This is a genomic window from Streptomyces sp. NPDC086549 (genome assembly GCF_044746205.1).
Classification (GTDB): domain Bacteria; phylum Actinomycetota; class Actinomycetes; order Streptomycetales; family Streptomycetaceae; genus Streptomyces.
This window is the reverse complement of the sequence record NZ_JBIVBS010000030.1, coordinates 1-57671: the sequence shown is the minus strand read 5'-3', so window position 1 is coordinate 57671 and position 57671 is coordinate 1. Positions and strand designations below refer to the sequence as shown.

General features: G+C 68.7%; 44 protein-coding genes and 6 pseudogenes (1 of these 50 running past the window's edge). 31 read left to right on the top strand and 19 right to left on the bottom strand.

What is annotated here, in order from left to right; translation table 11 throughout:
- The 3 genes from ACIPSA_RS47810 to ACIPSA_RS47800 all read left to right on the top strand — a co-directional run.
- Window positions 1-177 carry the 3' end of a PadR family transcriptional regulator gene (locus ACIPSA_RS47810; RefSeq protein WP_402647685.1) on the top strand. The gene continues 396 nt to the left of window position 1, outside the view, so only the last 177 of its 573 coding nucleotides appear in the window; the start codon falls outside the window, past its left edge; it ends in the stop codon at window positions 175-177.
- 97 nt (window positions 178-274) lie between these two features.
- The gene (locus ACIPSA_RS47805; RefSeq protein ID WP_402647682.1) at window positions 275-1999 is read left to right on the top strand and encodes an acyl-CoA dehydrogenase family protein; all 1725 of its coding nucleotides are present in this window, start codon (window positions 275-277) and stop codon (window positions 1997-1999) included.
- A gap of 469 nt (window positions 2000-2468) precedes the next feature.
- Window positions 2469-3722 (top strand): cytochrome P450, encoded by a 1254-nt coding sequence (locus ACIPSA_RS47800; protein WP_402647680.1) that lies wholly within the window; start codon window positions 2469-2471, stop codon window positions 3720-3722.
- Between the two features lie 346 nt (window positions 3723-4068).
- Here the strand turns inward: ACIPSA_RS47800 and ACIPSA_RS47795 are convergent, their stop codons facing one another.
- The gene (locus ACIPSA_RS47795) at window positions 4069-4557 is read right to left on the bottom strand and encodes a MarR family winged helix-turn-helix transcriptional regulator (protein ID WP_402647677.1); all 489 of its coding nucleotides are present in this window, start codon (window positions 4555-4557) and stop codon (window positions 4069-4071) included.
- An 87-nt stretch (window positions 4558-4644) separates the two neighbouring features.
- Here ACIPSA_RS47795 and ACIPSA_RS47790 point away from each other — a divergent pair, with 87 nt between their 5' ends.
- Entirely contained in the window at window positions 4645-5232 is a 588-nt protein-coding gene (locus ACIPSA_RS47790; RefSeq protein ID WP_402647675.1) for an NADPH-dependent FMN reductase, read from the top strand.
- A 607-nt stretch (window positions 5233-5839) separates the two neighbouring features.
- On the opposite strand, the gene ACIPSA_RS47785 is transcribed toward ACIPSA_RS47790, so the two are convergent.
- From ACIPSA_RS47785 to ACIPSA_RS47775, 3 genes are all read right to left on the bottom strand, one after another.
- Window positions 5840-6673, bottom strand: a complete 834-nt coding sequence (locus tag ACIPSA_RS47785) for a PIG-L family deacetylase (protein ID WP_402647672.1) — start codon at window positions 6671-6673, stop codon at window positions 5840-5842.
- 1091 nt (window positions 6674-7764) lie between these two features.
- Window positions 7765-8184, bottom strand: coding sequence for a hypothetical protein (locus ACIPSA_RS47780; protein ID WP_402647669.1), 420 nt, complete (start codon window positions 8182-8184; stop codon window positions 7765-7767).
- 110 nt (window positions 8185-8294) lie between these two features.
- Window positions 8295-9488: a hypothetical protein gene (locus tag ACIPSA_RS47775; RefSeq protein ID WP_402647667.1), complete on the bottom strand. Its 1194-nt coding sequence runs from the start codon at window positions 9486-9488 to the stop codon at window positions 8295-8297.
- A gap of 935 nt (window positions 9489-10423) precedes the next feature.
- Between ACIPSA_RS47775 and ACIPSA_RS47770 the strand changes: the two genes are divergently transcribed.
- The 5 genes and pseudogenes from ACIPSA_RS47770 to ACIPSA_RS47750 all read left to right on the top strand — a co-directional run.
- Window positions 10424-12730 carry a cache and HAMP domain-containing protein gene (locus ACIPSA_RS47770; RefSeq protein ID WP_402647664.1) on the top strand — a complete coding sequence of 769 codons (2307 nt, stop codon included), beginning with the start codon at window positions 10424-10426 and terminating at the stop codon, window positions 12728-12730.
- Window positions 12731-12742: 12 nt separating this feature from the next.
- Window positions 12743-14020: a poly-gamma-glutamate synthase PgsB gene (gene pgsB / locus ACIPSA_RS47765; protein ID WP_402647661.1), complete on the top strand. Its 1278-nt coding sequence runs from the start codon at window positions 12743-12745 to the stop codon at window positions 14018-14020.
- Window positions 14017-14499, top strand: a complete 483-nt coding sequence (locus ACIPSA_RS47760) for a poly-gamma-glutamate biosynthesis protein PgsC/CapC (protein WP_402647659.1) — start codon at window positions 14017-14019, stop codon at window positions 14497-14499. Before pgsB ends, ACIPSA_RS47760 begins: the two co-directional genes overlap by 4 nt.
- A gap of 81 nt (window positions 14500-14580) precedes the next feature.
- Window positions 14581-15618, top strand: coding sequence for a C40 family peptidase (locus tag ACIPSA_RS47755; protein ID WP_402647656.1), 1038 nt, complete (start codon window positions 14581-14583; stop codon window positions 15616-15618).
- Between the two features lie 279 nt (window positions 15619-15897).
- A pseudogene (locus ACIPSA_RS47750) lies at window positions 15898-16175 on the top strand (protein-arginine deiminase family protein); the annotation flags it as partial.
- A gap of 514 nt (window positions 16176-16689) precedes the next feature.
- Here ACIPSA_RS47750 and ACIPSA_RS47745 read toward each other — a convergent pair.
- The 3 genes from ACIPSA_RS47745 to ACIPSA_RS47735 form a co-directional block, all read right to left on the bottom strand.
- Window positions 16690-17796 (bottom strand): sensor histidine kinase, encoded by a 1107-nt coding sequence (locus tag ACIPSA_RS47745; protein ID WP_402647654.1) that lies wholly within the window; start codon window positions 17794-17796, stop codon window positions 16690-16692.
- Between the two features lie 11 nt (window positions 17797-17807).
- On the bottom strand, window positions 17808-18470 hold the full coding sequence (locus ACIPSA_RS47740) for a response regulator (protein WP_402647651.1): 663 nt from the start codon (window positions 18468-18470) through the stop codon (window positions 17808-17810).
- 915 nt (window positions 18471-19385) lie between these two features.
- Window positions 19386-20396, bottom strand: coding sequence for a helix-turn-helix transcriptional regulator (locus ACIPSA_RS47735; RefSeq protein WP_402647650.1), 1011 nt, complete (start codon window positions 20394-20396; stop codon window positions 19386-19388).
- Between the two features lie 166 nt (window positions 20397-20562).
- On the opposite strand from ACIPSA_RS47735, the gene ACIPSA_RS47730 reads away from it, so the two are divergent.
- Window positions 20563-20985, top strand: a complete 423-nt coding sequence (locus ACIPSA_RS47730) for a VOC family protein (protein WP_402647647.1) — start codon at window positions 20563-20565, stop codon at window positions 20983-20985.
- A gap of 553 nt (window positions 20986-21538) precedes the next feature.
- On the opposite strand, the gene ACIPSA_RS47725 is transcribed toward ACIPSA_RS47730, so the two are convergent.
- Window positions 21539-22003, bottom strand: coding sequence for a nuclear transport factor 2 family protein (locus ACIPSA_RS47725; protein WP_402647645.1), 465 nt, complete (start codon window positions 22001-22003; stop codon window positions 21539-21541).
- Window positions 22004-22222: 219 nt separating this feature from the next.
- On the opposite strand from ACIPSA_RS47725, the gene ACIPSA_RS47720 reads away from it, so the two are divergent.
- Window positions 22223-23107: a helix-turn-helix domain-containing protein gene (locus tag ACIPSA_RS47720; RefSeq protein WP_402647643.1), complete on the top strand. Its 885-nt coding sequence runs from the start codon at window positions 22223-22225 to the stop codon at window positions 23105-23107.
- Between the two features lie 221 nt (window positions 23108-23328).
- Here the strand turns inward: ACIPSA_RS47720 and ACIPSA_RS47715 are convergent, their stop codons facing one another.
- Window positions 23329-24600: a hypothetical protein gene (locus ACIPSA_RS47715; RefSeq protein ID WP_402647640.1), complete on the bottom strand. Its 1272-nt coding sequence runs from the start codon at window positions 24598-24600 to the stop codon at window positions 23329-23331.
- Between the two features lie 557 nt (window positions 24601-25157).
- Here ACIPSA_RS47715 and ACIPSA_RS47710 point away from each other — a divergent pair.
- From ACIPSA_RS47710 to ACIPSA_RS47700, 3 genes and pseudogenes are all read left to right on the top strand, one after another.
- Window positions 25158-26933, top strand: coding sequence for a pectin acetylesterase-family hydrolase (locus tag ACIPSA_RS47710; RefSeq protein ID WP_402647637.1), 1776 nt, complete (start codon window positions 25158-25160; stop codon window positions 26931-26933).
- 83 nt (window positions 26934-27016) lie between these two features.
- A pseudogene (locus tag ACIPSA_RS47705) lies at window positions 27017-27487 on the top strand (transposase); the annotation flags it as partial.
- Window positions 27488-27495: 8 nt separating this feature from the next.
- Window positions 27496-27876 carry a hypothetical protein gene (locus ACIPSA_RS47700; RefSeq protein ID WP_402647706.1) on the top strand — a complete coding sequence of 127 codons (381 nt, stop codon included), beginning with the start codon at window positions 27496-27498 and terminating at the stop codon, window positions 27874-27876.
- A 315-nt stretch (window positions 27877-28191) separates the two neighbouring features.
- Here the strand turns inward: ACIPSA_RS47700 and ACIPSA_RS47695 are convergent, their stop codons facing one another.
- The 3 genes from ACIPSA_RS47695 to ACIPSA_RS47685 form a co-directional block, all read right to left on the bottom strand.
- The gene (locus ACIPSA_RS47695) at window positions 28192-29844 is read right to left on the bottom strand and encodes a hypothetical protein (RefSeq protein ID WP_402647635.1); all 1653 of its coding nucleotides are present in this window, start codon (window positions 29842-29844) and stop codon (window positions 28192-28194) included.
- 310 nt (window positions 29845-30154) lie between these two features.
- Complete coding sequence (locus tag ACIPSA_RS47690) at window positions 30155-30544, bottom strand: hypothetical protein (RefSeq protein ID WP_402647632.1); 390 nt, start codon at window positions 30542-30544, stop codon at window positions 30155-30157.
- Between the two features lie 134 nt (window positions 30545-30678).
- On the bottom strand, window positions 30679-31680 hold the full coding sequence (locus tag ACIPSA_RS47685; RefSeq protein ID WP_402647629.1) for an ArsR/SmtB family transcription factor: 1002 nt from the start codon (window positions 31678-31680) through the stop codon (window positions 30679-30681).
- A 229-nt stretch (window positions 31681-31909) separates the two neighbouring features.
- Between ACIPSA_RS47685 and ACIPSA_RS47680 the strand changes: the two genes are divergently transcribed.
- The 3 genes and pseudogenes from ACIPSA_RS47680 (at window position 31910) to ACIPSA_RS47670 (ending at window position 33454) form a co-directional block, all read left to right on the top strand.
- Window positions 31910-32422: an amidohydrolase family protein gene (locus ACIPSA_RS47680; protein ID WP_402647626.1), complete on the top strand. Its 513-nt coding sequence runs from the start codon at window positions 31910-31912 to the stop codon at window positions 32420-32422.
- A gap of 10 nt (window positions 32423-32432) precedes the next feature.
- A pseudogene (locus ACIPSA_RS47675) lies at window positions 32433-32597 on the top strand (DoxX family membrane protein); the annotation flags it as partial.
- A 470-nt stretch (window positions 32598-33067) separates the two neighbouring features.
- A complete protein-coding gene (locus ACIPSA_RS47670) occupies window positions 33068-33454 on the top strand; it encodes a hypothetical protein (protein WP_402647624.1) in 387 nt (128 codons plus the stop codon).
- Window positions 33455-33571: 117 nt separating this feature from the next.
- On the opposite strand, the gene ACIPSA_RS47665 is transcribed toward ACIPSA_RS47670, so the two are convergent.
- Both ACIPSA_RS47665 and ACIPSA_RS47660 read right to left on the bottom strand, forming a co-directional pair.
- Window positions 33572-33856, bottom strand: coding sequence for a hypothetical protein (locus tag ACIPSA_RS47665; RefSeq protein ID WP_402647621.1), 285 nt, complete (start codon window positions 33854-33856; stop codon window positions 33572-33574).
- A gap of 171 nt (window positions 33857-34027) precedes the next feature.
- Window positions 34028-35404 (bottom strand): serine hydrolase domain-containing protein, encoded by a 1377-nt coding sequence (locus ACIPSA_RS47660; protein ID WP_402647618.1) that lies wholly within the window; start codon window positions 35402-35404, stop codon window positions 34028-34030.
- Window positions 35405-35509: 105 nt separating this feature from the next.
- Here ACIPSA_RS47660 and ACIPSA_RS47655 point away from each other — a divergent pair, with 105 nt between their 5' ends.
- The 5 genes and pseudogenes from ACIPSA_RS47655 to ACIPSA_RS47635 all read left to right on the top strand — a co-directional run.
- Entirely contained in the window at window positions 35510-36205 is a 696-nt protein-coding gene (locus tag ACIPSA_RS47655) for a TetR/AcrR family transcriptional regulator (RefSeq protein ID WP_402647616.1), read from the top strand.
- 205 nt (window positions 36206-36410) lie between these two features.
- Window positions 36411-37745, top strand: coding sequence for a hypothetical protein (locus ACIPSA_RS47650; protein ID WP_402647614.1), 1335 nt, complete (start codon window positions 36411-36413; stop codon window positions 37743-37745).
- A pseudogene (locus ACIPSA_RS47645) lies at window positions 37742-38218 on the top strand (isocitrate lyase/phosphoenolpyruvate mutase family protein); the annotation flags it as partial. The gene ACIPSA_RS47650 and the pseudogene ACIPSA_RS47645, both read left to right, overlap by 4 nt.
- A 211-nt stretch (window positions 38219-38429) precedes the next feature.
- A complete protein-coding gene (locus ACIPSA_RS47640; RefSeq protein WP_402647612.1) occupies window positions 38430-38768 on the top strand; it encodes a hypothetical protein in 339 nt (112 codons plus the stop codon).
- A gap of 137 nt (window positions 38769-38905) precedes the next feature.
- A pseudogene (locus tag ACIPSA_RS47635) lies at window positions 38906-39587 on the top strand (helix-turn-helix domain-containing protein); the annotation flags it as partial.
- A 16-nt stretch (window positions 39588-39603) separates the two neighbouring features.
- Here the strand turns inward: ACIPSA_RS47635 and ACIPSA_RS47630 are convergent.
- Window positions 39604-40320 carry a VOC family protein gene (locus ACIPSA_RS47630; protein WP_402647609.1) on the bottom strand — a complete coding sequence of 239 codons (717 nt, stop codon included), beginning with the start codon at window positions 40318-40320 and terminating at the stop codon, window positions 39604-39606.
- A 523-nt stretch (window positions 40321-40843) separates the two neighbouring features.
- Here ACIPSA_RS47630 and ACIPSA_RS47625 point away from each other — a divergent pair.
- On the top strand, window positions 40844-41629 hold the full coding sequence (locus tag ACIPSA_RS47625; RefSeq protein ID WP_402647606.1) for a hypothetical protein: 786 nt from the start codon (window positions 40844-40846) through the stop codon (window positions 41627-41629).
- A 1536-nt stretch (window positions 41630-43165) separates the two neighbouring features.
- On the opposite strand, the gene ACIPSA_RS47620 is transcribed toward ACIPSA_RS47625, so the two are convergent.
- Window positions 43166-43498, bottom strand: coding sequence for an Lsr2 family protein (locus ACIPSA_RS47620; RefSeq protein WP_402647604.1), 333 nt, complete (start codon window positions 43496-43498; stop codon window positions 43166-43168).
- A gap of 898 nt (window positions 43499-44396) precedes the next feature.
- On the opposite strand from ACIPSA_RS47620, the gene ACIPSA_RS47615 reads away from it, so the two are divergent.
- Together ACIPSA_RS47615 and ACIPSA_RS47610 are read left to right on the top strand one after the other, a co-directional pair.
- Window positions 44397-44690 (top strand): hypothetical protein, encoded by a 294-nt coding sequence (locus ACIPSA_RS47615; RefSeq protein ID WP_402647602.1) that lies wholly within the window; start codon window positions 44397-44399, stop codon window positions 44688-44690.
- A 549-nt stretch (window positions 44691-45239) separates the two neighbouring features.
- The gene (locus ACIPSA_RS47610) at window positions 45240-45692 is read left to right on the top strand and encodes a protein kilB (RefSeq protein WP_402647600.1); all 453 of its coding nucleotides are present in this window, start codon (window positions 45240-45242) and stop codon (window positions 45690-45692) included.
- Window positions 45693-46006: 314 nt separating this feature from the next.
- Here ACIPSA_RS47610 and ACIPSA_RS47605 read toward each other — a convergent pair whose 3' ends face one another.
- The gene (locus ACIPSA_RS47605) at window positions 46007-47287 is read right to left on the bottom strand and encodes an MFS transporter (RefSeq protein WP_402647597.1); all 1281 of its coding nucleotides are present in this window, start codon (window positions 47285-47287) and stop codon (window positions 46007-46009) included.
- A gap of 459 nt (window positions 47288-47746) precedes the next feature.
- On the opposite strand from ACIPSA_RS47605, the pseudogene ACIPSA_RS47600 reads away from it, so the two are divergent.
- From ACIPSA_RS47600 to ACIPSA_RS47590, 3 genes and pseudogenes are all read left to right on the top strand, one after another.
- Window positions 47747-48332, top strand: a pseudogene (locus ACIPSA_RS47600) (transposase).
- 128 nt (window positions 48333-48460) lie between these two features.
- Window positions 48461-49393, top strand: a complete 933-nt coding sequence (locus ACIPSA_RS47595) for an acyl-CoA thioester hydrolase/BAAT C-terminal domain-containing protein (protein ID WP_402647594.1) — start codon at window positions 48461-48463, stop codon at window positions 49391-49393.
- Between the two features lie 191 nt (window positions 49394-49584).
- Window positions 49585-49845 (top strand): hypothetical protein, encoded by a 261-nt coding sequence (locus ACIPSA_RS47590; RefSeq protein ID WP_402647593.1) that lies wholly within the window; start codon window positions 49585-49587, stop codon window positions 49843-49845.
- Between the two features lie 86 nt (window positions 49846-49931).
- On the opposite strand, the gene ACIPSA_RS47585 is transcribed toward ACIPSA_RS47590, so the two are convergent.
- Window positions 49932-50522, bottom strand: a complete 591-nt coding sequence (locus ACIPSA_RS47585) for a DUF4240 domain-containing protein (protein WP_402647591.1) — start codon at window positions 50520-50522, stop codon at window positions 49932-49934.
- Window positions 50523-51098: 576 nt separating this feature from the next.
- Here ACIPSA_RS47585 and ACIPSA_RS47580 point away from each other — a divergent pair.
- The 3 genes from ACIPSA_RS47580 (at window position 51099) to ACIPSA_RS47570 (ending at window position 56660) form a co-directional block, all read left to right on the top strand.
- Entirely contained in the window at window positions 51099-51509 is a 411-nt protein-coding gene (locus tag ACIPSA_RS47580) for a hypothetical protein (RefSeq protein ID WP_402647588.1), read from the top strand.
- Window positions 51506-56020, top strand: coding sequence for a hypothetical protein (locus ACIPSA_RS47575; protein ID WP_402647587.1), 4515 nt, complete (start codon window positions 51506-51508; stop codon window positions 56018-56020). The genes ACIPSA_RS47580 and ACIPSA_RS47575 overlap by 4 nt, the downstream gene beginning before the upstream one ends.
- A 142-nt stretch (window positions 56021-56162) precedes the next feature.
- Entirely contained in the window at window positions 56163-56660 is a 498-nt protein-coding gene (locus tag ACIPSA_RS47570) for a hypothetical protein (protein ID WP_402647584.1), read from the top strand.
- Here ACIPSA_RS47570 and ACIPSA_RS47565 read toward each other — a convergent pair.
- Window positions 56642-57439, bottom strand: a complete 798-nt coding sequence (locus ACIPSA_RS47565; protein ID WP_402647581.1) for an SMI1/KNR4 family protein — start codon at window positions 57437-57439, stop codon at window positions 56642-56644. The genes ACIPSA_RS47570 and ACIPSA_RS47565 overlap by 19 nt on opposite strands.
- Window positions 57440-57671 lie beyond the last annotated feature (232 nt).

Sequence of the window (57671 nt, the reverse complement as noted above, 5' to 3'; positions counted from 1 at the left end):
GAGGCGCGGGACTTCACGTTGCCCGAAGCACGCAAGGCCGGTGCGCAGGCACCGCTCGACGCGGAGCGGGAGCTCCAGCACGTCGTACTGCGTGGCGGCATCGCCTATGAGCGGATGATGGTCGACTGGCTGGACGACGTGCTCGCCACACTGGCCCGGTTCGGTCCAGGCCGCTGACCTCCGCCGTACCCGCCGCCCACCCTCCCGATCCGGCCCGTCCAGTCGTCAGACGTCCCGATTCCCACCCGCCCACCAGCCGAAAGGCGACATCCCCATGGCTGACCAGCCGCTGTTCAACCCTCGCACCTACGATCCCGCGCACTTCGACCCCGAAACGCGCCGCTTGCTGCGTGCCACCGTCGACTGGTTCGAGGAGCGCGGGAAGGGACAGCTGATCGAGGACTACCGGACCCGCGCGTGGCTCGGCGACTTCCTCGCCTTCGCAGCGAAGGAGAACCTGTTCGCCACCTTCCTGACGCCGTCGTCCGCCGCGGGGGAGGGGGAGCCGGACAAGCGGTGGGACACCGCCCGGATCGCCGCGCTCAACGAGATTCTCGGCTTCTACGGGCTCGACTACTGGTACGCCTGGCAGGTCACGATCCTCGGCCTCGGCCCGGTCTGGCAGAGCGACAACGCCGCCGCCCGTGCCCGCGCCGCGGAACTCCTCACCCAGGGTGAGGTGTTCGCGTTCGGCCTGTCCGAGAAGGCCCACGGCGCCGACATCTACTCCACCGACATGCTGCTCGAGCCCGACGGCAACGGCGGCTTCCGCGCCACCGGCTCCAAGTACTACATCGGCAACGGCAACACCGCCGGACTCGTCTCCGTCTTCGGCCGCCGCACCGACATCGAGGGCCCCGAGGGCTACGTGTTCTTTGCCGCCGACAGCCGTCACCCGGCCTATCACCTGGTCAAGAACGTCGTCGACTCCTCGAAGTTCGTCAGCGAGTTCCGGCTGGAGGACTATCCCGTAGCAGCCGAGGACGTCCTGCACACCGGACGCGCCGCCTTCGACGCCGCCCTCAACACCGTCAACGTCGGCAAGTTCAACCTGTGCACCGCCTCGATCGGCATCTGCGAGCACGCGATGTACGAGGCCGTCACCCACGCCCACAACCGCGTCCTCTACGGCCGCCCCGTCACCAGCTTCCCGCACGTGCGGCGCGAGTTGACCGACGCGTATGTGAGGCTCGTCGGCATGAAGTCGTTCAGCGAGCGTGCTGTCGACTACTTCCGCTCCGCCGGCCCGGACGACCGCCGCTACCTGCTCTTCAACCCGATGACGAAGATGAAGGTGACCACCGAGGGTGAGAAGGTCATCGACCTGATGTGGGACGTCATCGCCGCCAAGGGCTTCGAGAAGGACAACTACTTCGGCCAGGCGGCCGTGGAGATCCGCGCTCTGCCGAAGCTCGAGGGCACAGTCCACGTCAACCTGGCTCTGATCCTGAAGTTCCTGCGCAGCCACCTCCTCGACCCGGCCGAGTACCCCGGCGTGCCGACCCGCCTCGACGCGGCCGACGACGACTTCCTGTTCCGGCAGGGGCCGGCCCGAGGCCTCGGCTCGGTGCGCTTCCACGACTGGCGACCCGCCTTCGACACGTACGCGCACCTGCCCAACGTGACCCGCTTCCGCGAACAGGCCGACGCGCTCTGCGAGTTTGTCGCCACGACCGCCCCCGACGCGGAGCAGAGCCGCGACCTCGACCTCGTCCTCGCGGTCGGGCAGCTCTTCGCCCTCGTCGTGCACGGGCAGCTCGTCCTGGAGCAGGCCGCCCTGACCGGACAAGACGAGGACGTGCTCGACGAACTCTTCGCCGTCCTCGTGCGGGACTTCTCCGCGCACGCCGTCGAATTGCACGGCAAGGACTCGGCGACCGAACAGCAGCAGGACTGGGCGCTGGGTGCGATTCGGCGGCCGGTCGTTGACGAGGCACGTACGGAGCGGGTCTGGGAGAGGGTCGAGGCGCTGTCCGGCGCGTACGAGATGGCTCCGTAGGGCGTCTACGCATCACCGGTGGTGAGCCGCGTGGGGCCGCCACCGGTAGGTCAAGGTTCGGCTCCGTGTCCATTCCCGTTGGCCATGTGGGCAACCCGTACGCGGGGTGTGCCCTGGTGGGTCTGCCGCCCCCCAGGGCACACGAAGGTGGCGACCCGTCGAGGTCTCCGCGCGGCAGGGCAATCGGAAGGAATCCTCCTCGCGGAAAGGCGTTGGCTGCCAGGCTCGGGATCGAGACGCGATGCGAGGTTCGCCCTGCACCCGAACCTCGCGCAAGAGAGCGCGGATGCAGCCGAAGGTGCCGATGGTCCGCCGGCCGATCGGGCTGCGCGTGCGCCAAGACCTCGGCGTCGGCTTCGAGGCTGGCCTCGCCCAGCTGGTCGGCTCGCAGGGGCACGCCGACTTGTACAACCGGCCTTCGACACCGCACTGTTGGCCGGTATTCGTCCGAACGATCAGGAGTCCCGGCTTGTCCTCGCATACCCCAGCTCCCACGCCCGCCCACGTCGTCGACCCCGTCGGCGGCTGCCCGCACGCTCTGAACGCCGACCTGCGGGCCCGGGGACCCGTTGCGGACATCGTCCTGCCCGGCGGGGTGCCCGCGGCGGTCGTCCTGGGGCACGACGCGCTCAAGGAGTTCCTCTCCCACCCCGACGTGGCCAAGGACGCGCGCCACTGCCCGGCCCTGAACGACGGCACGATCCCCGCGGACTGGCCGCTACGGGTCTTCGCCAACGCCCAGGGCATGCACACCGCCGACGGCGCCGATCACCGCCGACTGCGCTCCCTCGTCGGCAACGCCTTCACCGCCCGCCAGGTGGAGCGGCTACGGCCGCGCATCGAGGAGCTGACCGCCGGCCTCCTCGACGACCTCGGCCGGGCTGCCGCCGAGGACCCGGACGGCATCGCGGACCTGCGCACCCACTTCGCGCTCCCGCTCCCGATGAGCGTCATCTGCGAGCTGCTCGGCGTGGACGCCGAGCACCGCGGTCGGCTGCACGATCTCACCTACACGGTGATCATCGCCACCGACACCACCCCGGCGGAGGTGATGGCCGCCGTACGTGAGCTCGTCGAGCTGCTCGGCACGATCGCGGCCGCCCGCCGGGCCGCCCCCGGCGACGACCTGACCAGCGCCCTGATAGCCGCCCGCGAGGACGGTGGCGACCGGCTCAGCGAGGCCGAACTCATCGGCACGATGCGCCTGATGCTGGTCGCCGGCCACGAGACCACCCTCAACCTGATCAGCAATGCCGTACGGGCACTGTGCACCCACCGCGACCAGCTGGCGCTGGTTCTTGAGGGCAAGGCCACCTGGTCGGACGTGGTGGACGAGACGCTGCGCTGGGACGGCCCGGTCAGCTGGTTCCCCTTCCGTTACCCCACCCGCGACCTTGCCCTCGGCGGCACCGTGATCCCGCAGGGCACCCCGGTCCTGGCCGGCTACACCGCCGCCGGGCGCGACGAGGCCTTCCACGGCCCCGACGCCGACCGCTTCGACGTCACCCGGCCTGGCGCGGCCAGGCACCTCTCCTTCGGCCAGGGCGTGCACTACTGCGTGGGCGCTCCGCTCGCCCGCCTCGAAGCCACGATCGCCCTGGAACGGCTCTTCACCCGCTTCCCGGACCTCGACCTCGCCGTCCCCGAGGCCGAACTGCCCCGCCAGCGCAGCTTCATCGGCAACAGTGTCGAAGCGCTCCCGGTCCGCCCGGCCCGACGCTGAGGCGCGTTTCCCGCTGACCCCTTCCGGCCCGCGGCGGGCGGGAACAGTTCTGTGCTCAGCCAGCCCAGTGCGTCGGGGTACTTCCCGTTCCAGGTCTGGAAGTTGTGGCCGCCGACGAGGCGGACCGGGGTCTTGACGCACACCTCGCTCCCCGCCGCGGCCCGGACGAACGCCTCCAACTGCTTCGGCGGGCTGTCCCGGTCCCGCGCGGTGATGGCCAGGAACAGCCCGACGTCGGCCTTCCGTACTACCGGACCAGCCGCGTCGGGCTGTTGCGCCCCCGCACCACCGTATTCGGTGGCTCCCCATCGATCAGCCGTGTCAACAACGCTTCCGGTCAATACATCTAGGACGCACCGTCGCCGACGGCCTCGCCACAGCGCGGCTCGATGCGGTCGACTACCTGCTCGCTCCATGCCCGGATGACCGCCGCCTGCTCGGACGTGAGTGAGTCGAGGAAGTGGCGGCGGATGTTGCCGGCATGCACGAGGATGGCGCTCTGGGCGGCGCGGCGGCCATTGTCGGTCAGTCCGATCCCCGCGCGGCGACCGTCGACTCCGTACTGGGTGCGCTCCACGAATCCGCGGTTTTCCATGCGCGTCAACTGGTGTGAAACGCGGCCCTTGTCCCAGTCGAGCAACTCGGAGAGCTCACCGACGCGCATCTCGCGGCCGGAAGCCTGCCACAGCGTCACCAGCACGCTGAACTCGGCCTTCGAGATTCCACAGTCACGCTGCAGACCACGGTCGAGCTCCCTGGTGAGCAGGCGCTGCGCGCGCATCCAGGTATCCCAGAGTTCCCACTCCTCGGGTTCCAGCGTACGAGTCTCCGCCACGACGGGAAGCATACCGGGACCAGGGGAGTTGTCGCGTCAACTCGCCTGTCCTAGAGTTGACGTGACAACTCCTCAGGAAGTGGAACCATGGCACTCCGCATCGGCATCATCCTCGGCAGCACACGCCCCGGACGCCGGGGCGACCAGATCGCCTCCTGGGCCCTCGACGTCGCGCGCGCCCACGGCGGCGCCGACTACGAGCTGATCGACCTCGCCCACCATCGCCTCGGCAACCTCGACGAAGGCGGCAACCCGAACCTCCAGCAGTACGAGCACCCGCACACCCGCGACTGGTCCGCGCTGATCGACGGCTTCGACGGCTTCGTGTTTCTCGTCCCGGAGTACAACCACTCCTTCCCCGGCGCGCTCAAGAACGCACTCGACTACGTCTACCGGGAGTGGAACGACAAGGCCGCCGGCATCATCAGCTACGGAGGCTGGGCTGCCGGGGTCCGGGCCGCCGAGGCTCTCAGGCTTGTCCTCGCCGAGCTCCAGGTGGCCACGGTTCGCGCCCAGCCCGCCGTCCCGCTGATCCCCACGTTCTCGACGGGCGCCTTCGTCCCCGGGGAGGGCCTCGACGTCGCGGTCCGCGGCATGCTCGACCAGGTGCTCGCCTGGTCCGGCGCGTTGCACGGGCTGCGCGAGGCCAAGGCGGAGACGGTCACGGCTGCCTGAGGCCCTGTTCGTGATGCGGTACGACGCGGACCATCAGCCAGGCCAGGCCGCTCTCACCAAGGCCCTCACCCTGCTGGAGCGCATCCCCCTGAACGGGCTGCCACCGAGCGCGCCGAACCCTTGTGGCATCTCGGCTGGGTGTCGCCCGCACCGCCCCAGGACGCAGCAGTGCTCCGCCAGACCGGCAGCTACGGGGCTTCTGTCCGGGAGAGCTGACAAGCACCGTACTGGCTGCTGCCCGCCTGCCTGTAGTTGATAGGCGGGCAGCAGCCTCCCCGAAGAGCCGGCTGCGCGCGAAGGCATCTCTCTACGCGCGTTGGCCAGTAGCTCGGCGAACGCCGCCACAGCGGCACCTGCGAGCAGTTCTCGGGCTCGGCTTCTGGATGATCACCCGATGGCCGTATCTGCTCCCAGCCCTGCTCCTGTTCGCCTCGGGTGTGACGCGGCGTCATCGCCGGTGATCGGCAGGCACCTTGCGATTCACCGGTGCATGCGTGCCACCAGCAACTGCGATCGTTACCGGCCCCTTCCTCGGTTGGGTTGATAGTTGGGTCGATCTCGTTGCGGGTGAGCGGAATCAATCCATCCGGGGCGGGATGGCGGCGGATCAGCGCAGTCCGGCGAAGAGGTCGTTCTCGGGTACGGCCGCGCTGGTGGTGTCCTGGACGCGTACAAAGGTCTCGACGCCCATCAGCTCGGTGAACCTTTTCTGGCCCATCTTGAGGAAGAGGATGTTTTCGCCCTGGCTGGCGTGCGCGGCCAGCGCATCGAACTTCTGAGGGCCGAACGCGGTGGTGTCCACCCAGGTGGTGATCTCCTCGTCGGGGAGTCCGATCTCGGCCATCGCGGCGGCCTCGGCGGGATCCGGTTCCTGCCAGTCCGCGCCGAACTCGCGCATGGTCTCCCCGAACCGCTGCATCATTGAGCGGGGGGCCGTCGTCCAGTACACCTTCGGTGAGGGCTCGGTCATCGCCAGCGCCGCCATCGTGATGCGATGTGCCTGGATGTGGTCGGGGTGGCCGTAGAAACCGTTCTCGTCGTAGGTGACGACCACATCGGGTCGGTAGCGGCGCAAAAGTTCCGCGAGTCGGGCGGCGCCCTTCTCAACGGGTGTCTGCCAGAAGGATCCCGGGGCGTTGTTGGTCGGCCAGCCCATCATCCCGGAGTCGGCGTAGTCCAGCATCTCCAGATGGCTGACGTTCAGGATGCTGCAGCTTGCCTCGAGTTCCTGGCGCCGCATCAAGGCGACAGCCGCCGGATCGTGCCCGGGTTCGCCCGGCTTGACGCCACCCGGTCCGTCACCGCAACTGCCGTCGGTGCACGTCACGAGGACTGTGCGGATGCCCTCGGCCGCGTACCGTGCGAGGACACCTCCCGTTCCAGTGGCTTCGTCGTCGGGATGGGCGTGCACCGCCATGAGCGTCAAGTGCCGGTCATTCATGAAGCAATCCTCCTGTGTGAAAAGGCCTCGGTCCGAGTCTGCGGCAGGCGTATGGCGGGTCGCCCCGAAATTGGGTGATCGGGGTCGGTTGCGGGTCCGGGACAGGCGGTCGAGCGAGGCGAGCGTGCTGCGGGCTGCTTCAGGGCTGCTTCAGGGCTGATCTGAAGTCCTTGGTCCTCGGCGAGCCAGCCATGGGCGCGGACTTCCTCGATGCGTTCACCGAGGTCGCGGATGATCTCTTCCAGACTTCGACGCCGCTGGGGGTCGACGCGGAGCATCGGACAGCGGACGCAGCCGTGTTCGTGTGCGCAGGCGTCCCGTAGGAACGCCCGCACGTGCCCAGTTCGACCTTGCGCAACTCGAAGTGCTTTTGGAACTCGTCCCGTTCCTGTTCGGCAGGCTCTCGCTGGTCTGCGGCCCGGCCGGGCAGCGCGCCGGGTGTCGAGGGATGCCCAGTAGGACTTGATCAGCTCCTCCTGGAATACCGCTAATGGTGGAGTCGGGCATGGGAACTCGCTCGTAGCCGACCCCGGCGTCAGCCAGGGCCAGGGCGAAAGCGAACACCGTCCGCATCTCAAGAAGTTCCCCGTCGAGGTCAGCTGCCCGAATTCAGCGATCTTCCTGCGCCAGCGCGGAGCGTCGGCGGTCGCGCCGTCGAGTGCGGCCGCCATCGTCTCCAAGGCGTCCAGTCCGGACAGCCGGGTTCGCACCCGCAGAGGCTTCCAGGACCCGCACGGGGTGGTCGTCGGAGGCACCAGTGAGCCACCGCTGGAAGCGCGCGCCCGAGCCGGGCTTGACCAGCGCCGGCAGCGCATAGGCCATAGCCGGACCACGCTCGCCAAAAGACAGATGTGACTCCCGTGAAGTGCGTCGGCGTACGGGAGAATGATGCTGCGCGGGCCCCCGGATCGGGAGAGGATCGGTGAATCTTCGGTGGGCAGGCCGTCCGCGTGCGAGGGGCGGGTAGGTGCCGGGCGTGGGGTCCGCTTCTGGGCTGGGTCTTGCTCGGGGTGTACGGCTGAGACACCTCAGGCGTCTCAGCCGTCAAGCGGCAGCGGGCAGCGGTCTGCTTCAGTCGAACAACCTGGTGGTCAGACGCCTGCGTCCCGTTGGGGCCCACGATGCCGTCCACGCCCTCGGACAGGTGTCAGGTGCCACGTGCCGGAGCGCACAGCCTTGCCGACCGTGATCTTGAGCTGGATCTTGTACCAAGGTGCGGGAGCATCGTGACGCGGGTCGTCGGGTCGTAGGGTCGGGGGAAGACCGGGCGAAGAGCCTTCGGACCAGGTCAAGGTGGATGCCTGCCAACGGTGCGTCACCGCGTTGAGCCAGCTGAATGGTGAACCCGCGGTCGGTACCAGCGCCCCGCTTACCACGGCGTCGGTCAGGGGCCGGTGGATGACGTCGGTGACGAACCACGGAACCGGGTAGTCGCCGACTTCTCGGAACTCGGAAACTGCGGCCAGGAACGGCGTCCTTAGCCCGGCAGTCGGGTCGATCAGCTCGGGCATCCCGTCATCCTGCCGCCCTTCGGCCCTGGCCCCAGCTTTTCGGCCGACTGCCAGGTCCGCACAGAAGGCCTACTACAGCCGCACGCCTTTACCCGCTCGGCTTCGCATTCCTACGCCACCGTGTGCGGCACCCAGACGGCGGCGTGGAAAGGTCCGTTGACGGATACCGGGTCAGCGGGCGGAAGCGCTGCGCTGCCCGCGACGACGCCGTGGCAGTTGACCTGCGTCGCGGCGGAGTTGAGGCCGCCGAGGGAGGCCAGGTAGGTGTAGTCGCCGTTGTCGACGCGGGCGGCGAAGGCGAAGGAGTTGGGGGCGAAGTTGTCACCGACGATGAAGTTCCCGGTGATCTGCTTGACCTCCGTGACCCCGCGCCCGGAGCCGATCGTGGCAGTCGTGTGCGTCCTGAGGTCGAACGAGCTGGAGAGCATGCCGTCGCCGCCGACCACCGTGCTCCCGCTGATCAGCTCCGCGGTCAGGAAGTGCCACCCCAGATCCGTGCGGACGCCGGTGCGGAGATCGTAGGCGTAACCGGTGAGGCTGTTGCCGGCCGTTCGGGACTGACCGACCACGGTTGACCCGCTGATGTCGTTGGCCGTGCTGGAGCTTCCGCCGAGGGTGCCGAGATCGGTCATCGTCCGGGTGCGCAGGTCGTACGCGAACCCGTGCATGGTGGTGGCAGCCGTGTTCGGCAGGGAGGAGCTGCCCACGACGATCGCACCGCTGACGGCCGCCGCGCTGCTGTCGCCCGACGGGCCGGCGAGGCTGCCGAGATCGGTCATGGTCCGGTTGTGCAGGCTGTAGGCGAACGCGTGGGTGACCACGTCGCCGGACAGCGACGACGTCCCCACCACGGTGTCACCGTCGAGGCCGGTGATGTTGGTGCTGCTGCCGCCGAGAGTGCCGATGTCGACGAGCCGGCGGGTCCGGAGATTGTAGGCGAATCCATGAGCCGGGCCGCCGGTGGAGAGGTCTGACTCCCCGACGACGTAATCCCCCTCCACGCCGGTCGCGTGGCTGGAGTCCCCCAGCGTGCCGAGATCGGTCATGGTGTGTCTGCGCAGGTCGTATGCGAAGGCGTGTTCGGCGGCGTCGCCGCTTGTCAGTGAGCTCCCGACGACCGTGTTGCCGTCGATGGCGGTCGCCTTGCTGCGGGTACCGCCCAGGGTGCCGAGGTCCTGCACGGTGTACTGCACGGACCCCGCCGCCGACTCGGCCGACGATGTGTCAGCCCCGTACGCCGGACCGGCGCCCACGGCGAGCAGGCCCGCGCCCACCAGAATCCAGGCACGTAAACGTATGCGCATGATGCCCCCTGAAACGATCGATCGAAACGAGCACGGTTCGGCAGGCCGCTGCGCCCTCCCCAGGCACGGGCCGACCGGATGTTGCACAGCCATCACTTGTACATCAGTTCCGATCGGCCAAACAGTGGGCGGTCCGCCACAAATGAGACGTTCGTGACCGCCGCCAGGACACGGGACGCCAACCTCGCTCATGGTGGGAGGCTGCGGGGCTTGGTCGGGCCTGTGGTCAGCACCCGTGGCGCGGCCACTGTTGGCCTTCAGTCCAGGGCATCTGCCGGCTGCGCCGGACGAGGATGTGGCGCAGGTGATCACGCGGGAGGTGACGGATCCAGCACGCGCCGTTGACCATCGTGCACTTGTCGTCGGTGCGGTGCGCTCGGTGTTCCTGTCCTTGGTGAGAACTGGCCCTCGCCGTGCCGATGTCATGCACGGGACCCTTCGAGTCGAGGCTGCCCCGGGACTCAGGCGCAGGGTCAGAGCCCGGATCCCGGTGCGCACGGAAGCGCCGGAAGTCGACACCCTGCCGATCGGCAGGGGTGGACCGGCCGATTGGGGGGTGGACAAGACCAAGCAAATACAAAAGAATTCCCGGGGATAAGTATCGGATCAGCCGGTCAATTCATTCAGATCTGTTGCATCGGAGTCGGATCCTCAATCGGCACCTCCTTCGGAGGGAAACGATTTCGCGCCTTGCGTGGATCTTCGCGAATCGCAGCATTCCATCCATCCGGACAAGCCCGGAAATCTCAACGAATCTGCAGGTCAAAGGAATGATTAGGCTGTCGGGCAGGGTGCGTATACGCCACTCGGCGGCCGCGGGGTGAGAACCGTCACACTCTAAAAATAAACCGGACCCGTATATCCGTCGTCAGGCAGGTCAAGAACTTCTATTCATTGCTTCGTGAACCATGGACGGAGCCCGGAAAGGATTCTTCTTGACCACCACTCGATCCCCGATACCCAAGCGGCGCGGAACTCGGCGTCGGGCGGACATGGCCTTGTTTGGGGGAGTGCGCCCGCCGCTGGCAGCCCTGCTCGTTCTGCTGGCGCTTGTCGCGGGCATCACGGTCTTCGCCGTCGGGAGCGATGCCGAGCGAGGCGTTCCCGAGGCCGTGCTCAGCTCACAGCAGCACATCGCCGAGGACGGAGCGCTCGCGCTGCGGGCTGCAGTCGACGAGAGCGTCTCCGATCTGCGGGGAGCAGCGGCCGATTTCGGTGACTCCAAGGCCGTACCGGCAGACAAGTTGCTCACCTTGCTCGACCGGGCCTACCGCAAGTGGCGTGGTACCGCTGTCGTCGATATGTCCACCGGACGGCTGGTCGCCGCGCGGGGCGAAGACGTACCGCTGGGGAAGGTGGACCTCCGTGGGCTGCCGGCGAACCCGCCTCCGAGGCTGGTGCAGGACGACTCGGGCGTCACCCGGCTGCTGGTCTTCGCGACGCTGTCGCGAGTCGGTGGGCAGGAGTTGCTCGTCGCTTCCCAGAGCCTCAAGGTGCCGAGCATCACCGTGGGCAAGGATCACACTCTTCACGTGGTGGACCGTGATGGGGTGACCCTGACCTCGGCCGGGCCGGGGTCGGGTACGGACCGAGCCAAGGCGCTGGCGGGTGCCGCCGTCCGCGCGGCGGCGGGCAAGGGACCGTCGGACACCGCGGCTGCCGGGGGCTTCGACGGCCCGAGTGGCAGCCTCGTCGGGTCCGAGGAAGGCAGCAACCGTATCGCCGTCGGGTATGCCGGAGTGTCCGGGGGACTTGCCGCGCAAGCGAGTCCGAGCAGCTCGCTCGGGCTGACGGTCGTCACGGCGGTGCGAACCGACCGTGATTCGGCCGGGACTGGTGACCTGCGCCTCGCCCTCCTTGCCGCGGGTGCGTTGCTGACCCTGGCGGCAGGGGTTACCGCTGTCCTCAGGGTGTTGCTGCAGCGTCCTCTGCTGCGGTTGCATCTCGAAGCGCGCAGACTCGGTCAGGGCGACTTCGCGAATCCCGTCCGTGTGCCCCGCTTCGGGGAACCTGCCCGAATCGGTGCCGCGTTGGAGGCGCTACGACTTCAACTCAACGGTGACCGTGGGCAGTTGCAGGACACGGTGAAGAACGGACGGCGTAGGTACCCGGGTCTGCCCGGGCCGCGTGCCGGCCGGCGCCGACTCGGGCTGCGTACGATTCTGGTGGTCTGCCTGTTCGCTCTGCTTACCTGGTCCGCGTCGATGCTGATGACGCTGGGCAGGACATGGCCCCACACAGCCGCTGTCGTACCGCGCTTGCTCTCCGATGACCAGCGGCAGCGCACCGAGTCGGCCGCGGACCGCGTCCGCAGGGCAATCAACGAGGGGTACGCGGATCTCGCACATCTCGCCACCGTGATCGACAATGCCCGGCCGCAGGAGATGCGTAAGGTCCTCGACAGTTCCATGGAGCAGCACGGCCGGTACCGGGCCCTGTACGTCGTCGACGGCGCCGGCAAGATCCTCGTCCGCGTCGGGGAAGATCCTCGTACCACGACGAAGGTCCGCGTCACTCCCGGTGTCGTGCAGACGAACACCTCCGGCAAGGAACCGGTCATCGCTGCCGTCGCCGCCCAGTCGGCCCAAGGCGCGCGATCGAGGGCCGAACGTCACTATGTCGTGGGCGAGCTCAAGGTCGAGTACCTGGTCGGCCTCGTCACCCGGCCCGGTCTCGGCTCGGTCTGGCTGGTGGACTCCGCTCAGAGGGTCATCGCGTCCAACAAGGGTTTCGTGGCCTTCGGCCAAGTTCCCGACGCCCGGCTGCGGGCCCCGCTGGAGACCGCGCGCAACACCCAGGGTTCCAGTGAGCTGCTGCTCGGCTGGAGGAATCCGGCAGTGGCCGCCGTGGCGCCGTTCAAGGAGAACCTGGGTGTGGCGAGCGCACTGGACTGGCGGGTCGCCTCGATCAGACCGATGTTCTGGATCGGGCTGCCGGAGTACGAGGCTCAGCGGCGCATCATGCTCGTCGGTCTGCTGGGCCTCACCGCGGGCGTCCTCTGCTTCGGCTGGCTGCACATTGTTGTCGTACGTCCGCTGCGCGAGGTCACCCAGCGCGCGGAAGCGTTGGCAGGCGGAGACCGAAGGACGGTGGTCTACCCGCGCTACCACGACGAGGTGGGATCCGTTGCCCGCAGCCTCGAACTGATCAGACAGCGGCTCCCGCTCGCCGACGCGCCGTCCAAGCCAGGGTCCTCAGACGGGCCGGCCGCGTCCACGCCTGTGTCCGGGACCGGATCCTAGGAGCTGACCACTGTGCTCTTCCTGTACTGCGTCCTCGTGACGTGCTGCGCCGGCCTGCTCGCCGCGGGCGTTGTCGAGCAGCGCCGCCATGATGCGAATCTGGCCGACATACCCACCCGTGTGCTGGTCAACGGCATTCGCGGCAAGAGTTCCATCACCCGGCTGTGCGCGGGCGCCCTGCGGGGCAGCGGCCTGGTGACCGTCGCCAAGACCACGGGCACCGCGGCCCGGTTCATCCACCCCGACGCCACCGAGGAGCCCGTCCACCGGAAGTTCGGCATCGCCAACGTCGTGGAGCAGATCGGAATCGTCCGGCGGGCCGCCACATACCATCCGGATGTCCTGGTCATGGAGTGCATGGCCGTCATGCCCGCGCTCCAGGAGATCAACCAGACCAAGCTCATCCGGTCCACCATCGGCGTGCTGTGCAACGTCAGGGAGGATCACCTCGCCGAGATGGGACCGACCCTGGACGACGTGGCGCGCTCTCTGTGCCGTTCCCTGCCGGAGGGCGGCGTCTGTGTGACCGCGGAGAAGGATCGCTTCCACATCCTCCAGGAGGAGGCGGACGCCCGGGATTGCAGGCTGATCCGTGCCGATCCGGATTCGGTCACCGACGACGAGCTGCGCCGCTTCAGCTGGTACACCTTCAAGGAGAACGTGGCCATCGCGCTGGCGGTCGCCGAACTTCTGGGCGTCGACCGCGAGACCGCGCTGAAAGGCATGTACGCCGCGCCGCCGGACCCAGGTGTGCTCTCCGTCGAGCGGTACCGCACCCCCGATGGGAAGCGGCTGCGGTTCGCGAACGTCTTCGCCGCCAACGACCCCGAGTCGACACTGATGAACATCAACCAGCTGCTCGAACTGGGAGCCGTCCACCGCCCGCTGCACGTCGTCATCAACTGCCGTCCCGACCGCGTCGAGCGCAACGGGCAGATGGGCGCCCTGATCCCCGAGCTCGCCCCGGAGACGGTGTTCCTCATCGGCCATCCCACCAAGTCGGCCGCCGACGCCATACCCTCCCACTGGAGCGGGGACGTCGTCGACCTCGGCGGCGACCGCCGCGACCCCGACCGGCTGACCGCAGACCTGCTCGCGCACCTGGGCCCGGATTCCTCCCTCGTCGCCATCGGCAACATCCATGGACAGGGCGAACTCTTCCTGGAGCGGCTCACCGCACTCCCGCCCGAACACCCCGAACACCCCGATCACTCCGCCGGCACGAACGGAGCCCCCCACTCCGTCTCGCCCGGCTCTCGTCCCAACTCCCCCCACGGAGAGTCCCATTGATCCCCGCAGTGCTCACACCTCAGATCGCCGCCCTCGGCATCGCGCTCGGTCTGGTGTTCTCCCTCCTGTGCTACCTGACGACGAACCTCTCGCCGGGCGGAATGATCACCCCGGGCTGGCTCGCCCTCACCCTGGTCGAGGACCTGCGCCGTGCCGCCTTGGTCGCGGGGGCGGCAGGTCTGACGTATCTGCTGACCAGGCTGCTGCAGCGCTTCGTCATCCTGTACGGCAAGCGGCTGTTCGCTGCAGTTGTGCTCACCGGCGTCGTGCTCCAGGCCGGGCTGTCCCTGCTGCTCCAGCAGGAATTCCCGCTGCTGTTCGCCCACCAGGCTCTGGGGTTCATCGTTCCCGGGCTCATCGCCTATCAGCTCCAGCGGCAGCCCAAAGTGGCGACGGTTCTCTCCACCGGCACGGTCACCTTCGCCACCTACGTGATTCTGGCGTCCGGGCTGCTGCTGGGTGCCCTGCCCAAGACGTGAGCCGCCCCCATGACACGTGGCGACATCTCCCCCTCACCTGACCGGAGTTGATCAGTGAAGCGCTTCATACGGAGAATCCGGATGTTCCCGGTGTCCAAGAACGCCGCCCTGTTCCTGGTGACAGCCGTCATGCTTGCCGCGAGTTGCGTGCTGACCCTCCAGTTCAAGCATCGTACCGACCACCCATCGGCGTCGCAGGCCGTCGGCATCCGGGCCGGGAGCGGTCCGCTGGACTATGAGCGGATCGGCAACCCCGCCCGTACGGTGGCTCGCGACCGGCACGGCACGGTCATCGCCACATTCACCGACGGCGCCCGCACGGCCGTGCTGACAGGGCCGAGCAGGACCTTCATGGAGCCGAGAACGACGGACGCCAAGGTCGTCACCAACAGCTGGGTGCGGCTGCTGCCCAAGGCATGGGCCCGTGGTGCGGAGCAGAGCGACTGGTTCAAGGACTGGCTCAAGACCCGGCTCGGCAGCCGCGATCCCGACATCCTCGTCACGGCCTTCGACTATGTAGCGGGTGCCCCGGACCGGAGGAACGCAGCGGGACTGAGGTACAGCGGTCCCGCCCGATACGGGCCCAGGATCATTGACGATTCTGGCCGTGCCCGGCGAGGAAAGCGGCGCATGGGGTCGGACTTCTACGACTACTTGGGCGTCCCATGGACCTTCCCCGACGGAGTCGTCCGCCGCCCCGAGAAGGACCGCCGGCGTTCCATCGACTGCTCCGGCTATGTGCGGCTGGTCTACGGGTACCGGTCGGGGCTTCCGCTGAACAGCAGGAACAGTCCATCGGGCAGCGGGTTGCAGCGGACCGCCGACGGGATCGCCCATGGGCCGCTGGGCGTACAGGTGATTCCGCTCACCGACCGGCGTCCCGACGTCATCCAAGGGCTCCAGCCCGGCGATCTGGTCTTCTTCAGGACACGAAAGCTGTCCGGCGGCCGGATCGGCCATGTCGGCATCTACCTCGGTCTGGACACGGACGACCACCCACGCTTCATCTCCAGCCGGAAGATCGCCAACGGCCCCACGATGGGCGACAAGGGCGGTACCTCGCGGCTGGACGGTGAGGGCTACTACGCGCGGGGGCTGCGGGGAGCGAGGCGCCTCTGACGGGTCCGACGGCCGTACGGCTGATGAGAGCCGCCGCTCTGACGCAGACACCCCTCGACGTCGTCGTCGCTGAACTCGCCTGGAACGGCCTCGTGTTCCGCTCCAGGCGCTCGTCGCCGAGTTGAGCCCGACTGTCAGGGCCGGAGGCCGGATACCTCATCGATGACAGTACATACCCGGAGCCTGCCTGGTGATTCACTGAAAGGCGGCGATGAAGGCGCTGGGTTTGCGGTATCCGACTGCCCGGCCCGTCACCTTAAGCACCTCCCCGGAAACCAGGCCGCCACCGCTGCCCCGACCGTGACGACAAGCACCTACGTCCCGGCTGTCGACGGCATCGCTCCTGTACCCGCTGTCTCGCACCGCGCCAGTGGGGTCCGGTCAACGGCGGGAAGGACATCTTCACCGTGGCGGTCACGGCCGCCTACGCACGGGGCGGCCCGATGGTCTCGTACATCGACGACTGGGACACGTACCACCTCGGTCGGGGAGAGGGCCACTGCGGCACCAACCCCCTGCGCGACGTGTCGGCTCGCTGGTGGCAGCCGAAGACATGACCCGGCGCAGTGGACGGTCCGCGCCGCTCCGCCCCGCCTGGTGGCCGCGCCGGTGCCCCATGCAACGGGGGGTTGTCCGGCCGCCCCACGCGTCATCGTCGGGGCGTCGTGCCCGTCGGCAGGACGGTGGTGCCGGCCCGGCCCCGGCCCCCGGTGCCAGGTCGGCACCGAGGCCACTGACCGATGAAGGCGTACCGTGCGAAGACACGAAAGGTCACACCGGTCACCGGCAGGCCGAGCAGGAGCTTCCGCACACCTGCATCCTTCGCCCGGGGTTCCGTGTGAGTCCGAGGCATCCCGGCCCACGCCTCCCCGCAGGACCCGAAGACGTGGCTTGTCCTGCGAGTACGGTCCGTGCGATCGCCGATTGCGCAACAGCACGCGGTGCACGCGTGGAGTTACCGGCGTGAGCACCTCAGTCCTGGTCGATGGCGCCGTGCCCTGGCACGAGTGGCCACGACGCCGAGTTCCTTGGCGGCCTCGAACTGCTTCTTTCGGGGCGATGGTGTGCGCGTCAATCCGTTCGGGCCGGAATCCGCAGGCTCACCCGGTAGCCGCCCTCGGGCGTGGGTCCGGCTGTGAACATGCCCTGCAGGATCTCCGCACGCTCCCGGAGACCGATCAGGCCGTGCCGCGATCCCGGCAGCAGCAGAGACGGCCTGGTCGACGCGGTGTTGGTCACCGTGACACCGACGTCGTCGCCCTCGTGCCACAGTTGTATGTTCGCCTTTGCTCCGGGGGCGTGCTTGCGCACGTTTGTCAGCGCCTCTTGCACCGCGCGGTAGATCGCGCGTTGGGTCGGCGTGCCCGTGGGGTGGTGAAGGTCCCCTTGGAGTGAGGCGTCGATACCGCTGGAGGCAACGAGCGTCTTGAGGTCGGCGAGCGTGGGCTGGGGAGTGAGGTCGGTCGGGTCGCCGCCGGAAGCACGCAACAAGGTCACCATGGTGCGCAGTTCGTCGAGGGTGGCGACGCTCAGTGAGCGGATGCTGCGCGCGGCCCGCTGGGTATCGATGTCCTTGGCCGAGACCTGGAGGGCGCCCGCCTGCACTGCGATGAGGCTGACCTGGTGAGAGACGACATCGTGCATTTCCCGGGCCAGCTGGGCCCGCTCGTGGGCGAGCACCGCCTCTGCGTGCAGGATCCGTTCGTGCTCCCGGGCCTCCTCGATCTCGACCAGACGGCGGGACAGGTCCCGTCGTGCCTGGGTGAGTTGGCCCAGGAAGACGGGTGCCGCACCCGTCGCGAGGACATAGGCGAAGTACACGAACGTCCACACCCGGTCGTCCGCGTCTAAGTCGGTCCACGCTCCGTCGACCGTGCTGCCAACCGCGAACAGGACGGCACACCCGGCGGACAGAACGCGGCTGCGGGAGCGGTCGGCCAGCGCGAACAGCGCCGTTACCGGGGCGGCGACGAGTTCCTGGAGCACCGTGGCAGGCAAGGTGAGCAGGAAGGCGGTGAGGGGAAACCGCCGGCGAAGGGCCAGGGCCGCGAGTGCGAGGAGGTCCAGCGCCAGTTCGAGGGGCGTGGTGGCGTCGGCGCCGAGCCACATGTCCAGTGCTGCGACGCCGATCAGCCCCGCAGTGATGAGTGCGTCCGCAAGGCGACTGCGGGAAGCCATCGGCCGCTCGCTCACCCGGTACTCCGGGGAGCGTCGCCGCCCTGCAGAAGGCCGGCGCGCTGGGCGATCAGCGCGGCCTGGACCCGACTGGTGACCCGCAGCTTGGTGAGGATGGCACTGACGTGCTCCTTGACGGTGCCCGCGCTGACGTGGAGGCGTGCTCCGATCTCGGCGTTGGACAACCCCTCGGAGACGAGTTCGAGCACGTCCCGTTCGCGGCCAGTGAGACGGGCCAGCACCGCGGCCGAGCCGTCGTCTCCATCGGGCCAACCGTGGAGCAGCGTTCGGGAGGCCTTGGGCGACAGGACGACGCCGCCCGCGGCCAGGGTGCGTACCGACTGGACGAGTTGCTCGGGCTCGATGTCCTTGAGGAGGAAGCCGGCCGCACCGGAGCGCAGAGCAGCGAGGACGTACTCGTCGGTGTCGAAGGTCGTGAGCACTGCCACCACGGGGGCCTTCGACAACGTGCGGAGTTCACGCAGCACCGTCAGGCCGTCGACGTCCGGCATACGGATGTCGAGCAGGACGACGTCCGGGCGTGTCTCACGAGTTCTGGCAGCTGCCTCGGCACCGGTGGCCGTTGCGACGACGTCGACGTCGTCAGCCGTGCTGAGGATGAGTTCGAAGCCGGAACGGACCAGGGCCTCGTCGTCCACCACCACTACCCGAATCACGCTCGCTCTCCTGCCTCCGCCACTGCGACTCACAGCTAAGAGGCGTCTGGGGGTCCCGGGGTTGCACCGCCCGGAAAGTCCGGCCACGTGGGGCCGTCAGAGGGTCACCGTTCGGCCGTCGTCGACAGCGGGGAGCAGTTCCGTGCCGTATCCGGCGCGCACCCGCGGGCACGGAACATTCCCACGGGTACGGGGGAGCAGACTGGATGACCTGCGGTTTTATCTCAGAGAATGTGGCATTCGATGCAGTACCGTGCGTTCCGGCAATAGGTGCCTGGTCGAGGTCGAGGCAGTCAGCCTCCGACGGATCCCACTGGTGACAACCATCGGAGGACTCCTCGGCGTGTGTCCGGCCGCGACGGGACGACGGTGCGGGCCTCACACCCGTGCGCGGATTGAAGTGCCTTCGCGGTGCTGGGTGGGATGCTCAGGATTTCCGCGATCTCCACGTGGGAGAAGTCTGCGACGTAGGTCAGGTGTGCAACGATCGCGAGCTTCCTCGGGAGTTGCTGCGGTGGCCGCCCTCCGCGGAAGCTGAGCTAGGCCGTACTCGCCTGGCTCGGCCCAGCCCCCGCTCTCTGGACGCCGCGGTACATCGGCGCCGCCGTCGCCGAGTTCCGCGCCGAGGGCCACGAGATTCGCGACGACGACGTCGACCGGCTCAACCGCTCAACCCGCTCAAGAACCGCAACCGCAACATGCGCGGCCGCTACAGCTTCACCACCTCCCCCCGACGGCACTCTGGACTGACGGGCAGGCGTAGCCCAAGGCGCTGATCAGTTTGCCGACCGTCACCTTCGTCAGTAGCTTCGAGGCCGTCGCGGGCCGCTCTCCGGGGTCTGCGACGGCCGAGTCCACCCAACAGGCCGTGCGGTGAGCGCGTGCTGTGGGCGTTGCCGGTTGCCGTGGTGGGTTTCAGCGTGAGGTGTCGGTGCCTGGTGTCGGAGCTGATGGGGGTGTGTCCGCGGCGTTGGCGTATCGCGCGGCGAGTTGGGCGAACGCACTGGTCAGTTGTGGTGGGCCGATGACTTGGATGTCGGTGTCGAAGCGGCCGACAGCGGCCGCGAGGCCGGTCCACGACCAGGAGCCGAGGGTGAGGCGACAGCGGTCGGGGCCGAGTGCTTCGACGATTCCGTCCTGTGCGAAGGGGGCCACGGCCTGGGCAGGGAGGTTGAGGATGACCTCGCCGCGGCAGGGCCAGTCGCAAGCGGAGCCGTCGGTGCCCCGGAACCGGCCGATGATGAACGCGGTGACACCGCCGCCGGGCAGTTCGCGTGGGGTGAAGCGCGGCCCGGTTGGGGTGCGGGGACGTATGCGGTCGGCGCGGAAGGTGCGCCAGTCGTCGCGGTCGAGGTCCCAGGCGATCAGGTACCAGTGGCCGCGCCAGGTGACGAGGTGGTGGGGTTGTGTCCGGCGGGGTTGCCCGGCGGGGCCTGTGGCGTCGTGCCCGTAGTCGAAGCGCAGCTCCTCACGGGCGTGGATGACGCGGCTCAGCTCCATGAGGAGTTGCGTGCCGGCTGTAGAGGTGTTACCGCTCTCGGGTGGCTGAACGGCAGTGACCTGCAGCATGTCGATGCGCTGGCGCAGTCGGGACGGCATGACCTGGCGGATCGCGGACAGGGCCCGTGCGGCGTCTTCGCCGATCGTGGTGCTGGTGGCCGCGGTCTGCAGGGCGAGGGCCAGGGCGACGGCTTGGCCGTCGTCGAACAGCAGCGGGGGCAGATGCGAGCCGGCATCCAGGCGGTAGCCACCGGAGGGCCCCTTGAAAGCGAGGATCGGGTAACCCAGTTCCCGCAGGCGGTCGATGTCGCGGCGCACCGTGCGCGGGGTGATGTCGAGCCGCTGGGCGAGGTCGTCACCAGACCAGTCGCGATGCGTCTGAAGCAGCGAGAGCAGCGCCAGCAGGCGCGAGGACGTCTTCTGCATGCTCACCATTCTGCCCGCAGTACAGGACAGAACCTGTCCGCTACCCATGGAATGGTGGGTCTCAAGAACGCCAGAGAGGCCATAGCCCCTGGCCATGAGGTTGCTACCCGCAGGGCTCCGTCACTGCGGTGGTGCACCTCGCCGAACCGCGAGCAAGGAGAAGGCCATGTCTGTCACGACGACCACCCACCTGAACTTCCGGGGCGATGCGCGGGCGGCGCTGGACCACTACCGGTCCGTCTTCGGCGGACGCATCGCCGCCGTCACGTACAAGGACATGGGCAACGTGCAGAACGAGAACGAGGCGGACTGGGTGGTGTGGGGTGAGGTGGTGGGCGACAACGGCTTCCACGTCATGGCCTACGACGTGCCCTCCCAGCTGCCCTGGGACCAGGGCAGCAACCCGTTCTTCGTCTCCGTGCGCGGTGACGACACAGACGAGATCAGTGCCCTTTGGCAGAAGCTGGCAGAGGGCTCGACAGTGGTGCAGCCCCTCGAACCATCGCAGTGGGCACCGCTGTACGGCATGCTCACCGACCGCTTCGGCGTGACCTGGGTCCTGGACGTGGCGGCCCCGTACAACGGCTGATCCACACCCGGCAAGCAACACACGCTCTGCCTGGGCCGCCGCGCGGCGGCCCAGGCAGCAGCAATCGGGCAAGTGGACCGGGCATCATGCACATGCGACCACTGGGAGGAGATCGTCGGCAAGGCCCTTAACTGGCCGAGCGGGAGGCGCAGAGGAGTCGCACCGGAGTCAACAAGGTCAATCATCGCGTCCGCGTTCTTCTCCGCGCAGCTTGGCACCGGGAAGTGCCCGCCCAGGAACGCCTGCCGGGTCTCGGCCACAGGGGTTTTCTCGTACTCGCGCAGGGGTGGTGCGGTGTCGAGCGAGCTGCCGAAGCTGTTGGGGGTCGCGCCCGGCTCGATGATGGTCAGGGCCATGCCGAACGGCGCGATCTCGCGGGCGACGGTCTCGCAGAACCCCCTCGATGCCCCACTTGGAGGCGTGGAAGTAGCTGAGGCTGGGGTAGGTCGTCTGACCGCCCGCGGTGGACACCTGCAGGATGTGGCCTCGGCTCTGGGCGCGCAGGTGCGGGAGGGCATGAGTCGGCCGAGCTGCTCGCGCTGCCGTGAGGCCACTACGCCGGACTCTGAAGACTGTCGTCGTCAGCGGGGGCGCCCGCCTCGGCGCGCGCGTAGAACGCGGCGAGCTCGTGAGGGTTCTTGGTGTAGACGTCGATCTTGCGTACTGTGCCGTTCTCGACCTGGAGGATCTCGACCATGGTCAGCGGGAAGTCCTCACCTGTGGTGTGGGCCGTGAGCGTTCCGGTGAGCGTTCCGATGACGCCGGTCGGGCCTTCGAACACCTCGGCGTCGGTGATGGCGACGTTGGCGTAGCCCATCATCGTGCCCAGGATCGACTGCACGAACACCTCGCGGCCCCGGTGCACGCCGCCGTAGGGGAGCTGGTTCGGCTCGTCGACGATCACCTCGGGGTCCAGCTTCGCCAGGACACCCGGCACGTCGCCCTTGCTCAGCGCGTCGTACAGCCCTCGCACGACATCCGCGGGGCTCTGCGTCACCGACTCGCTCTGGTTGCTCATCTCGTACGCCTCTTCGGTCTGGTTCAGTTACTCAAGCCCTCATGTGGAACTTGGTACTGGAAAGGTCGGCCGGCGGGGTGTGTTCGTTCTCGTACCGGTCGCCCCGGGGGATCGGGGCACGCACCATGCAACGGGAGACGGCCGGGTGGGGGGAGTCTTTGCTGTGAGGGGTACTGGCAGGGTCCCCCACCCATCGCGCGGGCTGCCTACCCTGTCCTCATGGGAAACCCGGACGCAGTCAGCGCCTTCCTCCGCTCTCGACGCGACAGGATCACCCCCGAGCAGGCGGGTCTGCCGACGTACGGACGGCGGCGGGTGCCCGGACTTCGCAGGGGTGAGGTCGCGACACTCGCCGGGGTGAGCGTCGAGTACTACACCCGCCTGGAGCGCGGCAACCTCAGAGGGGTCTCCGACAGCGTGCTGGACGCCCTCGGCCAGGCTCTGCGGCTGGATGCCACCGAGCGCATGTATCTGTACGACCTCGCCCGCGCTGCCGGACCGGCGCCCGAGGCGCGGGCACGGCAGCGGGAGGTTCGGCCGGCGGTGCGGCCGAGCGTGGCGAGGATCGTCGAGGGGATGCCGGAGATGCCGGCGTTCGTGATGAACAACCGCCTCGACGCGCTGGCCGCCAACCCGCTGGGCCGAGCCCTGTACTCGGAGATGTATGCCGACCCGGCCTGCGGGGCGAACGTAGCCCGGTTCGCGTTCTTCAGCACCGCAGCCACGCGGTTCTACGCCGACTGGGAGCGCATGGCCCGCTTCGCCGTGGGCGCGCTGCGCATCGAGGCGGGGAAAAGCCCCTACGACAGGGAGTTGTCGAACCTGATCGGTGAACTGTCCACCCGCAGCGACGCCTTCCGCGTGATGTGGGGGTCCCATGACGTGCATGTCTTCCGCGAGAGCACGAAACGCCTCAACCATCCACTCGTCGGCGACCTGGAACTCGATCAGGAGACCATGAGCCTGCCGGACGAAAGCGGCCTGAGCGTGGTCGTCTACAGCGCGCCCCCCGGAACCGCCGCTGAGGACGGCCTGAAGCTGCTCGCCAGCTGGTCCGCCACGACCGGACAGAAGCAGGACGCGGATTCCACGAGTAAACCATGACGCTGTCCGCCTGAAGCCGATGGTCCGGCCGTCGGCGGGAACGGCCGCAAGGCGGGCCGCTTGCGGCGTGTCCAATCCGGCAGCGTCGCCTGCACCCGGCGGCGGAACGACGAGATTGACACCTGCAGCTTGTGCCAGTGGCCGCAACAACGCTCCCGGGGAACGCGACCGGCCAGGAGTCCGCATGGGACACCGTGGCCGGTCGTGTGCGCTGAGCGGGTTTACAGCTGTGGCTGCGGCATCCGTTGCCAGCTGAACGGGCCGTAGGTTGTGTCGGTGACGGCGTAGTTGGTGTTCGGGTCTGCGGTCAGTTTCAGCCACTCAAGCGGGGTGGTGCTGCCGTGCACGACGATCCGGTGGAAGTTGGAGACGTTGTAGTACGGGTGCTCGTTCCACGCATTGTTTCCCGGGTCGTGAGCGCAGACGCTGGCGCCGGTGGCCGGGTCCGTCTCGCCGGTGCACGTCGCGGTCGGCGACAGCGGGTTGTCCGAGCGGTACAGGTGCGAGTCACTGTTGAGCATCAGCACCGGGCGGCCGAATTCCGTCGTCTTCGCTGAGACTTCGCTGATGATCGGCTCGTAGTTCGTCAGGTGGTTCTTGGTCTTGCCGTCGAGGTCCCACATGTCGGCTTGTGCCGTGATCACCATGGCCTTGGCGTGCTTGGCCCTCGCGTCGGCGAAGGCGGCATCGAGCCAGCGGACGTCGGCCGCGGTCCGGTTGGTCCGCTCGTCGGTCTGTGCCTGAGTTGCGGTCGGCACCTTGTACCAGGGGTCGGTGTCGTTGTTCGAGCCGCCCGGGACGTTGATGGTCACGAAGACGATGTCGTTCTGCGCCCACATCACGTTCTCGACGTACTGCGCGTCGCCCGGGTGGCTCGGGTCGTAGGCGGTGGCCTGGGACACCACGTTCAGTGTCCCGCTGCCGAGGGTGTGGCCGGGCTGCGCGAAGAAGTCCTGCCGGACTTTGGCGAGGTTGTCGAGCGGATCGCCACAGTGGTAGCTGACGCAGTCCGCCGTGTTGGTCGACAGGCCGGTCGTGCCGATGTAGTTGATCGCACCGGAGGCCGAGTCGTAGACGCCCCCGCCCTGACCGGGTGAGGTGAGGCTCGACGCCTTGTGGCAGTCGGCCCACTCGTTGTCGCCCGGCGTGTAGACGAGCGGCTTGGTGAAGTTCTGCCACGCGGACGCGATCGAGGCATCGTAGTCGTCGGTGCAGAACTCCTTGCCCGAGTGGATGTCGCCCACGTGGACGACATCGCTGATCGTCGGGTCACCGTCAATGGTGCCGATGAATGCCGGGGTCTTCTGGAACTGCGAGGTGTCGGCGGCCTGCCCCGCAGGCGCGTACCCCGACTTGCCGTACGGTGAGTCGCCGAACACGGCGAGCGTCAGTGGGCTGCCGGCCGCCGATGCCGTGGCGACCGACCCCACGGAAGAGGCAAGACCGACAGCGACGAGCGTGACAAGCGCGCACTTCAGCGTGCGTCTCAACATGCGTCCCTCTTTCACAGGTCCGGTTGAGGGGGGCGCTCCAGTGAACTGGACCCTCAGGGAGCGTGACATGGCATCAATGGCGACCTGGGGATGACGAGTAAGCGAAATTCCTGCCGCGCGGGTCGGCCGGCCGCGTCCGCCGGCCCACGAGAGCAGCAGGTCGGGGAGCGACGCGAACCCGCATATGGCGTAGGAACAGCGGGAGTTGTCGATCCAGTTGCCGGCGCCGGGCACGGAGTCGTACGTCCAGCTGCAGGGCACTGGCGCGCTGGCATGGCACTCCTTGATCGTGTCGGTCGACCAGTCCTTGACGGGTAGCCACTCGTCCACGAGCCGCGCACTGTTGGCCTGCACGTACGGAAGGCAGGGTGCTGGCGGAGAGCAATACTCAGGCGTGCCAAATGCCTCCAAGGGCCGTCACGATTTGTGATGGGTTGTTAGGCTTCTCGACTTTCGGCGTTCTGACAGGTTTGGGTGATCAGGCTGCCTCATCCGTGGGTCGACCTGGGCTGGCGGATTCTCGGCGTACCCGCCCCGGCCACGAGCACGGCCTGCTGATGAACACCAGGACCCTGTTCCCGCTGCTGCGGTCCACCGCGCACGCCATCACATGGCGGCCGATGCTGGTCGGCGCGGCCCTGGCATCGGCCATCCTGCTGGTACCCGAGGCGCTGACGGCGAGGCTGACCGCTACCCACCTGACGACGCTGGCCCGCATCGCGGCGATCTGCGTCGCGCTCGGCGCGGCGTTCCTCCTCGACGACCCCGCCACCCGCAGCACCCCCGCGGTGCCGACCGCGCGCCTGGCCCGCAATCTGGTTCGGGTCACCCTGGTCGTGCCGGCCGCCGCACTGTGGTGGACGCTCACTCTCGGCCTGGCGAAGAGGACCGGCCACCACGCGGCTGCCGCACACCTGCCCGTTGCCGCGTTGACGCTGGAGGCGGTGACCCTGCTGGCCGCCGCCCTCGCCCTGGCCGCCATCGCACAGCGGCGCACCGCCGACGGGAACACCGGCGTCATCGCGGCGCCGGCCGTGCTGCTGCTCGCTGTCGTCGCCTGGCTCCTGCCGCACCCGGCGGCACTGATCCTCACGCCCACCGATCCACGCTGGACGGCGTCGCACTACCGCTGGACCGCCGTCCTCGCGACCACGCTCGTGGCGTTCCTGTGGGCCGGCCACGAGCGGGAACGGCGGCGGGTTCCGCGCGGATGGCGGCTCACCGTCGTCGCCGTTGTGGTGCTGCTGGTGGGCGGGGGTACGGCGTTGGCCTTCCTCGGTGACAGTGAACAGCGCACCGCGCCGCAGTCCGGGGGCCTCGACACCGGAACGCACGTGTGGAGACGGATCGTGCCGGGAGGACACTGCCGGTGTGCCAACGGCGGCAGGTTCTCCTTCTGGGAACGGCAGGCCGATCCGACCAGGGTCGTGCTGTTCCTGAATGGCGGAGGCGTTTGCTGGGACGCCACGATGTGCGCCTTCACCAGCACCGGCCAGCAGGGCGAGAACGACTTCTACGACTGGAACGACCAGGGCGGCGAGAGACCGTACGACCAGAGGTCCGGCTTCTTCGACCTGACCCGGGCCGACAACCCGTTCGCCGGATACTCGATCATCTACGTGAGTTCCTGCACCGGCGACGCGCACCTCGGCAATGTCGCCCAGAAGTACTCACCGACGCTGACCGTCCAGCACCGCGGCTATGTCAACGGCATCGCGGCACTCGACTACCTCGCCACGCACTATCCGAGCGCCGCCCAGGTCGTCGTCATAGGCAAGACCGCGGGGTCGATCGCCGCTCCCCTCTACGGCGGCCTGGTCGCCGACCGGCTCCCGCACGCCAAGGTCACCGTGTTCGGTGCACAGTCCGGCGCCTGGCCCGACAATCCCGACTTCAACGCCAAGGTCCTCGGCAAGGCGTGGGGGGCCTATGACGCCGTGCCAGCCTGGGCGGTCGACGGGCTCACCGTCCGTAACTGGGGCATACCCCGGTTCTGGGTCCAGGCCGCCCATCATGCTCCTCAACTCGTCCTGTCCCGCTTCGACCACGCCTTCGACCCCCACGCCGCGGTGGAGGTGACCAGATGGATGCCCGGGAACCCACCCAACCTCCTGGCCATCATCGACGCCAACGAGAGAGCGATCGAGGCCGCCGGGGTGACCCTGCACAGCTATACGGCGCCCGGCGACGGCCACGGACTCTTCGAGTTCGACAGGTTCTACGACCTCAAGGTCCACGACGTCCGCTTGATCGACTGGCTCAGACAGCTTGTAACCGGCAAACCGCCCAGCGATGTCCACTGCGACAAATGCAACCAGCGACGAGGCGGGTGATGTGGCGTCATCTGGCCGCGATGGCCGGCGACAGCTGAGAAGCATCGGCGGTGCTTCTGTCGCCTCCGGGGAGGGGCCCGCCGATGCTTCCGGATCCGACCGTACCTGCTTCGCTGCTCGCCGTGTTGGGGTTGGTGCGCGGCTGCTTCACCGCGCCGACGCCCCGCACCTTCGCCGCGCTGGTGGCGGGGCTGATCGCGCAGACGGACCGGCGCACGGTGACTGGGATGCTGCCCGGTGCGGCGTTGACGCGGACCTGGTCTCACGACCGCGCCCACGCCTTCTTCTCCAGCGCCCGCTGGAGTCCTGACATCCTTGACGTGTCCCTGCCTCATCTGGTCGTGCGGTGTTTGCTGCCCGAGGGCGCGGTGCTGACCGTGGCGGTGGACGACACGCTGTTCAAGCGGCACGGGAAGAAGGTGCACGGTGCGGCCTGGCAGCAGGACGGCGCGGCCAGGGGATCCAGACCGGCGGGGCGCGGGACCTGCTTCGTGGTGGTCGGTATCGTGGTTCAACTTCCGTTCTTGGCAGGGCCGGTGTGCCTGCCGGTGATGGCCCGGCTGTGGCGCCCGAAGCAGGAGCAGTCCAATGGCGCTGGTCGATCGAGGTCACCTTCGCCGAGGCCCGCGACCTGCTCGGGGTCGGCCAGGCTCAAAGCCGCACTCGCCACGCGGTGGAGCGCACCGTACCGTTCGGGCTGTACTGCTACACGATCACCGTGGTCTGGTGCACGCTGCATGGACACCACCCGGCCGATGGCGCCGCCCGCCGCGAGAAGGCCCCGTGGTACACCACCAAGGCCGAGCCGTCCCTGTTCGACATGGTCGCCAAGCTCCGCCGGGTAATCATCGCCGTCCGATTTACGCCCATCAGCCCAGGCCGACCCACGGATGAGGAAATCCGCGCCGTCCAGCAGGCGTGGGCCGCAGCCAGCGCAGCCTGATCACCCAACCCTGTCAGAACGTCGAAAGTCGCCGGCGAGGTACAGCACGTCGATCAAGTCCCGGGGGATGAGGCCGTGTTCGCTGCCGTCCTGGGCGGCGAAAGCGACCGGAACGCCCACGCCCAGGGCGCGGTCCGCTCCAGCCACGGCAGCGACTCGGTCGGGGGCGCCGCAGTGTCGATGGGGACGCCAGGGGCCACGGCCCACAGGCAGTGGTTGCGCCGTAGCGGTCGACGGTCGCCTTCAGCCACGTGAACGAGGCCTCGGCGCCGGGTCGGCCCTTGCCGAACTCGCCGTTAGGGCGGGCGTACAGGGCTACAGGCCCGCCCGGGTCAGCAGCCACTCCATGCGCTCGACGGGAAGGAACGGTGAGGCACCGGCGGCCTCCGCGACGCGCTCCGAGGAGTCGGTGAGGAGTCGGAACAGGGATGGGAGCGGGAGATTGCGGTGGGGCGCGACCGCGCGGCGGACGCGGTCTTCGGGGTCGGAGGCCAGCCTCTCGGCGAGTTCCGACGGCAGATTCGGATCGCGGGGCGCGAAGGAGCGGAGCCGGGGTTCAGGGTCGGTGGCGAAGCGGCGCAGGGCTTCCGAGGGGAACGTCAAGACCTCCTCCTTGTCCCACCAGAACGTGAACTTGTCCCGTCGGCGGTAGCGGCGCTCGATGTTCTCGGCGGTCGCGGGATCAACCAGGTGTGGGGCGGTGCGCGCCATGGTGAGGCGGACGATCTCCTCCTCGTCGTCGAGCAGTTGGGCCACCGCCTTGGCGGGAAGGGCCTCGCTGACGGCCGCTGAGACTCGGAAGCTGACATAGGGCGAGTCGATGTGCGGCAGCGGATCGGCCGTAACCCATTGCAGGCGCAGGATCCGCAGCTCCGTGCGTGCGGCGACGTCTTGACACCACTGCAGGACTGTTGCGGCGTCGGCGTCGGGGCTCGGGGCGGCCATTGAACGCGAAAGCTCGTGGACCGAGGTGTGGATCTTCGCCCGCACGTGCTCCGGCGTGTCAGGCCGGGCGAAGACCTTCACCCGGACGCTCAAGGCCGGATCGACGGCAAGGAGATCGCGGACCGACGGCGGCAAGTCGGGATGCCGGGCGAGCTCAGCGCGCACCTCGCTGTCCGGATCACCAGCGAGCTGCTGCAGAGTGTCCGCGTCGAGAACGGCGTGAATCACCGCGCCCGCCCGAGTCACAGCATCCGCCAACAGCGTCGGCAGTAGGTCTGAGGGCGGTATCGGATGCGGCCCATGCGCGAAGTAGGTCGAACAGGCCGCAGCGCGGACCTTGGCCTCGGGATCGGTCAGCAGGATCCGACGGATCGCTTCCGGCGCTTGTGTCCAGTGCTTCGCCAGCGCGGCACGGATCGCGGGGTCGGAGTCAGCGGCGAGGCGGGCCCGGAGGTCGGGCGGCGTGTGATGACCCTGGGCCAGGTACTCGCGGACCTGTGGGTCGGCATCGTCGATGAGCTGCTCCAGCATCTCCCTCGGTGCGGTCGCGGCGCGGATAACGAGCGCGGACCGCACTGCCTTGTCCCGATGGGCGGCCAGACGGATGCGGAACCGGTCCGGCAGCCGGTCGTTGAGCGCCAGGCTGTGCAGGAGCCAGTGGTCGTCGATCGCGATGATCTCGGCGAGCATGTCCTCGGTGAGGTCCGGACGCCTCGCCACCTTCCCCCCACCCCGCCGCCATGCGAACAGTCGCCGGACCATGGGAGCCGGCAAGGCGGAGTTCATCGCCAACCCGTCCATCACCTTGTCGAGGTGGACCGGAGTCAGGGAGTCGGCGTCCATGCGGTCAGGATGCCAGGCGGGCTTCGACGCGACGCTGCCGGGCTGCCACACCGCGATGTGCGGGGGTTGCGGCGGATCGGCGTCCGACCGTCCCTTCAGGAAGGCGTGATCCCAGGTGAGGGCGCGCAGTTCCTCGGTTCGGGCACCGGTCAGCGGGGCCATGACGATGTACGGGTGCATCAAGGTGACTCGCTCCGCTCACCGCACGCGGCCCGGCCCCCGGCCGGGCCTGCGCTTCTGTCTACGCCCCGCTCCAGGCCGGCCGACGCCCGTGCCGCAAGGTTCTCCTCGCGAGAGCGAAGGGTGCGCTGACGCAGACTTCAACGCGCCTGATCCGCTGCTGCCCTGCGCGGCGCCCACCCAGCTGAACTGAGTGTGCTGGTCGGCCTACCTGCGTACTGGGACAGCAACGCCGTCGCTGGGCCCTGCGGCGCCCGGCCGCTTCCTCAGCGCGGCCGGGCGCCCCTGTCTGCCGCAAGCGCACCTTGGTTCAGTAGGCGACGAGCCCCCGGACCTGCGAGGTGTTGAAGACGAGCCAGAACTTGGTGCCGTCCTTCACATCTGTGGCTGCGAGCCCCCAGGTGTTGGCGTAGACGGTGCGGTAGCTGTTGCAGTAGTCGTCGCCGCTCGTCGGCGAGAAGCAGGTCCGCACCTGAACCGTTGTAGTGATCTTCACGTTGATGTCGTCGCAATACGACGTCGTGTAGCGGTAGTTGGGGTCACCTGCGGGCCAGTGCCAGTTGTCGTCGGTGCCGGTGATGGTCTTGGCGCTGCCGTAGCAGGACGTGGCCGCGGAGGCCGGTGATGCGGGGGCGAGCAACAACACCCCGGCCACGGCGGAGGCCGCCGCGGTGAGCGCGATCATCCTTCGTCTGTTCATGACCCTCCCCTTTGATGTACGCGGGCTCTCCGCGCTGGGAAACTGCACGCGCCCAGTGTCGCGAGGCGGAGTACGGGCCACAACACTCTCCAATCCTGCTGCGAAAGGACTGTTCACAAGGGAGGTGGAGCGGCTCAGCGCGTGCCGGATCGCACGCAGGGGGCGCCGTTGTGTTCCAGCAGGCTTAGTCCCAGCGCGGTCGCGGTGTACAGGGTGCGTGGTCCGTCCGGCACCGAGGTCGCCAGCCCGGCCTCGCAGAGCACGTTCAGGTGGTAGCTGGTGATGCTGACCGACTTGCCGGCGCGGCGGGCCAGTTCCCCGCAGGAGGCGCCGGCAGCAGCCGCCCGCAGCACGGCTGCCCGGGTGGCGCCGAGCAGGGTGGCGAGTGCGTCGCGGCCGGTGCCCTCCTGAGGAGTGCCCCACCACTGGGGGGTGCGGTGGACCGGGTAGACCACGACGGGGGGCAACGCCGGGTCGATCCAGGTGACGGGCAGGCGCCAGCAGAACGCGGAGGGGATCAGCAGCAGCCCGCGGCCGTCGAGATGCACATCGCGATCTTGCGGGTAGTCGGCTTCCAGCACTGGATTCTGCCAGCGCAGGTAGGGCCGGAGGCTGTCGAGCACGGAGGAGATACCTCCCGACATGAACGCCCGGGCCCGCAGCGCCTGGTCGGCGGCCACCAGAGCCTCGACGCGCGCCCAGTAGGGCCCGAGCACGTGCGTGTAGTAGCCGTCGAGGGCGTGGCCAAGCAGGGCCAGGCCCTCACGCTCGCCGCGGAGGAGCGAACCCGCCCAGGCGGGCAGAGGACCCAGCGCCGTGAGCTCGCGCGCCAGGCGGTCCCGCGGTGTCGACAAGACGGCGTCCAAGCCTGCCTCGATGCCGTGTTGGCCGGCCAGGGGGGTGAGCAGATCCGGGAAATCGCCCTTCGGGGGTGCGAGGGTGCGGACCATGCCGCCCAGCCAGGGCGGGAGCGTCCGCAACCGGCCGAGGGCGTCGCCGCGCCATCGGTCGAACACCGCACGGCCGTCGCGGTTGCCGAGCAGGTTCGCGCTCAGCACCAGTTCCCACAACGGATCCGGATGGGCTGCGACACGGGTTCTGCCGAGATCGGCGGCAGTGAAATGAAACCGCAGCACGCCCACCCGGTGCCCCCCCTTGAGCGAAATTGCGCGGGGCCTCACTCATCCGCGCTGAGGTCAACTCTTGACTGCGGACAACGGCTTGACAAGCAGCGTGGCGCCGGAGCCCCCGCCGGTGCGCGCCGTGCTGGAGCGCGGCCTGACCGTCGGCGCTGGTACCGACGCCACCCGGGTCTCCTCCTAGAACCCCTGGGTCGTCCTGCACTGGCTGGTCACAGGCCGCACCGTGGGCGACCTGGCGATCTACCCGCCTCAGAACCGCGTCAGCCGCGAGACCGCGCTGGAGATGCACACCCAGGCCGGCGCCAAGCTCACCGGCGAACGGGACGTCAAGGGCATCCTCGCCCCCGGCTACTACGTCCTCGCCATGCTCTCCGACGACTTCTTCGCGGTCCCGGAGCAGGACATCCCGCACATCGAGTCGCTCCTGATCATCACCGGCGGCCGCGTCGTCTACGCCACCGGCGAGTACGAGGGCCTGGACGAACAGTTCCCGCCGGTCACCCCTCTGTCGAGTCCGGTGGGCCACTTCGGCGGCCACCGGGCCACCGTCAAGCCCAGCATCTCGGGCGCACGCCAGGCCGAGCTCGTCGGCCAGGCCGTCGCCGAGTCCGAACAGCGACGGCAGTGGCGCGCCGCCCGCGGCTTCGCCCCGAAACCGCACCGGAGATCTTCGACGCCTGCTTCGTGCTGTAACGCGCCGCAACCGAGCGCTGCCGCACCACCTACCCGTGCTTGAGGAGAGTGTGATGAACACGGGATTGCTCATCCTGAGGTTGGCCGTCGGTCTGCTGTTAGCCGGGCATGGGCCCCAGAAGGTCAGCCACCGCCTCGGCGGCCACGGGGTAGACGGCGGAGCGGCGGAGTTCGAAGCGGACGGGTTCCGCGGCGGCTGCCTCACTGCGGCCGCCGCGGGAGGCGGACAGATCACCGCGGGCCTGCTGCTGTGCGCGGGAGCACTCACGCCCCCTGGCGGCCACCATCGCGGCGGGCGTGATGACCGTCCCGGTCACGGTGAGGTGGCGCAACGGGCTCTGGGTGCAGAACGACGGCTACGAGTACCCGCTCATGCTGATCATCCTCCCGGCCGTACTGACACTCACCGGACCCGGCCGCTGGTCCCTCGACCAGGCCACGGGGCTGCTTTCCCTGGACCCCCTGGTGGACAGCCGCCACCGGCCTCGGCGTCACCAGCGGTCTGGCCACCTGCACCCTCCTCCACCGGCCGGACCTACCCTCCTGGCTGGGCCTCCCCGGTGACGGTGAGTTCGAGCCCGAGGTCGCCGGCCGCCAGATTGTCGCCAAGGTCGCCGCCGATGTCGAAGCGGGCAGGCCCACCGGCAGCGTCGTCTCCTACACCGACCTGGCCTGGACCCCGTACGCGTTGGCGGCGAAGGAGCGCGGGGCACTCCGGCGTCGTCCCATGTTCACTGCCATCGAACCCAGCGGCGTCCGCGAGGCAGACGGTTCCTTCACCCCGGTGGACGCGATCGTGTGGGCCACAGGTTTCAAGGCCGCCCTGGCGCACCTGGAACCTCTCGGGCTGCGCAACGAGTTCGGTGGGATCACGATGCGTGGCACCCAGGTGGGCGACGAACCACGCGTGCACTTGGTCGGCTTCGGACCGTCTCAGTCCACTGTCGGCTCCAACCGCTCCGGCCGTCAGGCAGTCAACAGCCTGTTGCGGCAGTGGAACGCCGCTTCGAACGGTCCGCCGAGCGGCTCAGGTTCCGCGGCAAGTGCATATGCAGGGGGGACCTCGAAGACCTGACCCGCCCCGTCGCCACTCCCGGCCGCAGGGCGATCGTGATCGCCCTGCGGCCGGGTATTCGGCATGGTATGGGCGCCTGGGGTGGCGGTCGTATTCCGAGGCGACCGAGAATCGCAATCAGCGGTAGTTCTCCTCGACGTACCAGGCGACGTCGTGGCGGCCGTCCTCCGGGACGGCCGAGAATCGAAACGGAATCGCGCGGCAGCGGTTGGCCCTCGGGAACAACTGAGGACACGGCTGTGTGCCTTCGGTCTTGTCCTGGTGGCGGGGTGGGGCGAGCACTCGGGGGCGGGTGCTGGACGATGGTGTCATGGGCGCGGCCGAGTTGTGACGGGGATGAACTGTGCCGGGTAGGCAGGTGGTGTCGTCCGGATAGAGGCTGTCCGGATAGAGGCTGTCCATGCTCTCGATGGAGGGGGGAGCGGCGGGGGAAGGCGATCCACTCGTCGTGGGGTTCCACGAGGACGGCGGCGGCCAGGCGTGACGGAGACGGGTCGTGTCCGTGAGCCGACTGTCGTCGGTTGGACGCGCAGGCAGGGGCGGCCGCGCAGGACCGCTCCTGCCTGCGTTGGATCAGGATGCTTCCGCAATCCGGTTGAAGAGCCGGCCGGCGAGGTCGACGCCTGTGACCGCGCCGTTGACGTCGCGGGAGAAGTAGCCGCGCTGCCCCTTGAGGCCGCCTTCGGTGACGATGTACTCGTCGCCGTCGCCGGGAAGGAAGCCGATCGCCGCGGCCGGGTAGTCCGGGGGCATTTCCTCGTCCGACGCCTCGCGGATCTCCGGCTTGATCCCGACCGCCAGGGTGAGACGGATGCCGTCGGTGGCGATGTCGAGGTTCATGGCGTCGATCTCGTAGCGGCCGACGACCTGTTGGGCCTCTCCCTCGTCGTACGGGACCGGCTCCACCGTCTTCTCGACGACGCCGAGGTAGTGCTCGAGCGCCCACCGCACGACGGACTGGTTGAAGGGGTAGCCGTCCGGGCCGACGTTGGCCATGGAGACCACCGCGAAGTTGCGCTCGGGCACGATGAGCAGCTCGGCGAACTGGCCGTTGCCCGAGCCGCCGTGGCCAATCCCGTGAAGGCCGTCCAGGTCGTGCAGGAACCAGCAGATGCCGAAGCCGTCGCCGAGCGTGCTGGCGCGCAGCTCGATCGTCCGCTCCCGCATGCGGTGCAGCTCTGCGGCGGGCAGCACGCCCTCGCCGTCTCCGAGTTGGAACCGTGCCCAGCGCAGTAGATCGCTCACCGAGGAGGCGAGGCCGCCGCCGGGGTTGTCGCCGCGCGCGCCCTCCTTGAACGCTCCCCAGGGCCGGGCGGGGTGCAGTTCGCCGTCGTCGCCACGGTTGTAGCCCACGGCGAACTTGCGGACCATCACCTCCGCCAGTCCGTACACGGTGTCCGACAGGCCCACCGGCTCCAGGACGAGCGAGGCCATGGCCTGCTCGAAGGGCAGGCCCGTGACCTTCTCGATGATCCGCCCGGCCAGGTTGTATCCGGCCTGGCTGTACGAGGCGCGGGCCCCGGGCGGTGCGATCAGCGGCAGCTGGGGGAGCTTCGCCACGAGCCCGGCCAGGGAGCGGTCGCCCTCGCCGTCGTCGATCAGATTCCAGTCCAGGCCCGCGGTGTGGTTGAGCAGGTTCAGGACGGTGATCTGCGCTGCGGCCTGCTCGTCGGCGAGCTGCAGCTCGGGGACGTAGCGCCGCACCGGCGCGTCCAGGTCCACCTTCCCCTCGGCGACCAGGCGCATCAGCGCGGTCGCTGTGAAGGTCTTGGACACCGACGCCACAGGAAACAGTGTCTTCTCGTCGACCGGCAGCGGGTTGCTGAGGCTCGTCACGCCGTGCGAGGCGTAGATCTCCTCGCCGTCCAGGAGCACTCCGACGGCGGCACCGGGAACGCCGAGCTCCGTGGCCTGTGCCTTCATGAAATCCGACAGCTTGTCCTGTGGCATTGCTCCCCCTTCGGATACTTGAACTAAGTACGAGAAGGAGCGTAGACCGTCACTTGAACAAAGTGCAAGACTTGGCATGAACTAAGTTCAAGTAAGGTGGTGGGCATGCCGCGAGACGCACTGACCGCAGACCGGATCGTCCGTGTGGCCATCGAGTTGCTCGACGACGAGGGACTGGACGGCCTCAACATGCGGAGCCTGGCGAAACGGCTCGGCTCGGCCGCCACGGCCGTCTACTGGCACATCAAGACCAAGGACGACCTGGTCCGACTCGCCAGCGACGCGGTCTGGTCCGAGGTCGAGCTGCCCGATCTCGACGCCATCGACTGGCGCACCGCCGCCACCGCCCATGCCACCGCCATGCACGCGATGCTCGCCCGGCACCCCTGGCTCGGCCAGGCATTCGGCAGCCACCTCCTGCACGGCCCCGGTCAGGCCCGGCACAACGACCTCAGCCTCGGCATCTACGAAAAGGCGGGCTTCGCCGCCGCCGACGCGGACCGGGCGGCCGCCGCCGTGTTCACCTTCGTGCTCGGCAGCGCGCTCGGCCCTGCCGCACAGGTCTCGCTGAACCGTCGGCTGAGCAAGAACGGCGCAGACGCCGAGCAACTGATCGCCGACGCCATGACACGCGCCACCGAGACCGCCATGCAATTCCCGCGCCTGCGCGAACGCCTCGGCACCACGGCCGCAATGGAGTACGCCGCGGCGCCCGACACCACCTTCGCGTTCGGCCTTCAGTCCCTCCTCGACGGCTTCGAGGCCCGCCTCACCGCGGATCGCGCCAGCGGGCGCGAGTGACCCACCCCGGACACATCCGCCCGACCAGCCCACGGCCACTTTCCGGCTTCGAGCCGACGTACGAGCAGGGCAAGGAAGATCGCGGCCCGGATGGGGTCGGTCGGCAGCACTGCGAGCCTGGCCAGAGGTTGCGCGGACATGAGGCCGTGATGCCTCGGCCACGGTTCGGCGGGCGCCGAACTCTCCTGCACCTAGCTTGGGCCGCATGACGATCTCCGACCTGTCCGCCCGTCCCTCCCGTGTCACCGCGTACGCCGACGCCCGCGCGGTGCTCGACCAGCCACTGCTGGTCCCCGAACCCGCCGCCGACGTGGCGGACGCCCCCGTCGGCTCCCTGTCGTGGCTGCGTGCCACCGTCGCCCGCTTCACCGGCGACGCACAGGCGCACGCCCGTCGCCGCGCCCACGCGGAGGCTGAGCTGGCCAGGCTGGACTCGTACGAACTGCGCCGGACCGCCGCCGGTTCGGCGGTCGCCGCGGACGACCGGCACACGGTCGTCCGCATCCTGGCCGAGGAGCTGGGGCTGCCGAGTCCGGAGGCGGTGGCCGACGCGGTCGTGACCGTCTCGGCCGGGTACTTCGGCGGTGAGCTGACGCCCGTTCAGGCGAAGGCCGCTGACGAGGCCGTCGCGTCGCTGCTCGCTGGGATTGCCGAGGGGGAGGGCACGCAGGACCTGGAAGCCGCCGCGCAGCGGATCGGGCTGCTCGTGCAGGCGTGCGACGCGACCGCCCGGCTGGTCGAGCACGCCCGTCGGGCCGCGCCGGACGGGTTTGCGCCTGGTGGTGCTGACGCCCTCCTCGCCCAGGTGCTGCGGCAGGACCCGCCGGTGACCGCGCTGCGTCGCCGGGCGCTCGCCGATGTGTGCGTGGGCGCGCTGGAGCTCCGGGCGGGGGAAGCGGTACTGGTCGACGTGACCGCCGCACAGCAGGGCGCGCCTGCTGGCGGCGACCGGTCCGATCCGGACGGCCCCGTGCACGACGATCCGGCCGTCCTCGCCTTCGGCGCGGGGCCGCACCGATGTCCCGGCCGGACCCAGGCACTGGCGCTCGCCGCTGGGCTGCTGGAACGGGACGATCCGGCCGCGCTCGTCACCGATGCGGTCGCGCGGGCACTGGACCTCGTCGCGACCTGGACCGCCTGGGACGGCCGTCCGCTGGCGGTGGAGGAGCGCGTCTACACTCCGCACAAGGTGATCCGCCGGATCGCCGACCATCTGGTGGACCACCTCGCCGAGTTGGAGGCCCGTCTGGTGGGCGAGGAGCCGGAGCCGGACCACTGGCATGCCTCGACGACCACCACCCCGGCCGACCTCGCGCCGTTCACCACGGACGATCTCGAAGAGGCGCGCAGCCGTCTGGTCCGGCTCGGCCGGATCTGGGCCGACCGCCTCGGGGCGCTGACCGACACGCAGTTGGACCGTTCGCCCGGTCAGGGCTGGTCCTTCCGACTGCTTGCCGCGCACGTCGCCGGCTCGCTGGACTACTACGCCGGCGCCGTCGGCCGCCTCGGCACAGGCGCGCAGCCCAAGGAGCAGGGATGAGCACTGTCGGCCCTGTCGGCGCCATCGCCTTCCGCCACCTGCACCACCGCCCCGGTGCGCCGCTGTTGCTGCCGAACGCCTGGAACCATGCCTTCGCGGCCGCGCTGGCCGCGGCCGACTTCGCCGCCGTCGGCACCACCAGCCTCGGGCGGTCGCTGCCGGGGCCGGGCCGCCGGACGGGACCGGCCGGACCCGCGCCGAGACGCTCCGGCTCACCCACCGGATCAGCGGCGGCCCCATCCTGCTCTCGGTCGACATCGAAGGCGGCTTCAGTGACGACCCGGCCGAGGTGGCCGACCTCGCTGCGGAACTGCCGAGGCGGGCGCCGTCGGCGTGAACCTGGAGGACGGCCGCGCCGACGGCGGCTTCACCGTGCACGGCTGCACGCGGCGAAGATCAACGCGGTCAAGGCGGCCGCACCCTGGCTCTTCGTCAACGCCCGCACAGACACCACTGGCTGGCTGAAGGGTGGGAGGCGGAGGCGGCGTCCAGCCCGGTGCCGTGCCAGGCAACGTTCGCCACGTTCTCGCAGCTGGAATTCGAGCTGCCGCGGCTGTGGGGCACCGCGTAGCCTGCACGGTTGTGGTCAGGGATCGCAGTGCTCGGCAGCTCCGGCTGATCGGCGAGACAGTGGAGATCGCGAAGGACGTCGGCGTGGAGGTGTGGCTCCGCGGGGGCTGGGCCATGGACTTCTTCATCGGCGAGATCACGCGTGACCATGTGGACATTGACTGGTTCGCCTGGACGGATGACGCCTCCGCCCTGACCGACGGCCTGCTGCGTTCCGGCACGACCCGTTGCCCGGGCCGCCTGCCGACCAGCAGCTCGATTTCTGCAAGCACGGGGTGGAGAGCAGTTTCGCCCTCCTGGACAAGGACAGGGCGGGGCGCGTCGTGGTCGCTGGCGGACCCTGGGCCGGGGAGGTATGGCCGGAAGGCATGCTCGATGCTCCTCCTGGCCGTATCGGGGCGTTGCGATGCCGGATCGTCAGTCCCCGCACCCAGATCGAGATCAAGCAGATGATGCCGGTGTGGGTTCCGGGCCGGCCTCGCCGGAGGAAGGACGCCGAGGACATCACACGGCTGCAGGCAGCTCTGGGAGAGCGGGGCACGCGCCCGGTATGAGGGCTTGAAGTCGCGAGCAGCCGCTAACGTCTGCGCGTGGCAGAACGGGTGCGCTTGCGTGCGGTCGAAGACGACGAGGGTCGGCGACTGCTGAGGATCGTTCGCCGCGGTTCCGGCTCGGTGGTGACCTGGCGGCGGGCCCGGGCAGTGCTGCTGGCGGCCCAGGGGATGCCCGTCGCGAAGATTGCCGAGGTGACGCTCACCTGTGCGGACCGGGTCCCGGAAGTGATCCACGACTTCAACGCGGGTGGGTTTGAGGCGATTTACCCGAAGTGCAAGGGCGGTCGGTCGAGAACGTGCACGCTGCCCGAGCGGCGCGAGATCAAGAAGATCGCCAGTCCAGGCCGGCCGATCATGGCCTGCCCTTCTCGACCTGGAGCCTGGCCAAGCCGGCCGACGTCTTGGTCGCCGAGGGGGTGATCGACGACATCAGCCATGAGGGCCTTCGGGTCCTGCTCCGCGAGTGGGCGTGTCGTTTCAACGCATGAAGACGTGGAAAACCTCCCGCGATCCTGACTACGCCGCCAAGAAGGCCCGCGTCGAGCATCTCTACGCGATCGCCGACGGCGAGGTCATACCCGAGGGCGGCGAGCCGGAAGTTGTGTTCCGCCTGGATGAGTTTGGGCTGCTCAATCTGCCGCCCCACCCGGGCCGGCAGTGGGGCGAGCGCGGCGGACGGCATAAGGATCCGAACCGGGAACCCCGGCCCCGAAGGCGGGACGACAACAGCCCCGCTACCGGGGCCTCTGCAAGGAGAACTCGTTGCCGTCGGGGTCGAGCATCAGCACCCGGCCGCCGTCGCCGATGTCGGTGCGCGTCGCGCCGAGCGAGACCAGGCGGTCGACCTCCGCCTCCCAGTCGGCGTCGGCGGGGAGCGCCAGCTCGAAGTACAGCCTGTTCGTGCCCGTCTTCGGCGCCACGGGAGGACCACCCCACGTGATCTTCGTACCGCCGTTCGGTGATTGGATCGCGGTCTCCTGGTCTTGGTCCCAGATGAGCGGCCACCGCAGTGCCTCGCTCCAGAAGTAACCGACCGCCTGCGTACCGTCGCAGGCCAGCGCTCCGATGAAGCCGGTGTCGGCGAGGAACTTGTTGCCCGGCTCGATTACGCAGAACTCGTTGCCGTCTGGATCGGCGAGCACCACATGGCCCTCCTCCGGGAGTTGGCCCACGTCGATGTGTCGCCCGCCGAATTCCAGAGCCCTGTCCACCGTCTGCAGCTGCTCTTCCCGGGAGGTGCTCGTCAGGTCGAAGTGTGCCCGGTTCTGGCCGATCTTCGGTTCCTGGCTCGGCAGGAAACGGATGCGGAACCCGGTGGTATCAGGGGGCAGGATTGCGACGTCGTCGTCCGGACCGTCGGCCAACTCCCAGCCCAGGACCCCGGACCAGAACCGCGCCAAGCCCGACGGCCGGGTCGCATTGAAGCAGATCGCGAACAGTTGACTGGTCATATCCCGTGCATCTCCGATCCATGGACGGTTGATACGGCGCCGCAACCTCCCCGCGGGCGCAGCCTAGGGGTGACCGTGCGGCACCCGCATCCGAGTTTCCGTCGCGGTGTATGAGCATGGAGCAGTAGTGGTTGACCGCCGAGCTGCGGGCCAGGGAGATGTGAGCCAGCACCTCGGGGTCCACCTTGCTTCGCAGGCCTCGCGCAGCGCGCGCAGCACCCACAGCTCTCAGTAGTGCCGGTGCGCGGTCGCATCCCCTTGGCCGCAGCCTCGTCCAGGTAGCCCTGTCACCGGGGCGGAACGAACACCGTCGGCGCCTTGTCCGGGACGTTGCGGGCACTGGTGGCGTTGAGCTCCCGCAGAACGCTCCTCAAGGGCTTCGGTGTAGTGCCGGCAGGCCGGAAGAGGAGCCCACTCGGACCCGAGGCCACTACGGCATGATCCTGCCCCAGCCAGGGAACGTTTGTGCGATCCTTGTCCACTCGCTGTGTAATCTCTCCTCTCACACCCAAGGGGAGGGATCATGAAAAACAGAACGGTCAAAGTGGCGTGGGCTGTTGTCGGTGGGACTGCGGCTCTGACGCTGCTGACGGCTACGGGGGCCCACGCGGAAGGGAAGGGGGACATCCGCGTCACGGCCGCCGTCGTCAACAGCGGGAAGAACGTCGTCGTCGGCACGTCCCAGCGCGTCACCTACCCGATCGCCATCACTATCCGGGACAACTCAGGTGTGAAGGGTCTGTCGCACGTCAGCGTCTTCAACAAGAGCGACGGTTGGGGCTTCAGCGACTGGACCGACACCAAGTGCGTAAAGAGGAGCTCCACCACCTCGGTTTGCACGGCCACGATGACGCTCGCCCCGCAGTGGCTTCCCGACAGCCTGCCGGAGGACGTCAACCACACCGCGGGCCTCTGGCAGGTCAATGCCACCGTCCAGGCGAACGACGGTGACTACTGGATCGCCGACGACATCGCCGAGTTCAAGATGAAGCGCGCCTCCAAGCTCACCACGGACGCCTCACCCGAGCCCATCGCCAAGGGTGCCAAGCTGACAGTCTCCGGCAGACTGACCCGGGCAAACTGGGAGGACCTGAAGTATCACGGGTTCACGGGGCAGAACGTCAAGCTCCAGTTCAAAGCAGCCGACGCAGCCCACTACCGCACGGTAAAGACGGTGCGAACGGGCGACGCCGGGAAGCTCAGCACCAAGGTCACGGCCACCTCGGCCGGCAGTTGGCGCTGGTACTTCCCCGGCACGACGACGACCGCGCGGGTCGTGTCGGCCGGGGACACGGTGAAGCTGAAATGACGCAGATCCAGTGAGGGTGGTGCGCCCCTGCGAGCAGAACAGGGGCGCACCACCTCGTGCGGGTGCGGAAGGGGGCTACCGGGGTTACCGGGGTTGAAGGCACCCGCGCTCATGTCAGCGACGGAGGACGGCGCCGTGATGGTTGCCGCCGTCGCGGTGGCGGCGCCCCCAGGAGGCGTCGTCCACGAAACGGCCGTGGTCGTTGCGCAGGGTCGCGGTGTTCAAGCTCGACATCTGCTCCCCGCGCCCGCAGGGATGGTCCCCAATCCGTCAGAGCCCCCCGACGAGCTTGTGCTGTGTGACGGCGTCGGCGGGGGAGTACGGCAGCCCAGGCGGCGGTGTCCTCGATGAGGACGTCGGCACAGGTCATCACTGCGTCCTGCAGCGAGATCACGGCCGTTGCGGAGACGGCCCGGCGGCCGTCCGGCGCGGTGATGCTGCTGGTGTAGTTTGCGTCGATGGGGGCGTTGCGCCAGGGGCCCATGTCCCAGCGCGGGGCCGGGAGTTCGCCGACCCTGCGGTGGGTCAGGAGAGACAGCGCACTGGCCAGCGCGTTGTGGGGCAGAGCCCGCTCAAGGTCCTGGCGCTGGCCCGGGGCGATGTGCAGGTGGTGCGCGTCAGCCCAGGGCCACGTCACCAGCACCCGCAGGCGTAACTGCGGGGCGGGCTGCTGCGCCGTCCAGTTCCGGGCGTACCGGGACATGGTGAACTCGAATCGCTCGGCAGGCTCCCAACGCCACGCGTCCTGCTCGGAGCGTACGAGGCATCCCGCTCCCCAGATGCCGCCGTCGAGATCGACTTTTCGGGAGTCCGGCGGCACCACACACGGGCCGCGGTGGTCGTCCCGGTCACTACCCGGGACGGGAAAGCCGACGAGGACGAGCGGATGGCCGCCCGCACCCGCCCGGCGGCCCTGATAGCCCGCCACACCGGTGCGGACACCGCGACCGGCGCCCGGTCTTCCACGACACACAGCACCCACCCGGTCTCGCCCTCCCCGCTTGCTTCGAACTCCTGAATCGCGGCTGGGCCGCGGGCGTTGGCCTCGCCGATAGGTCTGCCCTGCCCCGCGGGGCGCAGCTGCTCGTAGGCTTCCCGTATCTCCTGCTGGCGGCTGGACCGGCCCCGCCTGATCTGTGGGTCGGCTGGGGGAGGATCCGCCTGCGCCTGCGCCTGGGCCATGGCGTAGTGGGGGAGTTCGGCGAGTGCTTGGGCCGTGGGCATCCCCGAGGCAGCGACGGCGTTGGAGAGCAGCCGCTGGATCTCGGTGCGCGGCAGCCAGTGCGTGCCGTCCGTCTCACGGACCGGCACCGCGACGGTATCCCTTCGGGGTGCCCCCTTCTTGCCGGTCGGTGCCGGCATGCCCGTGGGCCGGCCGTTCCTGATCAGTCCGGCGGGCGAGTACGACGTAGCGTTGGACCGCTACTTCTTGGTACGGCTGGCGTCCTTGCAGTGGAACACGCAGGCCGTGCACGCCCGGGACCTTCGCATGTACTTCGACTTCCCGGCATTGCGCCGGGGGCGATCGTTCGTGGGTCAGTGGGCGGCTTCGAACGCCTCTCGGATTTCCCTGGGGACGCGACCGCGGTCATTCACCTCATAGCCGTTCTCGCGAGCCCACGCACGGACCTCTTCCGCGCTGGGACCGTCCGCGGCGTCCCCGCGTACCCGACCCGGCACCTTCGTCCGGCCCACCTTCCGGCCCTTTTCGATGAATGGCCGGAGCGCCGCATCCAGTTTGTCGTAGCTATCCGGGGTGAGGTCGATTTCGTACTCAATGCCGTTCAGGGAAAACCTGTGCGTGCTGACCTCGTCCGATTCCGTACCGGTGAGGTCGTCCGAGTAAACGGTCACAATCTTCTGAACCATGGTCGGATGTTACCCAGTCGCTCCGGTCGCTCTCGCAGCCGGAGAGCAGAACGCTCAACTCGCGGTGAAAATGCCGAGACTTCGTTGCGGCGGATCACGTACGGCGGCCCCGGGGCAGCCACAGTGCCGGGATGCCAGCTGCGGAATCTGCGAGCCTGGGCGGGTGGCCGCACTGCCCCACGGGCGAGGCTACCGGCGCCCTTCGCGTACCGCGTTCGCCGCACAAAGGACTACGGGCAAGCCCGAAGTCGCATCCGGCCGCAGCCCGGGCAACCATCGAAGTGGCCCCGCAGGCCCCGGTGCCCTCGGCTGACAAGAGCGCGCGGCTCAACGGGGCCGAGGGGGCGTGCTACAGGCGGCTGTGCCCGCCCCCGGCCTCCGGAGCGGAAGACAGGTCGTGGTGCCGGGCAGCGCGGCCGCCCGTGGCCTACCGTTGGAGCGCCCTGCTGTGACAGGACTGCAAGGCCGGGGCGGCCCTTTGCCGTGCGCCCTGGTGCGGGCCGCCCGTCATCCTTCTGGCGCCCGCCCGCAGCCCACCGCGCTCTGCCTGGTGCGGTGCCACCTGCCCAGGGGCCGTGGAGGCGGCTGGGCAGGTCGCCTTGGCGTCGCGCCTGACACTGCGGCGGTCACCGGCGGTGCCCTGGACACGGTCGGCGGTGGTGCGGGTCGGCCGTCTGCCGTCCTCGGTGATTCGGTTCCGGGATGACGCGGTGAAGAGGGTGACTGCTGGTGCCAGGCCCGGCCCTCCGGGTACCCCCATGCCCACACGCGACTCCCGGCGAGCCGCGGTACGGTCCCTCGGTGGGGCTCGCCGTGTCACAACACAGCCACAGGCACCCCACAGCGCCCCCGAGAGCCCGCATGATCTTCCTCAGCATCAGCAACCACTGGGGGAAACATGAAAACCCGTACAGCCGCCTGCACCGTCCTGCTCGCCCTCGCAGCAGCCCTCACCGCCTGCAGCGGCAGCGACGACTCCAAGGCCGACCCCGCTGCCTGCAAGGCTGCCATGGAGAAGCAGTTCAAAGACGCCATGGCCGCCGGTGACAAGGCCAAGTCCGAAGGCCGGCCTGATGCGTGCCAGGGCGTGGACGACAAGACGGTGCGGAAGTACGCCACCGAGATCATGCAGAAGCAGCTCGGCGACGCCGTGGACAAGAACCTCCAGGGCCTGGAGACCGCCCAGCCGTAGGGGGACGGTGCAGTGTTCGGTCCGGCGTTCCCGCCGCGGCCGACCTGCTCCGCAGGGACTGGCACAAGCTCTCCCAGCGCTTGGCTCAAGAGTGGTACCCGCACAGCCGCACGGACCAGTCCCGGGATTTCACCGGCCGTGTCGCCGTGTGCTCCCACTGCGGCCAGCCCGCCTGCTACAACGCGGAAGTCGGGACGGGGACGCACGACACGGACCCACTCACCGCTTTACAGCAATGCTTCCTCGGTCCAAACGTAGCCGAAGTGCCGGGCCATGTGCGCCAGTGCCCGGCGCAGCACATTCTGGCGCGCCTGACCGGGCCTCGGGGCAAAGGGGCCGGACGGCAACCGGACGTCTCGGTGGGACGTGTCATGAAGGACACCGGGAGCTGACTGGGTCACTCCTACCAGGTGGTGAGCCCGGCGGCATCCTTGCACGAAGCCTGCCTGTCTCTGCGTTCTGCTCCGGACACCGCACCGGAACACGGCGTTGAACGGGAGCGGCTGACTCCAACCCGCCTCATTACTGCTGTTCAAGGAGGACTTTGCGATGTGGCCCAGCATTATTGCCGTGGTCGGCACACTGCTTGGGGGCGCTCTGACCGGTCTGCTTCAGATAAAGAGTGCGCGGATCGCTCAGAGCGCTGCCCGTGCTGACCAGAGGGCAGAAGCGCTGCGCAGGGCGCTGGGCGAATTGGTGGCCGCCCTGGGCGACCATCGGCGGGCCATGTGGCATCGCGAACTTCTGCGCCTGGACGGCGCGAGCGAGGAAGCCGTCGAGGCAGCCCGCACGGCCTCCCGTGCCACGCGCTCGGCCGTAACCAGCCCACTGGTCGCGGTATCTGTCCTTGAACGATCCCTTGCTGGGCCGGCCCGTCAGGCTGCCCTGGCCGCGTTCAACCTGCGCGACGCCACCGACCACACCGCCCTGGCCTCCCGCCGCGAGGCCGCCATCGCAGCCACTGACGAACTGGTCGGCGCTGCCGGCCGTGCCACGGCCTGACGTCCCGGACGGCCGGGTGACGCAACCTGGGCACCCGAACGACCAGACAGCCTCTGGCACTTGTCCGCGACCGAATCACGGGGAGGGAGAGCAGTCTTGGGAATTTCGGGCGGAGAGCCCCACCAGCCCAGCGAGTTGACCGCGAACCCGCGGGTCCATCCCCCAGAATCTGGGCATCGAACCTGCGGGTTCCTACTGAAACACCTTCAGTTTCCGTGAACTCGCGGTCCTCTGGGCCCAATGCAGTTGCTTTTGAACGGGTCCCCTCCGGAGACGGGCGACGGGAGTAGCGGCAGGCGCGGTCCCACACTTCGCTACGGCGAGTCGGCCTGGGTTGGGGCCGGTTCCGGGACCGGTTCTGCCGCGGATGCTGGAATGCCTTCGGCGGAAGCGTGCGCCTTGCGCCATGGCAGCAGGAGCGCGCTCGACAAGCACAGCACGCCGGCGATGATCAGCGCACCGCGGACGCCCGCTGTCTCGGCGATCAGCCCGCCGACGATCATGAAGACTGCCTGGCACGTTTTCGAGCTGACGGACCAGGAGGTGCCCACGCGGGTCATGAACGCGTCCTGCGTGGCCTCCATGCGGTAGGTGGTGAAGGACGGGTTGAAGACGCCGGCGGCGAAGAGCAGCCCGAAGTCGGCGGTCACGATGATGGACACGCCCAGGGCGCCGGAAGGCGCCAGCGGCAACAGGATCGTCCAGAGTGTGCGTGCGACGCCGGACAGTAGCAGGATCCGGCGCTGCCCGAACCGCCGGGTGAGTAGCGGGGTCAGGCGTGAACCCAGAACGCCACCCAGACACGGCAGCCCCAGAGCAAGGCCGTACTGCCACGGCGCGAGGCCGAGGTCACGCAGCATCAGGACGGCCATCAACGGTGACGTCATCATGATGGAGCCGCCGAAGAGCAGGGAGTTGCAGAACAGCGAGCGCAGTCCTCGATGCCGCAGGATGTACTGCCAGCCTGCGGCGATGTCGCGGGCCAAGTGAGCGGCGGCGGGTGCCGGTGGCGCGGGTTCGGGCCGTCGGATGCGGCGGATGCCTAATGCGGATCCGAGGAAGGACGTGGCGTCGGCCGCCATCGTCGTGGTGGGGCCCAGGACACCGACCAGGAGCCCGCCGACGGGCGGTCCGGCGCTGACGCTGATCCAGTTGGTGGTCTCGAACAGGCTGTTGGCACGAAGACGGTGCTCGGGCAGGATGAGCGCCTTGAGGTGCGCGCCGCTCGCCGCGTCGAACGCGACCCCCGCGGCCGTCTGGAGGATGCCGACGGCACACAGATGGACGAAGGTGAGCCCGCCGAAAGTCGCCGCGACCGGAACGCTCACCAGCACGGCACAGCGGACCAGATCAGCAGTGATCATGACGGGCCGCTTGTACTGGTGCTCAATACGGACACCGAGCGGGAGGGCGATCACGGCGCTGGCCACGGCGGACAAAGCCGTGAGCAGAGAGACCTGGAACGCTGAGGAATGCAGCACCAGGAGGGCGACCAGCGGCAATGCGCCCATGGCGACGGCACTGCCCGCAGCACTGATCCCGTAGGCGCCCCACAACCGCCGAAAATCCTGCCCGAGCGTGACCTGCCGTGCCAATGCACCCTCCCCCTCTTATGAAGGCAGTCAGCATAGAGACTTGGACCGCCCGCCAAGCTCGGTCATCTCTTCACCGCGCGCTTCAGTACTGCGATCAGAAGCAGGCTCTGACCCCTGCCGCGCGACGCCCGGGGCTTCCAGGCTCCTGACACTCGGTCGGGGGGTGCGGATGGATGGGGAAAGGCTCTGCCGGCGTCGCGGTGTTTGCGCTGCTTGGTGGTTTGGTTGTGGGCCCACCGTCCCGGCTCGACCTTGGTGCGACCGCTGCGGGTTCTCAGTAAACATTTAGAGATGCTCTATACCGGTAAGTAACTTTCATGGCCGTCAAGTTTGAGGTGTCTGCCCTATATATTCACCCCCGCGTCCATTGAGCGCGCGAAGTCCGGTTTGAAGATCAGGCGGAAACGCCCAGCAGTAGCGGAGCAGCACCGTCCGCCGCATCCATGATCACGCTACGGCTTGAGTCAGCGGAAGCCGTACCCCAGCGACCTGTCCGACGCCCGATGGGCCTTGATCGAGCCGACATTGACGGCCTGGAGAAAGGCTCGGCTCGACCGCAGGCCTACCGGGCAACCGGCCAAGGTCGACCTGCGCGACGTATTCAACGCACTCCTCTACATCAACCGCACCGGAATCCCCTGGAAATGCCTCCCGCACGACTTCCCCAACCATGGCACTGTCCATGCCTACTACGCCGCCTGGCGGGGCCATCTCCAAGAGCTGGGTCGACACCGGCTTCAAGAACGCCGTCATCGAACACGGCGCCAGCTTCGGAATCGACGTCGAAGTCGTCAACGGAAACCCGGGAGTTCGCGGCTTCCGCGTTGTCAAGAGGCGCTGGGTTGTCAAACGAAGTATTGGTTGGATCATGCTGCACCGGCGCCTCGTCCGAGACTGCGAGACCCTGCCCGCCAGCTCGGAGGCCATGATCCACGTCGCCCCGATCGACAACCTCACCAAGCGCATAACGGACGAGACGACACCCACCTGGCGAGGAACTTGCCTGGAGATAAAGGGCAATCCGCCTAGATCGAGCGCCCTCTAAGGTTGTCGTAGCGGACCTTCCCGGTCGGCGCTCCCCCTAATCTGCGGGTCTCGATGTCAAGCCCTCGGGTGTGTTTGAGAAGCTGCCAAGACAACCTTTGACCTTGACGCGTCTAGCTGGGGGAGCACGTGGACGTTGCTGAACAGGAGCTGGACCATCCATGGGAGGGCGTCCTGGCCGCTCCCGCCAACGGTAGCGACATCGGCGTGCTGGTCCTGGCCGGTTCCAGCGGACGCATCGAACGCGAGAGAGCACGCATCCTTGCTCAGCAGGGCATCACAGCTCTGTCCATTCGTTGGTTCGGCGGGCCGGGGCAGTCCCCGGGAATTTGTGAGATCCCCTTGGAGACCTTCACCGCCGCGGTCGACTTCCTCGCAGCGAGCGGGGCACGACGTATCGGCATCCTTGGTGGGTCCAAGGGGGCTGAAGCAGCTCTGCTCACGGCGGTGCACGACCCACGCGTCGACGTTGTCATCGCGCTGTCACCCACGTCGCGAGTCTGGTGCAACGTGGGTCCGGGCCCCGATGGAGAACAGCACCCGTATCGTTCTTCCTGGACTTGGCAGGGGCAACCTCTGCCTTTCGTCCCAATGGACGATTCCTGGACTCCGATCGACCCGGACAACGGTCCGGTCGCCATTCGTGGATGGTACGAACTCAGCGAGCAGAGCTTCGCTCACATGCTCCCTCTGGCAGAGATCCCCGTGGAAAGGGCCCGGGCCGATCTGCTGCTTGTCGCCGGTGGCGACGATGCCATGTGGCCTTCTCTCCCTTTCGCCGAACAACTCTCAGAACGCAGACGCTCAGCCGGGTCCACCGTGCATCTGATCGCCCGCCACGATGCCGGCCACCGACCACGCCTTCCCGGCGAGAGCCCAGCGCCGGTCTCCCCGCACTACCTGTACGGAGGCACGCCCGAAGCTGACGCGCTCCTGGGCGAGGCTGCGTGGCCGCATATTCTCGACAGGCTCTCGATCGAATCGAAGCTCTCGCCATCAGCAAGAAGGTCTCGGCCGACGACCGCGGTCACCTCGCGGCGTTCCCCGAGATCGTGGTGCTGACGCACCTGATCCTCGATCCGCCCACAGCCGCCCTTGACCCCAAGGAGCTCTACTTGGCGACGACCGCCGGGCTGAGCCGACGATTCGCTCGGATCTACACCACCCTCGGAACCCAGGACCCCCTCTACAGGCAGTTCTGCTTATACCGCGAACGAGACTTCCCCGGGTGGACAACGGGATAGGTTCGGGCCGTGGACAACACTGAGATCACGATCAAGCTCACTTCCGACGAGGCGCTCGTCCTCTCGGACTGGTTGGAGCGAGTTCAGATGACGGATCTCAGCCGTCTGGTCCACGATCCGGCCGCATGGGCCCCGATCCACAAGATCGCGGGAACGTTGGACAAGGCACTTCCCGGGATCTTCGCCGCTGACTATGCGGAGCGCCTGGATGCAGCACGGCATCGTCTCAGGGAGACCACGGGCAGCTTCACCGAAGAGCGAGACGGCTGACCTGCCACACACTTCCGTGAAAGGCATCCCGTTGAGAGCGCCAAAGTCTCGGCGTTCTCCATCAACAAACGCGTACTTGTTGCGCCTCATGCGTCGGCGCTGAGCGGGAACATGACGCTCAACCTTGGCAGCCTGCGAGCCGCCTCGTCTTCATCCCGAACATTCCAGCGTTTCCCGGCCAGGCCCTGGCTGACCGCGTGCTCGGCCCGCTGGGTCTCCACAGCCGCATAGAAAGCATCCCCGCACTCGTCGGGATCCCCGGTCGCTAGTCCATGGGCTTCCAATGCCACATGGTCGAGCGATTCCCACCCGGGCCAGTCATCACCCCAGGTCTTCCAAGTTCGCCCCGCCAGGCGCAGGACCTCAGGAGCGTCAGCCAGAGCATCAGGGTCGAGCACAGCTCGCCCGAAGGTGTCTTTGCCCAGCCCGACCATCCAGAGGTCGAAGTAGCAGAAGTCGTCATCCGAACACCGGCCGCCGAAGATCCGCTCCGCCGCAGCCACCAGCTCCCAGGTGAAAGCCTGACGGGTCACCTGGTCCAGGCACATCTGGAACTCAACGATCTCCGCCAGCGGCCTGCACGACAAATCAGAACGAAGCCATGCAAGTCGCGCATCTCTGCCCTCTGCCTGTCGGCGACACGTCTCTACAAGTTCCCAGAACTTCTCAAGGTTCACGAAGAGCACCCTGCCAGGCACCACTGACAACGGACGGGCCACCCTGGCGTCATCACCACTTCCGCGAAAGCCAGATCGTTTGAGATCGCCACCGGCTCGCAGTCCCAGAACATCTGGCATCTATGCAGGTCAGCGTCACGTCAACTGCCGCCTGCGCTGCGACAGGCAGGACCTGTGCCCGTTCCGCGGGATCCCAACGCCGGGCCGGGCGAAGTACGGAGACGCGCGGCTGGGAGCTGGGACGCGCAGCCACGAGTAGCGGTCACCGGTGAGCGGCGTCGGGCCGGGGAACAGCACGATCGAACCCGTATCCAAACAGCGGTACTTGGGCGGGTTCGCCGCCTGCTCTCTCAATCATCCGTCAGAACGGCTCTCGCGACTTGGACGGAACGAAGAACCAGAACAGTTGGGCGTCCCGGACCGCCGCTCCGTACCGGCCGATGCTCCCGGAGCACGCTGAGTCGTCCGACGGTCTCCGGCCGTCGACATCAGGTCTACCTCATGGCATGGGGTCACGGGTACGCTACCTGCCGTCAAGAGGCAGGCAGTGACGGCCCATTGGGGTGTCGGGGGACCATGCGTATCGTCATCACCGTCGACGGTGGCCGGGACGGCAGCGCTGAGCTGCGCCGTTGGTTGACCACGGAGCCGCGGTTACGGGGGCGTATCCGGCCGGATACGCAGCCTCCGCCGCCCGGGGCGATGGGCAGCGGGGCGATGGACGCGCTCATTGCGATCCTGGAGCCGGGCGGGGTGGCGACGGTGTTCGCCGGGGCTGTGGTTGCCTGGGCAGCCAGCCGCCGCAGCAGCCAGACCATCACCGTCACCAGGCCCGACGGCACGCAGATCAGCATCGAGTCCACACAGGTCAAGGCGGGCGCAGCGCAAGCCGCGGAGCTGGTCGAGCGGCTAGCCGCCACGGTCACCGACCCGCCCGCGCCCGAGCACCGGGCCGAACCGGACAGCGCCGCCCCGCCCGGGCCGTGAACGGCGGCACCGCCGCGGAGGTGGGACTGGCGGCGCCGGGGGCGCGGGCGATCCTGGTCGGCACCGGCAGGCACGTCTCCGGGTCGGAGTTGCCGGGACTGCCGTCGGTCGACAATACGCTGGACGACCTGCAGCGCGTCCTGGGCGACGTGTGCGGCATGCCGGACGATGCGATCCATCGGGTTCCGGCGGACGCCAGCCCGCCGGACGTGGTCGCAGCGGTTGAGCGGGCGGTCGCCGATGCCCCCGGTGTGCTGCTGTTGTACTACGTCGGCCACGGGCTGCTTGGCCCCGGGGACGAGTTGTACCTGGCCACATACGGCACCGAGGCCGCGGATCGTGTCTCCCATGCGGTGCCGTATCGCACCGTCAAAGATCTGCTGAGCGACGCCTCGGGGGATGGCATCGTCATCCTGGACTGCTGTTTCTCCGGGCGCGCCGCCGTGCCGGTGGGCGGGCGGTCCAGCGAGCCGTTCGCCTCGGCCCGGCCCGGCGGCAGCGTTCTGCTCAGCTCGGCCTCGCACTTCGCGTTGTCCTTTGCGCCGGAGGGCGAGCGCCACACCCTGTTCAGCGGTCGGCTGCTGCGACTGCTGGAGAGGGGCGACCCGGCCGGGCCGCCGTGGCTGACCATCGATCGAGTGTATGCGCTGCTGGAGCGCGAGTCCGAGGGCTCGCCCGTGCGTCCGCACCGGCAGAGCGATGGGCGGCTGGGCGAGCTGCTCGTCGCCCGCAACCGCGGCTACCGCCCGGTGCCGGGGCCCGGGTATGTCCCACCCGCCGACGTACCTTGCCCGCATCCCGGGTTGGAGCCCTTCCGGGCGGAGGACAGCCGGCACTTCTTCGGGCGGGAGGAGATCACCACCCGGTTGCTGGACGCCGTCAGCGGCAGCGTCGGCCGCCCGCCGGACCAGCTCCCGGTGATCTTGGTCGGCGCGTCCGGGGTGGGCAAGTCCTCGCTGTTGCGGGCCGGGCTGCTGGCCGGGCTGGAGCAGCTTCACGAGGCAGCCGGGAGCGGCGGCTGGCCCGACCGTGTGCCCTGGCCCGCGTTGCTGTTGCCCGCGCCTGGACCGCAGCCGCTCCGGTCGCTGGCCGAGCTGTGGGCTCAGGCCACCGGACGGCGGACAGACGAGGTACTGACCGCCTTCACCGACGGCGACGGCTTCCCTGAGCCGCTGCCCGGCTGCAGACCCTGCCGACTGCTGGTGGTCGACCAGTTCGAGGAGATCTTCACCCGCTGCCGGGACACCGAGCAGCGCGCCAGGTTCATCGGCCTGCTCACCGGCGGAGCCCAGGGCCAAGCCCCGCGTGTCGTCCTGGGCCTGCGCGCCGATCACTACGGCAGCTGCCTCGCCCACCCGCCGCTGGTCCGGGCCCTCGCTCGTGGGCAGCTCACCGTATCGCCGATGGACGAGGACGCCCTGCGCACCGCCATCGAGCGGCCGGCAGAGGCCGCCGGCCTGACCTTGGAGCCCGGCCTGACCGACCGGCTGCTGCACGACCTGCAGCACGGCGGAATCCTCGGGCCCGCAGCCGCGGCCGGCCCGGACGACACCGCCGCCCTCCCGTTCCTCGCGCACGCGCTGCGCGAGACCTGGCGCACCCGCAGCGGCGCGGTCCTCACCCTGGTCGGCTACCAGCGCACCGGCGGCATCTGGCAGTCCGTCACCAAGACCACCATGGAGCTGTACCAGTCCCTCGACGAGCCCGGCCGCCGGGCACTGCGCGACCTGCTGCTGCGCATGATTCACCTCACCGCGGACGGCACCGGTACGGTGGTGCGCCGCCGAGTGCGGCTCACGGAGCTGCTAGATGGTAGATCGCCGCGGGAGCGGCGGCTGATCACCGACATCTGCGACCAGCTGGCAATCGCCCGGCTGATCACCATGGACCGGATGACAGCCCAGATCTCCCACGAGGCGCTGCTGCGCGCCTGGCCCCAGTTGCGCCGCTGGATCGACGAGGACCGGACGGACCTGTTGCTGCGCCAGCAACTGGCGGATGCTGCTGACGCCTGGCAGGCGGCTGGCCGCGACTCGTCATTCCTGCTGCGCGGCACCCGTCTGGACGCCGCGGAAGACCTGGATCGCCGGATGAGGCTCCGCCAGCAGCCGCTGCGCCGCAGGGACCTGGAGTTCCTGGTGGCCAGTGGCGCAGCGGTACGCGCGGAACGGCTTCGTGACGCGCACCGCACCCGGCGGCTGAAGCAGGCACTGGGCGGGGTCGCGGTGGGTCTGTGCCTGGCGCTGATCGCCGCAGGAGTGGCCTTCTATCAGCAGCGTACGGCGCAGGACCAGCGGCGGCTCGCGACGTACCGGGCGCTGACCGCGGAAGCCGGAAACCTGCGCCAGTCCGACCCGCAGACGTCGCTGCGCCTGGGACTCGCCGCGTACCGGATCCGCCCGACGGCTGAGGCGCGGAAGGCGGTGTTCGACACGCTGGCAGAGACCCCATTCGGCGGCAGCGCGCCGCTGCCCGACGGGCGGACGAAAGAGGGCTCCCACCAGGTGGCCGGAATCAGCACCGACGGCCGACTAGTGGCCACCACCGACCGGGAGAACCGGATCACCGTGTGGGACGTCCAGGACAACGCGCGCCTGTCCCGGACGACGACCCTTCCCCGCTGCCGTGACTACGTCGACGGGCTCGCCTTCAGCCATGACACCCGGCTGCTCGCCACAGCTTGCCGAGACGGTTCAGTGAACGTATGGAGCCTGGCCGACCGGGACCACCCGCGCCGACTCGCCACACTGCGCCTGCAGTCGCTGCCCGGCGCTCCGGACGCCGTGGCCTTCAGCCCGGACGGCCGCACCCTGGCGGCAACGGGTTGGTGGAACGAGGACACCCTCGGCGGATCGCTCGTGCTGTGGAGCCTCCGCGATCCGGCCCACCCGCGGCAGCTCACCATCCGCGGACACGTGTACGACAACAGCGCGTTGGTCTACAGCCCGGACGGCCGCACCCTGGTCAGCTCCACCGGCCGGGTCACCTCGCGGGACGAGCCGGTAGACAAGGACTCGATCGTGCGCCGCTCCGGCGCGACGTTCTGGGACGTCGCCGACCCGGCGCGGCCGCGGCGGCTCACCCGGCAGGACTCGCTGAACGAAACCATGGCGTTCAGCCCGGACGGCCGGCTGTTCGCCGCCGAACGCTACCGCACCGTCCTGCTGTGGGATCTCTCCGCACCGGCCCGGCCCAGGCTGCTGGCCTCCTGGACCGCCCACACAGATCAGGTTTCCGCGATCGCATTCAGTCCCGACGGCCGCCGACTGGTCACCGGCGGCTTCGACGACGACGTGAACCTGTGGAATCTCGACCACCCCAGCCGCCCACAGCGGGTACGGACGTTCTCTGGAAACACCGGGTTGGTAGAAGCCCTGGCGTTCGCTCCGGACGGCCATGCCGTGGTCTCGGCGACCGACGAATCGGTGATCCGCTGGTATGTCGCCGCCCGAGGCCAACCCACCGTCGCCGCAAAACTGGCCTCCGGCAGCTCGCTCGACGCGGTCGCCATCACCCCGGACAGCCGCACCCTGGCGACCGGCGGCGGTCACGAAACCATAGACCTGTGGGACCTCACCGATCCCGCTCGCCGACGGCGGACGGCGACGCTCACCGGACACACCAAGACCGTCCGCGCGCTCGCGATCAGCCCGGACGGAAAGAGCCTGGCCAGCGGAGGCGACGACGGCCGCATCCTGCTGTGGGACATCACAGACCGATCCCACCCACGCCGAGTGGCCGCTCTCGCCCGCCCCGGCAACGTGGTCCTCTCGGTCGGCTTCTCTCCCGACGGCTCCACTCTGGTCGCCACCGGCGCGAGCAATGTGTTCTCACCCGCCTGGGCACGGCTGTGGAACGTCACCCGACCCAGCCGCCCCCGCGACCTCGGAGGCTTCTCGGGCCTGGGCACGCTGGGCCCGGCCCGCTTCAGCCCGGACGGACGGCTGCTGGCTCTGCCGGGCGGAATCCGGACGGTGCTGTGGGACCCGCACCGGCACGCCAGGCCGGTTGAACTGCCGGACGGAGACTCCAGGTCGGCGTTCGCCCCAGACGGCAAGACCCTGGCCACCGGCGGCGGGTCCGACCAAGCCGTCCTGCTGTGGGACGTTTCCGATGCCGCCCACCCCCACAGGGTCGGCGCGGTGCCCGCCGACGACCGCCGGACCGACATCCACCGGCTGGCGTTCCACCCTGGCGGAAACCTGCTCGCCGCCGCGGGCGACGACGGACGCACCACCCTCTGGGACGTCGGCGACCGTACCCGGCCGCACCCCGCCGTCGTCCTCACCGGGCACCAGGACAGTGTCACCGATCTCGCCTTCAGCCCCGACGGCCGCCGACTGGTCACCGCAAGCCATGACGGCACCGCGCTGGTGCGGGACCTCGGCGACCTGCCGGCGATCAGCGCCGACCCGATCCGGACGGCCTGCCGTATCGCGGGCGGCGGGCTGACCCGCGAACAGTGGGACGAATACGCGACCGGGCTGGGCTTCCAGCGGACCTGCCCGTGACAGCACCGCCGCCACTGCCCGGCCAGGTCGACCCACACCCCCCGAAGTCCACCTCGGCGTCGGCACACGGCGCGTTGTGTTGGACCAAGTAGCCCTGCATATACGGCCGATGGAGTCAGCGGGAAGGGCATCTGGGGGGACGGTGCACTCCACGGCGTTGCTTGAGTCGACCGTGGCCCCGTCCGCGCTCTACGACGAAGTCGTGATGATGGAGGCGTGCGAGGCGCTGGGCCTGGCCTCCGAGCCCTGCACCGTCACCGCCGGGCGCTGTCCGGTCATGGAAGTCGCCGGCGTTCCGCACGAGCTGATCCGCTGGGCCTTCCGTCGTAGCGAGCAGATCGCCGCCTGCCTCGCCGACCTGGACCACAGGTACGTCACTGTCGCCGAAAAGGGCTCTACCTTGCGCCGAGCTCTCGCCGACCTTGCAGAGGGTGCTGAGCACTGGCGCAGGACCTACGGCAACCAGGGCCAGCTTCGAGTCCGCCAAGCCCGGAGTGAGACTTTGTTCAATACGCCCGTCCGCACACTGTCGCAGGATCTGGGCTGTGGCGGACGACTCTGCCTTGTTCCCCGAAGGCGCCCGTCAACCAGGCTGCGGACGCCGTTGGTGGCGAGGTTCGGTCAGCCCCTTTCCTGGTAGTTCATGAACCAATGGGTGTCGAAGTAGCGGGCCATTGTGTACGGGTGGTGCGGGTCGATGAGGATGCGGCAGACGAATTCCGCGGCTTGGCAGTCGAAGAGGAGGTCCTCGCCGTCGAAGGACCGGACCGCGACGGGCCAACGGTCGGGGTCGTCGCCGTCGGTCTTCCAGCAGTATGCGTCCTCGTGCTCAGTGCCCGCCCAGATGAGCAGGCCGTCGTGCCTGAGGCCCGTCCATGGCTCCTGGTTCAGGTCCAGATATCCGTCGAAGGCGCCCTTGCCGAACGTCTCGACCATGCGTTTGTAGTCGCTCGGCAGGGTGGTGCCCAGGTGCGATTCCACCTCAGCCCAGTCCAGGTCCGGCCGCTGGGCGGGCTGTGCCCAGCCGGTTATCTGTCTGAGCCGCTCCATCCAGTCGACGTGCTCATCCGGAGCGATGGCCAAGGGCTCTGGCACCTCCCTGTGAGCGACCACCAACACAGGACGCTTGGCCCCCTCGGCGTCCCGCGCGGTACCCGTGCCGATCCACTGATCCCCGTACGCCCACGCTCGTATCGTCACGGCCCGGTCCTCGAAGGGGACGAGGAGAGCCGCGCCCCGGGACTCGTCGACCGTCGGATCGGTGAAGCCGTCGAGGGCGAGGGTGCGCGCAGCGCCGTACCTGCTGCCGAGCAGATCGGTCAGCTCCTGCGGATCCAGGTCGCTGGGTAGGTACATGTAGCTGTTCCCCGGGCCGAGTCGGGCCAGCAGGTCGTTGACGGTCGCTTGCGTGAGCTTCATGTCAGACAGTGAAGCGCACCGCACTGACAAGGGACGTGCTCACAGACGTCGAAGCTCCGCTTACCTTGAGCGCTCCGGACCGCCGGTTGCGGGCTGGCGGGGCACAGGGCGCATTTGGGAGGGGCGCCGCCGAAGAACCCATTGAGATCGTTTCATCGTGAACTCGCAGGTCGTGGTACTGGTGTGAGTCCGTGATGCGGTCCTCGTGCTGGCAGGCGGAGTGATTGCCGTC

What these genes read in the sequence shown, in the direction of transcription:
- ACIPSA_RS47805 (WP_402647682.1), top strand. Translation starts at nt 275, where the DNA reads ATGGCTGACCAGCCGCTGTTCAACCCTCGCACCTACGATCCCGCGCAC.
- ACIPSA_RS47790 (WP_402647675.1), top strand. Translation starts at nt 4,645, where the DNA reads ATGGCACTCCGCATCGGCATCATCCTCGGCAGCACACGCCCCGGACGC.
- ACIPSA_RS47785 (WP_402647672.1), bottom strand. Translation starts at nt 6,673, where the DNA reads ATGAATGACCGGCACTTGACGCTCATGGCGGTGCACGCCCATCCCGAC.
- ACIPSA_RS47780 (WP_402647669.1), bottom strand. Translation starts at nt 8,184, where the DNA reads ATGCCCGAGCTGATCGACCCGACTGCCGGGCTAAGGACGCCGTTCCTG.
- ACIPSA_RS47775 (WP_402647667.1), bottom strand. Translation starts at nt 9,488, where the DNA reads ATGCGCATACGTTTACGTGCCTGGATTCTGGTGGGCGCGGGCCTGCTC.
- ACIPSA_RS47755 (WP_402647656.1), top strand. Translation starts at nt 14,581, where the DNA reads ATGTTCCCGGTGTCCAAGAACGCCGCCCTGTTCCTGGTGACAGCCGTC.
- ACIPSA_RS47745 (WP_402647654.1), bottom strand. Translation starts at nt 17,796, where the DNA reads ATGGCTTCCCGCAGTCGCCTTGCGGACGCACTCATCACTGCGGGGCTG.
- ACIPSA_RS47735 (WP_402647650.1), bottom strand. Translation starts at nt 20,396, where the DNA reads ATGCAGAAGACGTCCTCGCGCCTGCTGGCGCTGCTCTCGCTGCTTCAG.
- ACIPSA_RS47730 (WP_402647647.1), top strand. Translation starts at nt 20,563, where the DNA reads ATGTCTGTCACGACGACCACCCACCTGAACTTCCGGGGCGATGCGCGG.
- ACIPSA_RS47725 (WP_402647645.1), bottom strand. Translation starts at nt 22,003, where the DNA reads ATGAGCAACCAGAGCGAGTCGGTGACGCAGAGCCCCGCGGATGTCGTG.
- ACIPSA_RS47720 (WP_402647643.1), top strand. Translation starts at nt 22,223, where the DNA reads ATGGGAAACCCGGACGCAGTCAGCGCCTTCCTCCGCTCTCGACGCGAC.
- ACIPSA_RS47715 (WP_402647640.1), bottom strand. Translation starts at nt 24,600, where the DNA reads ATGTTGAGACGCACGCTGAAGTGCGCGCTTGTCACGCTCGTCGCTGTC.
- ACIPSA_RS47710 (WP_402647637.1), top strand. Translation starts at nt 25,158, where the DNA reads ATGAACACCAGGACCCTGTTCCCGCTGCTGCGGTCCACCGCGCACGCC.
- ACIPSA_RS47695 (WP_402647635.1), bottom strand. Translation starts at nt 29,844, where the DNA reads ATGCACCCGTACATCGTCATGGCCCCGCTGACCGGTGCCCGAACCGAG.
- ACIPSA_RS47690 (WP_402647632.1), bottom strand. Translation starts at nt 30,544, where the DNA reads ATGAACAGACGAAGGATGATCGCGCTCACCGCGGCGGCCTCCGCCGTG.
- ACIPSA_RS47665 (WP_402647621.1), bottom strand. Translation starts at nt 33,856, where the DNA reads ATGGACAGCCTCTATCCGGACAGCCTCTATCCGGACGACACCACCTGC.
- ACIPSA_RS47660 (WP_402647618.1), bottom strand. Translation starts at nt 35,404, where the DNA reads ATGCCACAGGACAAGCTGTCGGATTTCATGAAGGCACAGGCCACGGAG.
- ACIPSA_RS47655 (WP_402647616.1), top strand. Translation starts at nt 35,510, where the DNA reads ATGCCGCGAGACGCACTGACCGCAGACCGGATCGTCCGTGTGGCCATC.
- ACIPSA_RS47650 (WP_402647614.1), top strand. Translation starts at nt 36,411, where the DNA reads ATGACGATCTCCGACCTGTCCGCCCGTCCCTCCCGTGTCACCGCGTAC.
- ACIPSA_RS47640 (WP_402647612.1), top strand. Translation starts at nt 38,430, where the DNA reads ATGGACTTCTTCATCGGCGAGATCACGCGTGACCATGTGGACATTGAC.
- ACIPSA_RS47630 (WP_402647609.1), bottom strand. Translation starts at nt 40,320, where the DNA reads ATGACCAGTCAACTGTTCGCGATCTGCTTCAATGCGACCCGGCCGTCG.
- ACIPSA_RS47625 (WP_402647606.1), top strand. Translation starts at nt 40,844, where the DNA reads ATGAAAAACAGAACGGTCAAAGTGGCGTGGGCTGTTGTCGGTGGGACT.
- ACIPSA_RS47620 (WP_402647604.1), bottom strand. Translation starts at nt 43,498, where the DNA reads ATGGTTCAGAAGATTGTGACCGTTTACTCGGACGACCTCACCGGTACG.
- ACIPSA_RS47615 (WP_402647602.1), top strand. Translation starts at nt 44,397, where the DNA reads ATGAAAACCCGTACAGCCGCCTGCACCGTCCTGCTCGCCCTCGCAGCA.
- ACIPSA_RS47610 (WP_402647600.1), top strand. Translation starts at nt 45,240, where the DNA reads ATGTGGCCCAGCATTATTGCCGTGGTCGGCACACTGCTTGGGGGCGCT.
- ACIPSA_RS47580 (WP_402647588.1), top strand. Translation starts at nt 51,099, where the DNA reads ATGCGTATCGTCATCACCGTCGACGGTGGCCGGGACGGCAGCGCTGAG.
- ACIPSA_RS47565 (WP_402647581.1), bottom strand. Translation starts at nt 57,439, where the DNA reads ATGAAGCTCACGCAAGCGACCGTCAACGACCTGCTGGCCCGACTCGGC.